45 protein-coding genes and 1 tRNA gene (1 of these 46 running past the window's edge) are annotated in these 57,671 nt (G+C 62.3%); 36 read left to right on the top strand and 10 right to left on the bottom strand.

The features are described from left to right. From ABD919_RS22100 to ABD919_RS22050, 11 genes are all read left to right on the top strand, one after another. Positions 1 to 755, top strand: partial view of a beta-N-acetylhexosaminidase gene (locus ABD919_RS22100; protein ID WP_345238263.1) — the 3' portion only. The gene continues 1,252 nt to the left of window position 1, outside the view; 755 of the gene's 2,007 nt are visible here — the last part of the coding sequence; its start codon lies beyond the left edge, outside the window; its stop codon occupies positions 753 to 755. A gap of 4 nt (positions 756 to 759) precedes the next feature. Next, a complete protein-coding gene (locus ABD919_RS22095) occupies positions 760 to 2,208 on the top strand; it encodes a DUF6056 family protein (protein ID WP_345238262.1) in 1,449 nt (482 codons plus the stop codon). 165 nt (positions 2,209 to 2,373) lie between these two features. After that, on the top strand, positions 2,374 to 2,985 hold the full coding sequence (locus ABD919_RS22090; RefSeq protein ID WP_345238261.1) for a 3'-5' exonuclease: 612 nt from the start codon (positions 2,374 to 2,376) through the stop codon (positions 2,983 to 2,985). An 87-nt stretch (positions 2,986 to 3,072) separates the two neighbouring features. Further along, positions 3,073 to 3,729 (top strand): hypothetical protein, encoded by a 657-nt coding sequence (locus ABD919_RS22085; protein ID WP_345238260.1) that lies wholly within the window; start codon positions 3,073 to 3,075, stop codon positions 3,727 to 3,729. Positions 3,730 to 3,839: 110 nt separating this feature from the next. Next, complete coding sequence (locus ABD919_RS22080; protein WP_345238259.1) at positions 3,840 to 3,962, top strand: hypothetical protein; 123 nt, start codon at positions 3,840 to 3,842, stop codon at positions 3,960 to 3,962. Between the two features lie 202 nt (positions 3,963 to 4,164). Then, positions 4,165 to 4,563 carry a hypothetical protein gene (locus ABD919_RS22075; RefSeq protein ID WP_345238258.1) on the top strand — a complete coding sequence of 133 codons (399 nt, stop codon included), beginning with the start codon at positions 4,165 to 4,167 and terminating at the stop codon, positions 4,561 to 4,563. 131 nt (positions 4,564 to 4,694) lie between these two features. Next, on the top strand, positions 4,695 to 6,068 hold the full coding sequence (locus tag ABD919_RS22070) for a M16 family metallopeptidase (protein ID WP_345238257.1): 1,374 nt from the start codon (positions 4,695 to 4,697) through the stop codon (positions 6,066 to 6,068). A gap of 28 nt (positions 6,069 to 6,096) precedes the next feature. Next, the gene (locus tag ABD919_RS22065; protein ID WP_345238256.1) at positions 6,097 to 7,659 is read left to right on the top strand and encodes a M16 family metallopeptidase; all 1,563 of its coding nucleotides are present in this window, start codon (positions 6,097 to 6,099) and stop codon (positions 7,657 to 7,659) included. A gap of 484 nt (positions 7,660 to 8,143) precedes the next feature. Continuing rightward, complete coding sequence (locus ABD919_RS22060) at positions 8,144 to 8,800, top strand: hypothetical protein (protein ID WP_345238255.1); 657 nt, start codon at positions 8,144 to 8,146, stop codon at positions 8,798 to 8,800. A 25-nt stretch (positions 8,801 to 8,825) separates the two neighbouring features. Continuing rightward, positions 8,826 to 9,365, top strand: coding sequence for a hypothetical protein (locus ABD919_RS22055; protein ID WP_345238254.1), 540 nt, complete (start codon positions 8,826 to 8,828; stop codon positions 9,363 to 9,365). 78 nt (positions 9,366 to 9,443) lie between these two features. Continuing rightward, a complete protein-coding gene (locus ABD919_RS22050; protein ID WP_345238253.1) occupies positions 9,444 to 11,819 on the top strand; it encodes a GAF domain-containing protein in 2,376 nt (791 codons plus the stop codon). Between the two features lie 247 nt (positions 11,820 to 12,066). Here the strand turns inward: ABD919_RS22050 and ABD919_RS22045 are convergent, their stop codons facing one another. Together ABD919_RS22045 and ABD919_RS22040 are read right to left on the bottom strand one after the other, a co-directional pair. Continuing rightward, positions 12,067 to 12,762 (bottom strand): phosphatase PAP2 family protein, encoded by a 696-nt coding sequence (locus ABD919_RS22045; protein WP_345238252.1) that lies wholly within the window; start codon positions 12,760 to 12,762, stop codon positions 12,067 to 12,069. Between the two features lie 130 nt (positions 12,763 to 12,892). Beyond that, positions 12,893 to 12,974, bottom strand: a tRNA-Leu gene (locus tag ABD919_RS22040). Positions 12,975 to 13,167: 193 nt separating this feature from the next. Here ABD919_RS22040 and ABD919_RS22035 point away from each other — a divergent pair. From ABD919_RS22035 to ABD919_RS22000, 8 genes are all read left to right on the top strand, one after another. After that, complete coding sequence (locus ABD919_RS22035) at positions 13,168 to 13,884, top strand: class I SAM-dependent methyltransferase (RefSeq protein ID WP_345238251.1); 717 nt, start codon at positions 13,168 to 13,170, stop codon at positions 13,882 to 13,884. Between the two features lie 134 nt (positions 13,885 to 14,018). After that, complete coding sequence (locus tag ABD919_RS22030) at positions 14,019 to 15,902, top strand: M61 family metallopeptidase (protein WP_345238250.1); 1,884 nt, start codon at positions 14,019 to 14,021, stop codon at positions 15,900 to 15,902. Between the two features lie 79 nt (positions 15,903 to 15,981). Then, the gene (locus ABD919_RS22025) at positions 15,982 to 16,998 is read left to right on the top strand and encodes an MBL fold metallo-hydrolase (RefSeq protein WP_345238249.1); all 1,017 of its coding nucleotides are present in this window, start codon (positions 15,982 to 15,984) and stop codon (positions 16,996 to 16,998) included. Between the two features lie 180 nt (positions 16,999 to 17,178). Continuing rightward, on the top strand, positions 17,179 to 18,666 hold the full coding sequence (locus ABD919_RS22020) for a sodium:solute symporter (protein ID WP_345238248.1): 1,488 nt from the start codon (positions 17,179 to 17,181) through the stop codon (positions 18,664 to 18,666). 66 nt (positions 18,667 to 18,732) lie between these two features. After that, positions 18,733 to 19,179, top strand: a complete 447-nt coding sequence (locus ABD919_RS22015; protein ID WP_345238247.1) for a TonB family protein — start codon at positions 18,733 to 18,735, stop codon at positions 19,177 to 19,179. Positions 19,180 to 19,263: 84 nt separating this feature from the next. Further along, positions 19,264 to 21,114 (top strand): ABC transporter ATP-binding protein, encoded by a 1,851-nt coding sequence (locus ABD919_RS22010; RefSeq protein ID WP_345238246.1) that lies wholly within the window; start codon positions 19,264 to 19,266, stop codon positions 21,112 to 21,114. 76 nt (positions 21,115 to 21,190) lie between these two features. Beyond that, the gene (locus tag ABD919_RS22005; protein ID WP_345238245.1) at positions 21,191 to 21,451 is read left to right on the top strand and encodes a hypothetical protein; all 261 of its coding nucleotides are present in this window, start codon (positions 21,191 to 21,193) and stop codon (positions 21,449 to 21,451) included. Positions 21,452 to 21,636: 185 nt separating this feature from the next. Beyond that, positions 21,637 to 22,500 carry a DUF2911 domain-containing protein gene (locus ABD919_RS22000; RefSeq protein WP_345238244.1) on the top strand — a complete coding sequence of 288 codons (864 nt, stop codon included), beginning with the start codon at positions 21,637 to 21,639 and terminating at the stop codon, positions 22,498 to 22,500. A 115-nt stretch (positions 22,501 to 22,615) separates the two neighbouring features. Here the strand turns inward: ABD919_RS22000 and ABD919_RS21995 are convergent, their stop codons facing one another. The 3 genes from ABD919_RS21995 to ABD919_RS21985 all read right to left on the bottom strand — a co-directional run bounded on the left by ABD919_RS21995 (position 22,616) and on the right by ABD919_RS21985 (position 28,081). Next, positions 22,616 to 24,049 (bottom strand): aspartate kinase, encoded by a 1,434-nt coding sequence (locus tag ABD919_RS21995; protein ID WP_345238243.1) that lies wholly within the window; start codon positions 24,047 to 24,049, stop codon positions 22,616 to 22,618. A gap of 206 nt (positions 24,050 to 24,255) precedes the next feature. Continuing rightward, the gene (locus ABD919_RS21990) at positions 24,256 to 26,805 is read right to left on the bottom strand and encodes a PIG-L family deacetylase (RefSeq protein WP_345238242.1); all 2,550 of its coding nucleotides are present in this window, start codon (positions 26,803 to 26,805) and stop codon (positions 24,256 to 24,258) included. A gap of 70 nt (positions 26,806 to 26,875) precedes the next feature. Beyond that, positions 26,876 to 28,081: a hypothetical protein gene (locus ABD919_RS21985; protein ID WP_345238241.1), complete on the bottom strand. Its 1,206-nt coding sequence runs from the start codon at positions 28,079 to 28,081 to the stop codon at positions 26,876 to 26,878. A gap of 496 nt (positions 28,082 to 28,577) precedes the next feature. Here ABD919_RS21985 and ABD919_RS21980 point away from each other — a divergent pair, with 496 nt between their 5' ends. Further along, complete coding sequence (locus ABD919_RS21980) at positions 28,578 to 30,302, top strand: S8 family peptidase (protein WP_345238240.1); 1,725 nt, start codon at positions 28,578 to 28,580, stop codon at positions 30,300 to 30,302. Positions 30,303 to 30,517: 215 nt separating this feature from the next. Here the strand turns inward: ABD919_RS21980 and ABD919_RS21975 are convergent, their stop codons facing one another. After that, positions 30,518 to 31,318 (bottom strand): SDR family oxidoreductase, encoded by an 801-nt coding sequence (locus tag ABD919_RS21975; protein WP_345238239.1) that lies wholly within the window; start codon positions 31,316 to 31,318, stop codon positions 30,518 to 30,520. Between the two features lie 267 nt (positions 31,319 to 31,585). Here ABD919_RS21975 and ABD919_RS21970 point away from each other — a divergent pair, with 267 nt between their 5' ends. The 8 genes from ABD919_RS21970 (at position 31,586) to ABD919_RS21935 (ending at position 45,536) form a co-directional block, all read left to right on the top strand. After that, positions 31,586 to 33,877 carry a GEVED domain-containing protein gene (locus ABD919_RS21970; RefSeq protein ID WP_345238238.1) on the top strand — a complete coding sequence of 764 codons (2,292 nt, stop codon included), beginning with the start codon at positions 31,586 to 31,588 and terminating at the stop codon, positions 33,875 to 33,877. Between the two features lie 97 nt (positions 33,878 to 33,974). Next, positions 33,975 to 40,970, top strand: a complete 6,996-nt coding sequence (locus ABD919_RS21965; RefSeq protein ID WP_345238237.1) for a T9SS type B sorting domain-containing protein — start codon at positions 33,975 to 33,977, stop codon at positions 40,968 to 40,970. Positions 40,971 to 41,206: 236 nt separating this feature from the next. Next, a complete protein-coding gene (gene rlmD / locus ABD919_RS21960; RefSeq protein ID WP_345238236.1) occupies positions 41,207 to 42,619 on the top strand; it encodes a 23S rRNA (uracil(1939)-C(5))-methyltransferase RlmD in 1,413 nt (470 codons plus the stop codon). 1 nt (position 42,620) lies between these two features. After that, positions 42,621 to 42,956 (top strand): hypothetical protein, encoded by a 336-nt coding sequence (locus tag ABD919_RS21955; protein ID WP_345238235.1) that lies wholly within the window; start codon positions 42,621 to 42,623, stop codon positions 42,954 to 42,956. Positions 42,957 to 43,050: 94 nt separating this feature from the next. Continuing rightward, on the top strand, positions 43,051 to 43,596 hold the full coding sequence (locus ABD919_RS21950) for a hypothetical protein (RefSeq protein ID WP_345238234.1): 546 nt from the start codon (positions 43,051 to 43,053) through the stop codon (positions 43,594 to 43,596). Between the two features lie 11 nt (positions 43,597 to 43,607). Next, positions 43,608 to 44,084 (top strand): hypothetical protein, encoded by a 477-nt coding sequence (locus tag ABD919_RS21945; protein WP_345238233.1) that lies wholly within the window; start codon positions 43,608 to 43,610, stop codon positions 44,082 to 44,084. Positions 44,085 to 44,093: 9 nt separating this feature from the next. Continuing rightward, the gene (locus ABD919_RS21940) at positions 44,094 to 44,468 is read left to right on the top strand and encodes a hypothetical protein (RefSeq protein WP_345238232.1); all 375 of its coding nucleotides are present in this window, start codon (positions 44,094 to 44,096) and stop codon (positions 44,466 to 44,468) included. A 126-nt stretch (positions 44,469 to 44,594) separates the two neighbouring features. Beyond that, positions 44,595 to 45,536: a hypothetical protein gene (locus ABD919_RS21935; RefSeq protein WP_345238231.1), complete on the top strand. Its 942-nt coding sequence runs from the start codon at positions 44,595 to 44,597 to the stop codon at positions 45,534 to 45,536. Between the two features lie 164 nt (positions 45,537 to 45,700). Here ABD919_RS21935 and thiL read toward each other — a convergent pair whose 3' ends face one another. Further along, complete coding sequence (gene thiL, locus ABD919_RS21930; RefSeq protein ID WP_345238230.1) at positions 45,701 to 46,729, bottom strand: thiamine-phosphate kinase; 1,029 nt, start codon at positions 46,727 to 46,729, stop codon at positions 45,701 to 45,703. A gap of 170 nt (positions 46,730 to 46,899) precedes the next feature. Continuing rightward, positions 46,900 to 48,066: a T9SS type A sorting domain-containing protein gene (locus tag ABD919_RS21925; protein ID WP_345238229.1), complete on the bottom strand. Its 1,167-nt coding sequence runs from the start codon at positions 48,064 to 48,066 to the stop codon at positions 46,900 to 46,902. A gap of 204 nt (positions 48,067 to 48,270) precedes the next feature. On the opposite strand from ABD919_RS21925, the gene ABD919_RS21920 reads away from it, so the two are divergent. From ABD919_RS21920 to ABD919_RS21890, 7 genes are all read left to right on the top strand, one after another. Next, positions 48,271 to 48,864 (top strand): TetR/AcrR family transcriptional regulator, encoded by a 594-nt coding sequence (locus ABD919_RS21920; protein WP_345238228.1) that lies wholly within the window; start codon positions 48,271 to 48,273, stop codon positions 48,862 to 48,864. 95 nt (positions 48,865 to 48,959) lie between these two features. Further along, a complete protein-coding gene (paaA, locus tag ABD919_RS21915; protein ID WP_345238227.1) occupies positions 48,960 to 49,952 on the top strand; it encodes a 1,2-phenylacetyl-CoA epoxidase subunit PaaA in 993 nt (330 codons plus the stop codon). A gap of 140 nt (positions 49,953 to 50,092) precedes the next feature. Beyond that, the gene (locus ABD919_RS21910) at positions 50,093 to 50,770 is read left to right on the top strand and encodes a phenylacetic acid degradation b (RefSeq protein WP_345238226.1); all 678 of its coding nucleotides are present in this window, start codon (positions 50,093 to 50,095) and stop codon (positions 50,768 to 50,770) included. A 4-nt stretch (positions 50,771 to 50,774) separates the two neighbouring features. Further along, positions 50,775 to 51,524, top strand: a complete 750-nt coding sequence (gene paaC / locus ABD919_RS21905; RefSeq protein WP_345238225.1) for a 1,2-phenylacetyl-CoA epoxidase subunit PaaC — start codon at positions 50,775 to 50,777, stop codon at positions 51,522 to 51,524. A gap of 74 nt (positions 51,525 to 51,598) precedes the next feature. Next, positions 51,599 to 52,114, top strand: a complete 516-nt coding sequence (paaD, locus tag ABD919_RS21900; protein WP_345238224.1) for a 1,2-phenylacetyl-CoA epoxidase subunit PaaD — start codon at positions 51,599 to 51,601, stop codon at positions 52,112 to 52,114. A gap of 119 nt (positions 52,115 to 52,233) precedes the next feature. Continuing rightward, on the top strand, positions 52,234 to 52,836 hold the full coding sequence (locus ABD919_RS21895) for a hypothetical protein (protein WP_345238223.1): 603 nt from the start codon (positions 52,234 to 52,236) through the stop codon (positions 52,834 to 52,836). Between the two features lie 208 nt (positions 52,837 to 53,044). After that, positions 53,045 to 53,416 carry a hypothetical protein gene (locus tag ABD919_RS21890; RefSeq protein WP_345238222.1) on the top strand — a complete coding sequence of 124 codons (372 nt, stop codon included), beginning with the start codon at positions 53,045 to 53,047 and terminating at the stop codon, positions 53,414 to 53,416. Positions 53,417 to 53,491: 75 nt separating this feature from the next. On the opposite strand, the gene ABD919_RS21885 is transcribed toward ABD919_RS21890, so the two are convergent. Together ABD919_RS21885 and ABD919_RS21880 are read right to left on the bottom strand one after the other, a co-directional pair. Further along, positions 53,492 to 55,234, bottom strand: coding sequence for a M3 family oligoendopeptidase (locus ABD919_RS21885; RefSeq protein WP_345238221.1), 1,743 nt, complete (start codon positions 55,232 to 55,234; stop codon positions 53,492 to 53,494). A gap of 216 nt (positions 55,235 to 55,450) precedes the next feature. Further along, entirely contained in the window at positions 55,451 to 56,551 is a 1,101-nt protein-coding gene (locus tag ABD919_RS21880; protein WP_345238220.1) for a 2Fe-2S iron-sulfur cluster-binding protein, read from the bottom strand. Between the two features lie 178 nt (positions 56,552 to 56,729). Here ABD919_RS21880 and ABD919_RS21875 point away from each other — a divergent pair, with 178 nt between their 5' ends. Continuing rightward, positions 56,730 to 57,422, top strand: a complete 693-nt coding sequence (locus tag ABD919_RS21875) for a peptidoglycan DD-metalloendopeptidase family protein (protein ID WP_345238219.1) — start codon at positions 56,730 to 56,732, stop codon at positions 57,420 to 57,422. Positions 57,423 to 57,671: the final 249 nt, after the last annotated feature.

Raw genomic sequence — 57,671 nt, 5'->3', positions numbered from 1 at the left:
AGCAGCAGCAGCTGGTGCTGGGCGGCGAGGCGGCCATGTGGAGCGAGTTTGCCGACTCCGTCATCGTGGACTCGCGCATCTGGCCCCGGGCTGCCGTGGTGGCCGAGCGGCTGTGGTCGCCCCAGGCCGCTACCCAGGATGTAGGCGATATGTACCGCCGCCTGAACGGCTTTTCCGCCTACCTGGAAGCACTGGGCCTGCGCCACCGCAAAGCCCCCGAGCAGCTGCTGCGGCAGATGGCCGGCGCCTACGATGTGGTGCCCCTGCGCACCCTGGCCGAGGTACTGGAGCCCGTGAAAGAGTACAAGCGCCACCGCCAGGGCATGTTCTACACCCCCCAAACGCCACTCAACCGACTGGTTGATGCCGCCCCGGCCGAGTCGGAAGTGGCCCGCCGCTTTGCAGCTACCGTCGACAGCCTGACCGGAGCCGGCTCGCCCCTACCCCGCACCCCGGCCAGCCGTCGGCAGCTGCTGGACCTGCGCAAGCAGCTGCTGCTCTGGCAAGCCAACGACACCCGCCTGCAGCCGCTCTTAATACTCAACCCCACCCTGCGCGAGTACGCGCCCTTGTCGACCAACCTCGCGGCCGTGGCCTCCTTGCTGCTGGAGCGCCTTATCCAGTTCGAGCGCGGAGCCGTTGCAAGCCCGGAATGGCAGAAAGCCGCCCGCGCCACCCTGGATGCCGCCCAGGCACCCGCCGGCCAGGCCGAGCTGGCCCTGGTGAAAGCCGCCCGCAAGCTCGCCGGCCTCTGATTGCATGCAAGTCCAGACGCAGCATGAACGGGTAGCCATGTGGGTGGGCATTGCAGCCGCGCTGCTGCCCTTCCTGCTGCTTTGCGCTTTCAACCAGCCCTTTTTCGACGACTACCGCAACGCCTACTGGATGCGGGAACATGGCGTGCTGGGCGTGCAGCGCTGGGCCTACCTCACCTGGACGGGCCGCTTCACCTCCACCTTCCTGATGACGGTGCTCAACCCCGTGGCCTATGGCTGGCTCGATGGGGTGAAAGTAACCGCCGCGTTGTTTTTTCTGGCGCATTGGGCCGCCCTGGCCTGGCTGTGGCGCACGCTGCTGCGCCTCGGCCGAAATGCGCCGGGCTCCTGGACGGAAGCCCTGGCCCCGGCCGGGCTGCTGCTGGCCCTGGCCTGCAATGCCATGCCCGCCCCCTTTTCCTTTCTGTACTGGTTTGCCGGGGCCCTGGTGTATCAGCTGCCCCACCTGGCCCTGCTTTGCTTTACTGCCCTGGCTTTACGGCTGGGCTGGGAGCATAGCACCATGAAAACCAGCCCGGTGCTGGCCGCAGCCGCCTGCCTGGTGCTGGCCATAACCGGCAACGAGCTGCTGCTGGTGCAGGCCGCCGTGGTGCTGGCCGCCCTGGGCTGGGCCCTGCCCTCCAAAGCCCGCCGGGCCTGGCTGTTGTGGGTGCTCATTGGCAGCATTGCCGCAGGCATTGCCGTCGTTGCTCCCGGCAACTGGGTGCGGGCCGAAGCCATGGCGCCCACCGATTCGGCCGCTCACCGCCTGCTGCTCCTGCTGCCACGCACGGCCCTTTCGGCTCTGAAGCTTCTGGCCAGCCCCGTGGTGAGCGGCAGCGTGCTGGCCGCCCTGCTCCTGGGTCTGCAGCTGGGCTGGCAGCGGCCGGCTACGTCCCGGCTTCGGCTGGCAAAGAAGCAGTGGTGGGCTTTGGCACTGGCCTATGCCGCGCTCAATGGCAGCGGGTTTCTGCTGTTTGTCGCCTTGATTGGCACCCCACTGAACCGGGCCCTTAACGAGATGGTGCTGGTTGGCCTGGTATCGACGGCGGCCCTGGGCTACCTCCTGGCGCAGCAGCTCAAACGGCCCGCTTGGGTAGGGCGCCACCACTGGCTACTTCCCCTATTGCTATTGTCCTTGTTTGTAAGTGGCAACACCCGCCTGGCCTGGCGGGAACTGCTGACCACCGCCCCGGCTTATGAGGCCCAGATGCAGGCCCGCAACGCCGCGCTGCTGGCAGCCAGCAAGGCCAAAGCCTCCACCATTACGCTAGCAGCGCTGCACCTGCGCCACGGCCGGGTGCTGGCCCCCCTCAACCGCTGCGGCAACTTCACCGACTTCGATATCGACCTCACTCCCGGCTGCGAAGGCACCATCAACGGCGTGCTGGCCCGCTACTACCAGCTGCCCCAGGTATGCTGCACAGCCGACAACACGGGCTCGAATCAGTAGATTTAAGCGAATGGAAAACTCGACTAATCGAAATTCATTTCGCACACAACCCACTCATAATTAACTGACCATCAATAAACGCCAGGCTCCCCTCCCCCGCAGGGGAGGGGCCGGGGGTGGGGCTGAGCGGTTTAGAACCGATGCCACTACCCCTAACTTTATCCCATGGAAGCAACATTTACCCGCGCCCTGGCCGACTTGAACTTCACGGCCATCGACTTCGAAACGGCCAATGAGCGGCGCGCCAGCGCCTGCGCCATTGGCGTGGTGCAGGTGCGCGGCGGCGAGATTGCCGACTCCTACTACACCCTGCTGCGCCCCCGTGAAGTGCGCGTGTCGGGCATCAACTACAGCGTGCACGGCATTGCGGAAGCCGACCTGCACGGCGCCCCTACCCTGGCCGAGGTGTGGGCCGAGCTGCTGCCGCGCCTGCACGGGCAGGTAGTGGTGGCCCACAACGCAGCCTTCGACGTGAGCGTGCTTGAACACTCCTGCCGCGACTTCGAGCTGAGCCTTCCGGCTTTCCGCTCCCTTTGCTCGGTGAAGCTGGCCAAGGCTGCCTGGCCCCAGCTGCAGCGCCACCGCCTCAACAACCTGGCCGAGCATTTTGGGCTGGCCCTCAACCACCACGACGCCCTGGACGATGCCCGTGTGTGCGCCGAAGTGACGGTGCGGGCCTTTCGCTCGGGCTTTCCCTTCCCCCTGTGCTTCAAGCAGCGCGAGCTGACGGCCGGACTGGCCGCCCGGGTAAACAAAATGGCAAAGGCCCGCGCATAAGCTTTTTGCCTGGCTTGTTCATAAGGCCCCGGCTGGTTCCTTATGTCGTCCTGTTTCGTGTTCTTGCGGCTTCAACTACCTGCCTCCATGAAGCGCCCTGCCTTTATTTCCTGGTCCTGCCTGCTGCTGATGGCGACGGGCTGCCAATCCACGAAGTCGGAAGAAACGGCCAACAGCGCGGCTGAAGCCCCTGTAGCCGCGGCGTCGCCGGCCCTGGCCCAGGCCGAAGCCCTGGCCCGGCGCTTTGGCCCGGTGCTGCGTGGTGCCTGGGTAAACGCCGGCTACCTGCAGGCCGTGCAGCAAACCAGGTCGCCGCTGCAGGCAGCCGGCCTGGTGGGCGCCGTTTCCGAGCTTCACCTCAACCCCGCCGCCCGTACCGGCGACAGCCTGGTGTTCAACGCCGGTTTTGCCAACCACGAAGGCGCCACCCTTACCCTGTATTTCCGACCGGGCCGGCAGGTTGCTGCCCTGCCCACGAGCTACCGCAGCTATGAGCTGCCAGGCAGCTTCACCGAGCTCAGCTATGAGGCTACTGCCCGCGATACTACCCTGCACCTGACCACCTACGCCAAAAACCGTCAAGCCCGGGAGCAGCTAAGCTTTAAGCGTACTTCCAGCGTCCCAGGCAGCCAGCTGCAGGCCCTGAGCTATGCCGTGCAGCGCCTGCTTTTCGCCGGCCGCTACACCGGCGCCGACTCGCTGGCCGTGCCGCCCAGCTGGAATTCGCGGCTGATGGGCGCATAAAAGGACTGAAAGGCTTTAAGCGCTATTCCGTCGTCACGGATTTCGCGGGTGGCCCGGGCAATGAAATCGACAACATCCGCCTCGACCCGCAAACGCCACACAGCCGGCCCATGGGCTTCGTGTTTCGCGGCGACACCCTGCACCTGTACGCCGCCAATTTTACTACCAGCCCCGACGGTATGCCTACTATGGTGCGCGGCCGGCGTTTGTTTACGCTCCTGAAGCGTTACTGAGCCCGCTTCATTCACGTATGCGGAAGCCCCGGCACCGGGAGCCGACAGCGTTAGCCCCGGCTGCCGCCCGTGCTTTTTGCTGGTGTTTGACGCCAGACAGCCGAAATATTCGCCTACTTGCCGCTCCAAGTCTTGCCAGCCCCTGCCAACAAAACCTTGGCGACGGCCTGCTGGTTTGGTTTTAATTCCAACTATTCCTTTCATGCAGCTGCTGGCCTCACACCCTTACCTTAACCTTTACCTGCACGAGGGCGCCTCCCGTGCGATAGAAGCCGAGTGGAAAGGCTTTATCAGCAGCCCGGTGCTGCGGCAGGCCACCCTGGAGGCCGCGCAGCTGGCCCAGGAACACCGCATCAGCGGCTGGGTTGCCGACGACCGCCTGCTGGGCCCGGTGCGCCCCTCCGACCTGGAATGGATAGGCCAGGAAATACTGCCCCTGCTGGTAGCAGCCGGGCTGAGGCGCTTTGCGCGCCTCGACGCCGTCGACCCGCTCAACAAGCTGCTGATTGGCCAGGCCCAGCAGGCGGCCGAGCAACAGTTCCCCTTCGAGCTGCGCACCTTCACCGATGTGGAGGAAGCCCGGGCCTGGGCCTGCGGCTAAGCTCTATGGGGCTGATGCCCTGCCCAGGGCGAGGGCCTGGGGGTGCAACTTCGGCGTTTGCCCTGTTTCTTTGGCATGCCGCGGCTGTTCAGCCGCGGCATTTTTTCATTCTGTTCTTAACCCGCTTCTTTATGAAACACCGGCTTTGCTCCGTGCTTGCCGTGGCTGCCGTGCTCGCTGCCTCCGCCCCGGCGGCAGTGGCCCAGAAAGCCAAAGCCCCGGCCCCCAGCGCCGCCTTCCCCTACCCCATCGAGCAAAGTGCCCTGCCCAATGGCCTGAAGGTCGTGACGGTTCCTTTCGACTCGCCGGGACTGGCCGCGTTTTACCTGGTGGTGCGGGCCGGCTCCCGCGATGAAGTTGAGCCCGGCCACACCGGCTTTGCCCACTTCTTCGAGCACGTTATGTTCCGGGGCACCGACAAGTACCCCAAGGAGAAGTACGACCAGGTGCTGAAAAGCCTGGGCGCCTCGGCCAACGCCAACACTTCGCTCGACCGCACGGTGTACACCATGACCGGCAACGCCCGCATGCTCGACAAGATGTTTGAGGTGGAAGCCGACCGGTTTCAGCGCCTCAACTACGCCGAGCACGACTTCAAGGCCGAAGCCGGCGCCGTGAAGGGCGAGTACACCAAGAACTCGGCCTCGCCCTACACCCAGCTGTATGAGAAGACCCTGGAAACAGCCTTCGACAAGCACACCTACGAGCACACCACCATGGGCTTTTTCAAGGACATCGTGGACATGCCCAACCAGTACGCCTACTCCAAGCAGTTCTTCGACCGGTTTTACCGCCCCGAGTACACCACCCTGCTGGTGGTGGGCGATGTGAAGGCGGCCGAGGTAAACGCCCTGGCCAAAAAGTATTTCGCCGACTGGAAGCGCGGCTCCTACCAGCCCAGCATCGAGGCCGAGCCCGAGCAGAAGGGCACGCGCTATGCCCACGTGCAGAACGCCAACTTCCCGCCTTTCCTGGGCTTGAACTACAAAGGGCCGGCCTATTCCGACAAAGACAAGGACCTGCCCGCCCTCGACCTGCTGCTGACGCTGATGACGGCCGAAAACTCGCCGCTCTACGAAAAGCTGGTGGTGAAGGAGCAGAAAGCCCGCTTCATTGGCGGCTCACCCAACTTCACCCGCGACCCCCAGCTGATTTCGGTGCAGGCCTCGGTGGTGAAAGCTGACGACATCCCCTACGTGCGCGACGAGCTGACCAAAGCCCTGGAGCAGCTCAAAACCACACCGGTGGATGCCAAGCGCCTGGCCGACACCAAGTCGGCCGCCAAGTACGGCCTGGCCCTGAGCCTGGACAGCCCCGACCAGATAGCCAACACCCTGGCCCAGTACATCTGGCTGACCGGTGATGCGCAGTCGCTCAACCGCCTGTATGCCCTCTACGACCAGGTGACGCCTGCCGACCTGCAGGCCGTAGCTAAAAAGTATTTCGTGGCCGACCACCTCACCGTGGGCACCATTGCGCCCGGCGAAGCCTCCCCCGTTAAGTAAACGCCGCCGAGAAGCTCATTTTATCCTCATGAAAAAGACATTTTCCCGCTTCTTCCTGGCTGCTACTCTGGCCGCAGCGCCCCTGCTGCAGCTACGCGCAGCCGACGTAGTTGAGCTGCGCCAGCCCCGCGCCTCCAAAATCGTGGTGCAGCTGCGCTTCCGCAACGGCTCGGCCGCCGACCCCGTGGGCAAGGAGGGCCTCACCTACCTCACCTCCCAGCTGGTAACGGAAGGCGGCACCAAGGCCATGACGGCTGCCCAGATTAAGGACTTCGTGTACCCTTTGGCCGCCAGCTACTACGCCCGCACCGACAAAGAGGTAACCACTTTCACCTTCGAGTTTCACCACGACCACCTGGAGAAGTTCTACCCGGTGCTCACCGGGCTCATGCTCACGCCTACCTTCAGCGAGGAAGACTTCAAGCGCCTGAAGTCCAACCAGCTCAACTACGTGGAGCAGGTGGTGCGCTCCTCCTCCGACGAAGACTACAGCAAGTTTGCCCTCGAAGACCTGCTGTTTCGCGGCACCCGCTACCAGCACCTGACGCGGGGCACGGCCCCGGGCCTGCGCAGCGTCACCCTCGACGACGTGCGCAACTACTACACCTCGGCCTTCGGGGCCGACAACCTCACCATTGGCATTGCCGGCAACTACCCGGCTTCCTACCTGGCCAGGCTGAAGGCCGACCTGGAAAAGCTCCCCAAAACCACCACGGCCCGGCCGGTGGTTCCGAATGTTACCGCGCCCAATGGCGTGCAGGTGGAAATCATCAGCCAGCCCAATGCCCTGGGCTCGGCCATCTACGCGGGCTTCCCGCTGGCCATCACCCGCGCCAACCTGCCCGACTTCGCAGCCCTGATGGTAGCCAACTCTTACCTGGGCGAGCACCGCAAAAGCTACGGCCGCCTCTACGATAAAATCCGCACCACGCGCTCGATGAACTACGGCGACTACAGCTACATTGAGTGGTACGAGGCCGGCGGCCAGAACCAGCTGCCCCTGCCCGGCGTGCCCCGCCGCGCCAACTACAGCAGCATCTGGATACGGCCCGTGCAAATCGCCGAAGGCCTGCGCAAGCAGTACCCCGCCGACATGGGCGACCTGAAAGTAGGCCAGGGCGCCTTTGCCCTGCGCCTGGCCCTGCGCGAGATGGACAACCTGGTGAAGAACGGCCTCAGCGCCGAAGACTTCGAGCTGACGCGCACCTTCCTGCGCTCCTACACCAAGCTCTACGCCACCACTCCGTCCCGTCAGCTCGGCTATCTGCTCGACTCCAAGTTCTATGGCCTGAACGACTACCTCAGCCAGCTCGACGCCCAGCTGGCCAAGCTGACCCGCGAAGACGTGAACCAGGCCCTGAAAAAGCACTGGCAGACGCAAAACATGTACGTCACCATTGTGACCGACGACAGCGAGGCCCAGGCCCTGGCCGAGGCCCTGCGCCAGAACACGCCCGTGCCCATGAGCTACTCCAAGGCTGTGCGCGAAGGCCTGCCGGCCCCGGTGCTGGCCGAAGACGAGCAGGTGGCCGGCTACAAACTCAACGTAACGGAAGTAAAAGTGGTCGACACCAAGGACACGTTTAAGTAAGTTGCTTACGGAGCAATTGAACCCCAAGCGGCCGGCGAAGTAATTTTCGCCGGCCGCTTTTTTTCATCGCATCTTTTTCACCCAAGCTGTCCGGGAAGCCGTTAGAACATCATGCTCATCTGGGTCCGCGGAGCCGCAGGAAGAGGCTAAGCATCTTTACCACGGGCGTAGCCCCAGTTAAAAGGGAATTACTGCCGCCGGCAAGAGGCTAGCCAAGCGGACACCAGATAAGCAGGACGGCCAATAGTGAATTTTCAGGCTTGCTAAACAGCCTCACCTCACATAATGATGTTATTCCCTTCTATTTTTCAATTTTAAAGGCAACCTTGTAGGCCAAATAATCGACTCAGGGATGGGCTGTTTTGCTTGGTTACAATAATTTTTTGTAAATTGAACTTAAACCGGCCATAAACCCTTCTGAACGCTCTATTTCTGAACTTTGGCGAACAGAAACTGTATTTAACCAATATTTCGCGGTACTCATATGACTCACTCCACCGTTATCCGCTTTGCCTTTGCCTGGTCGCTGCTAGCGCTGGCGCCTGCCTGCGTGTCGATGAAGCCGACGATGAAGTACACGCCCTCGGCCGCCATTGCCAACCGCCTGCCGGCGGTGGAAGTAACCGCCGACCAGGGCCCCCTGGCCATGAACGACGGCGCCCTGCCCGAAGACCCGCTGGCGGTGTTTAAGCAGGAGTGCCGTGTCAACCTGACCGAGCCCACCGACTCGGCTGCCTATGGCTATGCCCGCTTTGTAGTTAAAAAGGTGAACACCATTCGCCTGGGCCGGGGCCTGCAAGCCTTCCAGATGGCTACCCTGCTGCTGCCCAGCGTGTTTGGCATTCCCCTGGAGTGGTACCAGACCACCCTGCAGGCCGAAGTGCAGGTAACCGATGCCGATGGCAACATTCTGGGCTCTTACACGGGCACCGGAACGTCGAAGGTGAAAGTGGCCATGTACCACGGCTACTCCCAGAGCGACGCCCCCCGGCTGGCCGACATCATTGCCATGCGCAACGCCCTGGCCCAGATTCGGCCCCAGCTCGACACCGCCTCCCTGCGCCTGCGCCCCCTGCTGATGGCCGGCGGCACTGTGGAGAACCCCACCTTGTCGTCGTCGGCCCGCCCCGAAGGACAGTAAGCCCGGGCCGTATCTTTGGCCCCCTATGCTTCGCTCCCTACGCTTCTACCTCAGCACCCTGCTGGGCACTGTCCTGCTGGCCGGCTGCTGCGCCAATAACGTCTGCGACTGCCAGGACAGCCAGGCCGACGCCTTCTACTTTAAGTTTCTGGTCGACGACACCGGCGCCAACCCGCTGGCATTCCGCAGCAGCGAGGTCGATACCGTGTGGATGCTGCGCTTTGCCCTGCCGCTATCCACCGCTGCCCGCCCCCCGCGCGACTCCGTCGGCTTTATCCGGCCGGCGGCCCAGGCCGGCGAGCCGATTACTCTGAATAACGCTGCTCCTTTCGCTGCGGCCACCAACCTCAAGCTGCACCGCTACGAGTACGAGCTGCAGTTTCGGGACCGCAGCCGGATGCTGCGTCGCTTTCGCGTGCGCAACATTGCCCTGCAGGGCGCGTTCGAGGCCGACGGCTGCTGCACCTGCTACCGCAACAGCCGCAAAGCCGCGGAGGTGAACGGTCAGACTTACGACACCACCGAAACCAATCAGCAGCCGGTAGTTATCACGCTCGGCCGATAGCCCACAACCGCTCTGCATCCGTATATGAGGCTAGCCCTGACCGCTACATTTGAAGCGGCACGTGCTCCTTACGCCTCTATGTCTGCTGAAACCGCTTCCAAAGCAGCCCGCGATGCTCCCGCGCCGGCTGCCCTTACCACCGTACCCTTCGTGTCGACGCTCAGCCTGGAGCCCCTGATTGCCTACTGGCAGGAGCGGGAGCAGGCCGATAACACCAGCATGGCCCTGATGGCCCGCGCCATTGGGCAGCAAGTAGCGCAAGCCCCCTGGTGCCGGGGCCCCCTGCTCGACCACAGCGTGCTCGACTGCAACTGCGACCTGATTGAGACGCTGATGCTGGCCATTTTCCCCCCCGCCTCGTTTGTAAACGACATCAGCGGGGTGGTGGGGCCGTTCCAGCGGCGCAGCTTCTACGCCTCGCCCAAATTTGAGGATGTAATGCTGGGCAAGGACCGCACCATCAAGCAGCCCCTGAACCTGGACATGCCCACCATGGAGCGCTACCTGACTCTGGTAGCATACCAGCTTATCCTGCACCGGGTGTACGGGGCCGAGCTGCCTCCCATGAGTGCCATCATCTTTACCGTGCCCGACTACAGCAAAGGCCTGTACCGGCACTATGGCCTGACCCTGGACTCGTCGTTTGTGAGCGTGAAGGTGGTGGGCAAAAAGCCCGAGCTGACGGATGAGCAGCTGGAGCAGCTTTCCCACAACCGCCACCGGCCCGAGCTCTGGCTGGAGCTGCTGCCACCCAAGCACTTCGAGCTCGAAGGCTTCAACATCATTCACCTGGTGGATGTGACCGAGGAAGAGGTGCTGTCCAGCCTCAAGTACGACCTGCTGGAGCGCGACGTGCTGCAAACCCCCGCCCGCTTCGAGCAGATTCAGGAAAAGCTGCGGGTGCTGTTTGGGCGCCCCTCGCTGCAGCTGGGCATTGCGGCCTACGACGAGAAGAAGCGGGCCTTTGTGGACTTTGGCCGGAAAATTAACCACAGCTTTCTCACCAAGCAGATTCAGCACCAGGACGCGGAAAGCAGCTTTCAGCGCATCTACGCCCGGCTGCTGGAGGAACGCACGCCCCTCGTGCTTAAAAGCGTGGCAACCGACGACGGCATTCCCGACGACTTGCGCCAGCAGATTCTGGCCCTGGGCATTCACTCGGCTATCCTGGCCCTGCTGCCCTATGGCAACGACACCGTGGGCCTGCTGGAGCTGGGCTCGCCTGAGATTGGGGCCCTCGACGAGTTCGACATGGACCTGGTAAACCAGTTTGTGCCCCTGTTTGCCGTGGCCGTAAAGCGCAATGCCGAAGACTTGCAGACCCGCATTCAGGCCGTTATCAAGGAGAAGTTTACAGCCATTCACCCTACCATGGAATGGCGCTTTACCGATGCGGCCCGCAACCTGCTCACCCGGCTCGACGAAGGCAACCGCACCGCCGAGATGGAAGACATCGTGTTTCAGGATGTGTACCCGCTCCATGGCTCCTGCGACATCCGCGGCAGCAGCACGGCCCGCAACGAGGCCATTCAGGGCGACCTGATTGAGCACCTCACCCTGGCCAACAAGGTGCTGAAAAAGGCTTCCGAATACCAGGAGCTGCCCATACTCGATGAGCTAAAATTCTACATCTCAAAGCACTTGCAGCGCATGCGCAATGGCATGCTCACCGGCGATGAAGTTAACATCTACGACTCGCTGAAAATTGAGGTAGAGCCGCTGTTCGAGTACCTGGCACAGAACACGCCCGAGCTGCGGCCCGTCATCACCAGGTACTGGGACAACATCGACCCCCGGCTGGGCATTCTGTACAAGCGCCGCAAGGACTTCGAGCAAAGCGTGACCACGCTCAATGAGCTAATCAGCGACTACCTCGACGAGGAGGAGGAGAAGGCCCAGCGCATGTTCCCGCACTACTTCCAGCGCTACAAAACCGATGGCGTGGAGTTCAACATCTACGTGGGCAGCTCCCTGGTGCAGGATAAGCCTTTTGACCTGGTGTTTCTGAAAAATATGCGGCTGTGGCAGCTGCTTACCATGGTGGAAATCACCCGGCGCACCGCCGCCATTAAGGATGAGCTGCCCGTGCCGCTCGATACCACCCAGCTTATTCTCGTACACGGCCAGTCGCTAAGTATCCGCTTCCGGCAAGATGAGCGCCAGTTCGACGTGGACGGAGCCTACAACATCCGCTACGAAATCATCAAGAAGCGCATCGACAAGGCTACTGTGCTGGGCACGGGCGAGCGGCTTACCCAGCCCGGCCACATTGCCATGGTGTATGCCCAGACCCGGGAAGCCGTGGAGTACCTCGATTACATCGACTACCTGCAAGACCGCGGCATGCTGGAAGAAGAGATTGAGGAGCTGGAGCTGGAAGAGCTGCAAGGCGTGAAAGGCTTGCTCGCCCTGCGTGTAAAAGTGAAGCTGTTTGGTGAGGAGGTGAAGAAGTGAATAAGTGATGGGGTGATGGGGTGATGAGGAAGAAAGAACGACAAACTCCCCTCCTTACTAAGGAGGGGATGTTTTCGCGCCAGCGAAAACGGGGGTGGTTAGGGCATCAGCGCCGTTAGAATAAGATGTGTGGGTATCGTTCAGGTTTCGTTCTGACGGGGTCAACCCCCCCAGTTCGAGCTAAAGCTCAAACATCCCCTGTTCAGCTGAGGAGGGGAGCTTCTCTCTTCTTCACCCCTTCACCTCCTCACTTCCTCATCACCTCACCCTCCTCCAGCAGTACTTTTTCTTCTTTCCAGAAAAAACGCAGGCCGGCTCTTACCACTACCAGCCAGGCCAGCCCGCCGGCAAAGCCTGCTAGTACATCGGTGGCATAGTGCACGTGCAGGTACACGCGGGTGAGGCCGATGAGGCCGGCCCACAGCAGCAGCGGCACGGCCCAGCCGGGGCGGCGAAAATGACGGGCAGCCAGCCAGGCCAGGGCGCCATAAAAAATGACGGCCATCATTGCATGCCCGCTCGGAAAGCTCAGGCCATAGGTATTGAGCAGCGCATCGGAGGGGCGTGGGCGGTTGAATATGGTTTTCAGCAGCTGGTTGAGCAGAATGCCGCCGGCCATGGCCACAACAATCTCCCAGGCCTCGCGCCGATGGCCCCGCCAAAAGAGCAGGGCCGGCACCACCAGGCCTGCCGGTAGCAGGAAGGGCAGGGCGGCAAAGGTGGTCACGAACCGTACCGGTCCCATCAGCCCGGGGGCTGCGTGCCGCCAGCCGTCCACAATGCCCCAGGCCCACTGGTCGAGGGCAACAGAATTCTCAACGAAGACCACCCGGGCCAGGTAGAAGAATAAGCCAAAGGCCGCCAACAGCAGCAGAATGCTGAGCACGACTTCGGCCGTGAGCAAGCCAATCAACGCCACGATGCGGGTCGTGAACCGATTCATAAGCAAAGCCAGCACCTGAATGGTGCGCAGGTACTTCTGGCAATACGGATAATGGGCAAGCTACGCTGTGTGCGAAGCCTGGAGCTCGCTGAAAACGAAAAAAGGCCAACCCGATGGGTTGGCCTTTTCGTGCGCTCGGAGAGACTCGAACTCTCACACCTTGCGGAACTGCCGCCTGAAGACAGCGCGTCTACCAATTTCGCCACAAGCGCAGCTGGTCATCAACATTCCGCTTTCCTTCTCAGGGGCGGCGTTTGATGGCACAAAGATACTGCCTTGAAGTGACGCGGCGCAAGAAAGCCGGTTAAAAATTTCTTTTTGGCCGCCGGATTCAGCCCCGCCCGAATTGTCAATCAAGTACTTGCTGAACACATTTTTTTTGAAAATTTGGCACATTTGCGGTCAATGCCTTCTTTCCAGCCCCAGAATTCCGCCGACCAAGCCGCCGACCATGGCGATTTTAACCGCGTTGCCTGGTTTTATGATGCCCTGGCGCGGGTCGTATTTGGCAATGCGCAGCGGCGGGCACAGGAAGCCGCACTCGAGCACCTGCCGCCCGGCGCCCCGCATGTGCTGGTGCTGGGCGGCGGCAGCGGCTGGGTGCTGGGCCAGGTGCTGCGCCGCCGGCCGGCCGCCACCGTGCTGTACCTTGAAGCATCGCTGGCCATGCTGACGCGGGCGCAGGCACTGCTGCAGCGGGAATTCCCCCATCAGCAGGCCCAGGTGGAGTTCTGCCACGGCACCGAGCGTGCGCTGCCATCTGAGGGTTTGTTCGACGCCGTCGTTACCTTTTTTGTGCTCGACTGCCTGACGCCTCCCGCTTTTGCTACGGCGCTGCCCCGGCTGCACGCAGCACTCCGACCCGGCGGTTGCTGGCTGCTGGCCGATTTTAGCCCGCCCCACAAGTGGTGGCAGCACCGCCTTCTTCAAGCCATGTACCTGTTCTTTCAGGTTACTGCCCGGCTGAAGGCCAAGGCCTTGCCTCCGTATGAGCAGGCGCTGGCCGAACTTGGGCTGCACCCGGTGTACCAGGCGCGCTTCTACTCGGGCTTCCTGCTGGCTTTATCGCTGCAGAAACCGGCCGGCACTGAAACAACAGCAGTGGAAACCAGTCGTTTTTGACTTTTTTCGTGGCTTTTCCTTTATTTAGCAGTCAGCCTGAGCCCCAAAATGGCATTGCCTTACAAAATTCCCCGCAACTTTGCGGCAGCACCTACCTGCTGCCTGCTTTCCCATTCCCGTTCCTTTTTTAGCCTATGAAACTTTTCGTCTCTCCCCTGCTTGCCCTGGCCTTGTGCCTGAGCACTACCCTGCTGAAGGCACAGAGCAAAGCCGATAACGGCCCGGCCGTGCGCTACGTGGTATCGTTTCCTAACGCCGTTCACCACGAGGCCCGGGTAACGGCCACTTTCACGGGGCTGCCTTCCGGGCCGCTGCGCGTGCGCATGGCCCGTAGCTCGCCCGGCCGCTACGCCCTGCACGACTTCGTAAAAAACGTTTACTACGTGGTAGCCACCGACGGCTCCAACAAGCCGCTGCCCACCAACCGGCCCGACCCGTACGGCTGGGACATCACGCCGGGCTCCGATGGCACGGTGGCTTTTAGCTACACCCTGTACGGCGACCGCACCGATGGCACTTATGTAGGCATCGACCAGCAACACGCTCACCTCAACATGCCTGCCACCCTTTGCTACGCCCTGGGTATGGAAAACCGGGCGGCGGAAGTGAAGTTCGATGCCCCCCAAGGCTGGAAGATGGCCACCCAGATGCGCCCCGGCGTGGATAAAAACACCTTCACGGCTCCCAACCTGCAGTACCTCATGGACAGCCCGGTGTCATTGGGCAACCAGCAGGTAGTTCCCTGGGACGAGGGTGAGCAGAAATTTGAGCTGGCCGCCCTCTACCAGGGCCCCAAGGCCGACCTCGACGGGCTGGCGAAGAACATTCAGAAAGTAATTAAGGAGCAGGTAGCCGTGTTTGGCGAAATGCCGCAGTTTGACTTCTCGCGCTACACCTTTATTGCCGATTACCTCAGCCAGGCAACGCCCGACGGCATGGAGCACCGCAACTCCTGCTCCCTCACCAACCCGCTGCCGCTGAAAGGCGAAGGCGCCGCCGACATCCTGAGCACGGCCTCGCACGAGTTCATCCACGCCTGGAATGTGGAGCGCCTGCGCCCCAAAGACCTGGAGCCCTTCGACTTCCAGCGCGTGAACATGAGCGACGCCCTGTGGTTTGCCGAAGGCTTCACCACCTACTATGGTGAGCTGACCCTGCGCCGGGCCAAGCTGATGGAAGACGAGGACTTCTTCGCTAAAATCAGCGGCTGGGTAAACCGCCGCCAGAACAGCCCCGGCGCCCGCTACGCCTCGGCCATCGACATGAGCCGGCAGGCCGCCTTCACCGATGCCGCGGCCAGCATCGACCCCACCAACAAGGTAAACACCAACCTCTCGTACTACGACCAGGGCGCCGGCCTGGCCCTGATGCTCGACCTGCAGCTGCGCCAGCTTAAGCGCAGCTCGCTCGACAAGTACATGCAGGCCCTGTGGCAGCAGTATGGCAAAAAGCAGGAAGGCTATGCTCCGGCCAAGCCCTACACCCTGCCCGACCTGCAGCGCGTGCTGGGCGAAGTAGCCAAGGACACTGCCTTTGCCGGCCGCTTCTTCCGCCTCTACATCCAGGGCCGTGAGCAGCCGCGCTTCTCGGAAAGCCTGCTCTTCGCTGGGCTGGCCGTAATTCCGACCCGCGCCCTGGGCGCCGCCCTGCCCAAGCAGGTTGAGTTCGACGAGAACGGGCGCTGCATTGTGGCCTACAACACCACCATCGGCTCGGGCCTGTACAAGGCCGGCATCGACCGCGGCGACCAGATTGTTATCCTGGACGGCAAGGAAATTAAAAGCGCCGGCGACCTCGACGGCGTACTGCGCAAGCACTCCCCCAGCGACCTGGTGCTGGTAAAAATCAAAACCCGCGGCGGCGTGGAGCGCACCGTGCAGCTGGTACTCACCGAAGACCCCAACGTGCAGGTGCAGCCCGTGGAGGCCGTTGATAAGATGGTACTCAGCCCGGCCCAGAAAACCCTGCGCGAAGCCTGGCTGGCCTCGCAGATAAAGGCGGAAACCCCGGGCAAGTAAGGCCGCCCCTTTTCTAACTTGATTTAGGATAAAATTGCCCGGCTACCCCGCGTAGCCGGGCAATTTTCATAATTCCCACATGGCAAAAGTTCATTATCTCCGCAACGAGGCCCTGCCCACGCTGCGCCCGGGCTACCCCGGCAATAAGCTTTTCGGCCGGCAGTTCGCCAACGGCGAAGAGCTGTTCACCCCCTCGTTTGCCAACGTGCTGAAGTGGCAGCTAAGCACCAACCCCCAGAAAGCGGAAAAGAAAGCCGATACCTGGGTGCCGCAGGTGGTGGACTGCCGGGAGTTTGTGCAAGGCACGGCAGAAGGAATGGCTTGGCTGGGCCACGCCTCTTTCTTACTGCGCATCGGCACCACCACCCTGCTCTTCGACCCGGTATTGTTTTCGTCGATTGGCCTGCGCCGCCGCCATCCCCTGCCCTGCCGGCCCGAAGACCTGACGGGCATAGACTTGCTACTGCTCAGCCACGGGCACCGCGACCACCTCGACGCGCAATCGGTGAAGCTGCTGGCCCGGCAGAACAAAAACCTGCAGATTCTGGCCCCACTCCGCATGACGCCCTTGCTGCGTGGCCTGGCCCCTGGTATTCCGGTGCAGGAAGCCGGCTGGTGGCAGCAGTATGAGCTGGGCCCCGACTCGCCGGTCGACATTTACTACCTGCCCGCCGCCCACTGGCACCGCCGGGGCCTGAACGACCTGAACGAAGTGCTCTGGGGCAGCTTTCTGCTGCGCGTGCGCGCCACCGACAAGCTCTTCTACTTTGCCGGCGACACGGCCTACGCCGAGCACTTCGAGCACATTGAAAAGTACTTTGGCCCCCTGGACGTGGTGCTTATGCCCATTGGCGCCTACAAGCCGCCGTTTATGATGCAGCTCAGCCACGTAAACCCCCACGAAGCGGCCAAGGCCGCCAACGTGCTGCGCGCCGGCCACGTGGTACCCATGCACCACGGCACCTTCGACCTCTCGGACGAGCCCGCCTCCGAGCCCATCCGCCTGCTGACGGAAATTGCCAGCAGCGGCATGCTGCGCGGCGAGCTGCACACGCCCGCCGTGGGCGAGGTGCTGCCCTGGCAGGACTGGGAGTAGCTTTTTAAGCTCTTAGCTAATAGCCGTTAGCTGTTCGCATATTGTAGTTGGCCACCGGGCTGGCATGCCGCGGGGGAAGCCGCAGCCGGCAGCTACCTGTTAGCTTTGCTGCTTCATGCTGGCTTTTGTGGTTTTACCAAAGCCAACAGCTAACGGCTATTAGCTAAGAGCTACTCTCACATGTCGCCTACTCTGATTTTAAGCCTGATTGCGGGCTACTTCACTATTCTCATCATCATCGCCCTGCTCACCTCGCGCAAGGCCACCAGTGAGAGCTTTTTCGTAGCCAACCGCAACGCGCCCTGGTACATGGTGGCGTTTGCCATGATTGGCACCTCGCTGTCGGGCGTCACCTTTATCTCGGTGCCGGGCATGGTGTACAGCCAGAGCTGGAGCTACATGGCCGTGGTGTTTGGCTACCTGGTGGGCTACCTCGTCATCGGCACGGTGCTTATGCCCCTGTACTACCGCCTGCGGCTGGTATCGATTTACACCTACCTGGAGCAGCGCTTCGGCTTCTGGAGCTACAAGACCGGGGCTTTGTTCTTTCTGATTTCCCGGGCCGTGGGTGCCGCCTTCCGCCTCTACCTGGTGGCCGGCGTGCTGCAGCTGGCGGTGTTCGACAAGATGGGCGTGCCCTTTTACATCACCGTCATTGTCAGCATCCTGCTGATTTACCTCTACACCTTCCGCGGGGGACTGAAGACCATTCTCTGGACCGACACCTTCCAGACCATGGCCATGCTGGCCTGCGTGGGCGTGAGCATCTACCTGATTTCGACGGAGCTGAAGCTGGGCTTCGGGCAGCTCGTCGACACGGTGCGCAGCAGCGACATGTCGCAGATTTACTTTTCCAATTTCAAGGACGACAAGTTCTTCTGGAAGCAGTTTGCCTCCGGTGCCTTCATCACCATTGTGATGACCGGCCTCGACCAGGACATGATGCAGAAAAACCTGAGCTGCCGCTCCCTGCCCGACGCCCAGAAAAACATGTTCTGGTTTACCATCACGTTGGTGTTCGTGAACGTGCTGTTCCTCACGCTGGGCGTGCTGCTCTACCAGTTTGCGGCCGCCAAGGGCATTCAGCTGCCCACCAATGCCGATGGCAAGGTGGTCGGCGACAACGTATTCCCGCTGCTGGCTACCAACCACTTCAGCCTGTTTGCCGGCATCATCTTCATCCTGGGCATCATCGCCGTCACCTACGCCTCGGCCGACTCGGCGCTGACGGCGCTGACCACCTCGTTCTGCATCGACTTCCTCGACATCAAGCGCTTCTCCGAGCAGCGGCAGACCCGCCTGCGCCAGGCCACCCACCTGGGCTTTTCGGTGGTGCTGATTCTCATCATCCTCGTGTTCCAGGCCCTGAACGACCAGAGCCTGATTACGGCCGTGTTCAAGGCCGCCGGCTACACCTACGGGCCCTTGCTGGGCTTGTTCTCCTTCGGCATCTTCACCCGTCGCGGCCTGCTTGACAAGGCCGTGCTGCCGGTGTGCGTGGCCGCGCCCATCCTCACCTACATCCTCAACGCCAACTCGGTGGAGTGGCTGTACGGCTACAAATTCGGCTTTGAAATTCTGCTGGTAAACGGGCTGCTGACCTTTTTGGGGCTGCTGGCCATTTCCCGCCCGGCTTCCGTGAACCCTGCCGTGGCAGCGGCGGTTTAAAGTCAGCCCCGCTTCGTCAATCGTAGTCAGCCGCCCCTATTCACTGTGCCCTATTACTGTCCGCCGATGAGACACCTGCTTACCCTCCTGCTGCTGGCTCCTTTGGCCCTGCACGCCCAGCAAGCCCCGCCGCCTACCGTGCTGCGCCCGGGCAAGATGCAGCCCCAGGCCTACGGCGGCGCGGCCAACCGGCCCGACAAGGCACCGCAGTTCCCGGGCGGAGCGCCGGCCCTGGGCGTGTTTTTCCAGCAGCATGTAAAGTATCCGGAGGCGGCCCGCGTCAAGGGCATTACCGGCAACGTGCTGCTGACGGCCGTGGTGGGTGCCGATGGCACGCTCAGCGACTTTAAGGTAGCGCAGCCCCTCTCGCCGGAGTGCGACGCCGAGGCCCTGCGGGCCGCAGCGCTGCTCCCGGCCTGGCAGCCCGGCTCCCGCAAAGGCGTGCCCCTGCCGGTAATGATTCAGCTGCCGGTGCCCTTTGGCAACGGCGACATTTTGAAAGTAACGAAGTAGTGCCTGGTGCTTGGTGCCTAGTGCTTGGGTGGTTCTGCAATCCAAACACTAAGCACCAGGCAACAAGCACGAAGCACTAAAAACATGGCCCGAAGTGGACTTAATAGCAGCGGCACTGATGTGGTGGCCGATGCCCCCAAAACCAAGCTGACCAAGGAGTCGTTTCAGCGCGGCCTGCGGATATTCCGCTTTGTACTGCCTTACCGCTGGCCCTTTATCGCCGGCCTCGGGCTGCTGCTGCTCAGCAGCGTATCCACCATGGTGATGCCCAAGATGCTGGGCTACATCGTGAACGTGGCCAACCACCAGGCCAGCACCCTGCCGGCTTTTGTGCCCAAAACCGTCACCGGCATTGCCCTGCTGCTGTTTGGGGTGGTGCTGCTGCAGGGGCTGTTTTCCTTCGGCCGCATCTTCTTCTTCTCGCGGGTAAGCGAGTTTTCCGTGCGCGACATCCGCCGCACGCTGTACCAGAAGCTCGTGACGCTGCCCATTCCTTTCTTCGAGCAGCGCCGGGTAGGTGAAATCACCTCGCGCCTGACTTCCGACGTGGCCAACATTCAGGACACGTTTTCGCTGACCCTGGCCGAGTTTCTGCGGCAGATTCTAACCTTGCTGGCCGGCGTGGCTTTCATCATGTGGGAGTCGTGGCGCCTGTCGCTGTTTATGCTGGCCACGTTTCCGCCGCTGGTGCTGCTGGCCTTTCTGTTCGGGCGCAGCATCCGCAAGCTGTCCAAGCAAACCCAGGACGAGCTGGCCAAAACCAACGTCATTGTGGAGGAAACCCTGCAGGGCATCAATTCGGTGAAGGCCTTTACCAGCGAGCAGCATGAGGTGAGCCGTTACGGCGCCGGCCTGAACCGCACGGTAAAGGCGGCGCTGAAGTCGAGCCTGTTCCGCGGAGGCTTCGTGTCGTTTATCATCGTGGCCATTTTCGGGGGCATCTTCCTGGTGCTGTGGCGCGGCGCCACCTACGTGGAGCTGCCCGCCGCCGACCCGCGCCACCTGTCCATGGGCGACCTGGTTTCGTTTATTCTCTACACCATGTTCATTGGCGCTTCGGTAGGTGGCCTGGGCGAGATGTACGGCAAGATTCAAAGCAGCCTGGGGGCCTCCGAGCGTATTCTCGAAATCCTGGATGAGCAGTCGGAGCCCGTGCACCTGCCCCGCCCGGCCGGCACGGCCCCGCTGAAGCTGCGCGGCGACATCGAGTACGAGCACGTGGAGTTCCGCTACCCCACCCGCCCCGACCTGACCGTGCTCAAGGACATCAGCTTCAGCATCCGGGCCGGCGAGAAAGTTGCCCTGGTAGGCCCCTCGGGCGCCGGCAAGAGCACCATCGTGCAGCTGCTCATGCACGTGTACCAGCTCAGTGGCGGCAGCATCCGCATCGACGGCCACGAGCTGAGCGCGCTGGACCTGACCGAGCTGCGCCGCAACATCGGCATCGTGCCCCAGGAAACCCTGCTCTTTGGCGGCTCCATCCGCGAAAACATCCTCTACGGCCGCCCCGATGCCACTGAAGCCGATGTAATTGACGCCGCCCGTCGGGCCAACGCCCTGCAGTTTATTCAGTCCTTCCCCGAAGGGCTCGACACGCTGGTGGGTGAGCGGGGCATCAAGCTCAGCGGCGGGCAGCGGCAGCGCATTGCCATTGCCCGCGCCATCCTGAAAAACCCGGCCATCCTGCTGCTCGACGAAGCCACCTCGGCCTTGGACTCGGAGTCGGAAAAGCTGGTGCAGAGCGCCATGGATGAGCTCATGCAGAACCGCACTTCCATCATCATCGCCCACCGCCTGAGCACCATTCGCAAAGTGGACAAAATCCTGGTCATCGACGGCGGCCGCATCGTGGAGCAGGGCTCGCATGAGGACCTGGCGGATAGCACGAATGGCATCTACGCCAACCTGCTCCGGCTGCAGTTTGAGCTGAGCTAGCAGTAGCGTGGGCTCGGCGAGTCCGCGCGGTTAAACGTTCACACGCGCGGACTCGCAGAGTCCACGCTACTACTTTATGATTACCTGGGTAACCATCCACTACCGCGAAAGCCACATCAGCCGGCGCGAGGTGGTGGGCTTGTTTTTCGCCGTGGCTCGCGCTACTACCGACTGCGAGGAAGTGCGCCGGCAGCGAGAGGGGCTGGCAACCTTCAAAATTTACGGCCACTACAACCGCGTGATTGAAACCACGCTCAACCGGCGTATTACCGACCTGGACCCGCTGGCGGAAGTACGGATTAACGGGCAGAGCTACGCGGCTCGGGGTGAGCTTTAGTCCTTTGTAATTCCCCACAGTGGGTGCCGTGGCTTAGCAGTGGCTCGCAGTGCCGTTCTGCTATTTCGTTGAACGGCCACTGCGGTCCTCTGCGGTTTTACCACTGCGCCACACTGCGGGAAATACCGCTTGCCGGAAATGCCCTATTTTTGGGCAGATTTCATATTATCCCTTTCTCCATTTCAATGAAGAACATTGTATCTGCCTTCGCCGTGGCAGCCACCCTGCTGGCTGCCCCCGCAGCCCAGGCCCAGCTGAATACGCCTGCCGCCAGCCCCAAAAGCACCGTAACGCAGCGCGTTGGCCTCACCGACGTGACCATTACTTACTACCGTCCCAGCACGAAGGGCCGCACCATCTTTGGCAACGTGGTTCCTTTTGACAAGCGCTGGCGCACGGGCGCCAACTCCACCACCAGCATCAAGTTTTCGGACGATGTGACGGTAGAAGGCAAGAAAGTACCCGCCGGCGAGTACGGCATCTACACCGTGCCCCGCAAGGCTGAGTGGACCATCGTACTGAGCAAGGCCCTCAAGCAGGGCGCCGACGTGGACGGCTTCAAGGACGACGACGACGTGGCCCGCTTCAACGTGAAGTCGTACAAGCTGCCTGCCAAGGTCGAAACCTTCACCATGGGCTTCTCCGACCTCACCGCCGGCACCGCCAACGTGGATTTGATGTGGGAAACCACCGGCGTCAAGTTTAAAATCGTGGCCGACGTAGAGCCCAAGGTAATGGCCCAAATCAACGAGAAGGTGATTAACAACGCCGCGCCTTCCAACCAGGACCTGGCCTCGGCCGCGGTGTACTACTACGACAACGACAAGGACCTGAAGCAGGCCCTGGCCTGGATGGAAAAAGCCAACGCCACCGAGCCCAAGTTCTGGAATCTGCACACGGAAGCGAAAATCCGCCTGAAGATGAAAGACTACAAAGGCGCCGCCACCGCCGCCGAGCAGTCGAAAAAGCTGGCCATCGACGCCAAGAATGCCGACTACGTGAAGATGAACGACGAGCTGCTGGTATCGGCGGCGAAGGGCGGGAAGTAGCCCCACCCCCGACCCCTCCCCTGCGGGGGAGGGGAGCCAGACGACAAAACCGAAAAGCGTTGTTGCCAAATGGCAACAACGCTTTTTTATTGAGCAAAAGCGGTGTTCAAGCCACTTATACGGAGCCGGCTCCCCTCCCCACAGGGGAGGGGTCGGGGGTGGGGCCGGGGGTGGGGCTCATCGCCCCATTCAGCGCCACGATAGCCGGCTGGTACTGCTCCCGCCCCACCACAAACTGGATGTTGACCTTGCGCAGGGCCACGCCGGCGCTGAGGATGTTGATGCCGGCCTCGGCAAGGGCGCCGGCGGCGCGGGCCAGCAGGCCGGGCTGGTCGAGGTTGGAGCCGATAAGGCAGACCAGGGCGGCGGGCTGAATGGTTACTTTCTCGTACTGGGCGTGCAGGGTACTGAGCAGCTGAGGCTGAAGGTCCTTTTCCCAGATGAGCAGGCTGATGCTGTTGGCGCTGGTAGCCTTGAAGATGTAGCTGATGTCGAGGTCGTAGAACACCTGCATCAGGTGCAGGTCGAAGCCGGCGGTGCCCACCATCAGGGGGTCGTGAATGTCGATGACCACGACTTTATCGGTGCCCGTAATGACTTCGACGTGCTTGCGGGGCGAGACGAAGTCGCGGGTGATGAGGGTGCCGGGGTGCGCGGGCTCGAAGGTGTTTTTGATGCGAAGGTCGATGGCGTTCAGCTCCAGGGGCTTGGAGGCTTTGGGGTGAATGGCCTCCATGCCCACGTCGGCCAGCTGGTCGGCCACGTCGTAGTTGGTGAAGCCCACCGGCCGGCAGTGGTCCACGCCCACCAGGTTGGGGTCGGCTGAGCAGAGGTGGTATTCCTTGTGAATAATGGCCTCCTGGGGCCGCACGGCCACGGCAATCTTGCTGAAGGTGACTTCGGAGTAGCCCCGGTCGAACTCGCGCATGATGCCCTCGGTGCCTTTGGTGTAGCCCGTGGCAATGCAGATGGTGGAGGCGAAGGCTATACCGGCGAAGGCCTGCTGAATTCGCTCGTCAATAGTCAGCGGGCGGGCATCGTCGAAGCCGCTGAGGTCGACCAGGGTGGCGTGCACGCCCCGGCTTTGCAGGATGTTGACGGAGTTGAAGGCCGAGTGCGCCTCGCCGATGGAGGCCAGGATTTCGCGGGCCGCCTGCAGGATGTTGGCGCTGTTCACATAGCCCGAGGCCAGCACGTTGGTGAGGCTTTCCAGGTAAGTCTGGGCCTGGTCGATGCGCTGCTGAATGAAGGCATCGGCCACGGCCAGGTCCAGGCCCAGGGGCGCATACGCTTTGTTCAGCTCCTTGAGCTTTTCGGCAACCTCCTGCAGGCTTTCCCGGAAGGCCTCGCCCCGGCTGATGCGGTGGTAGACGCCGGGCGCCCCGGTTTTCTTGTTTTCCAGCAGCCAGTTGGTCACGTTGGCGTAGGCCGACACCACGAAGATGCGGTTGTACAGCGCCTCACCCTGGCGGTTGTGGAAGATGATGTTCTGCAGAACATCGGCAAAGGCGGTCATGGAGGTGCCGCCGATTTTTTCTACTGTGAGCATATGGGTAACCCCACCCCCCGGCCCCCTCCCCTCCGGGAGAGGGGGAGCCATGGCGGCGCAGGCGGTTTTTAGTTAAAAGTTAAAAGTTGAGAGTTAAAAGCGGCCGTTAATCCGGCAAGAGAGCTTTAATTTTCACTCTCAACTTTTAACTCAATCGTCAAGCTCCCCCTCTCCCGGAGGGGAGGGGGCCGGGGGGTGGGGTAAGGCTACTTCCCGTAGCTCACCAAATTAGCCAGCAGCCGGTACGCGCCCGGTATGCCGGCGGGCAGCTCGCGGAAAAAGCTCAGCCCCGTGTAGATGTAGTGGCCCTTGCCGTAGTCGGCCACCAGGATGGCGCTTTCCTTGGCTTTCTCGCCGGGGTCGGCGCTGCTGATGATGGGCGTGTACTTGGCGTCCCAGGTGCTGGGGTAGTAGAGGCCCTGCTCCTGCACCCAGCCCTGGAAGTCGGCGGCGCTGATTTTGTTGGGCGCGTTAAGCAGGCGGTGCTGGGGCTGCAGGAAGGTGACGGGCGCGTTTTCCACCGTCACCCGGTCGTTGCTGAGCTTCATCGGGTAGGGGCCGATTTCGGGAATTACCGTGCCGCGGGCCACCGTGTACTGCACCACCAGGTTGCCGCCCTGCTCCACGTAGCGCAGCAGCTCGGGCTGCTTGGCCTTGAGCTGGTCGAGGGTATTGTAGGCCCGGATGCCCAGCACCACGGCGTCGAAGCGGCGCAGCTTATCCAGGCTCAGGTCGGTGTTGGCATCGAGCAGCGTCACGGTGTAGCCGAGCTGGCGCAGGGCTTCGGGCACTTCGTCGCCGGCGCCCATGAGGTAGCCTACGGTTTGGGTTTTGCCGCGGCTTACGTCCAGCTTCACCAGCGGCGAGGTGGCTTCGGGGAAGAGCGTCTGGGTGGGGATGTGCGGATATACAATCTGCTGCATGCCCCGCGAGTAGGCCTGCCCGTCGACGGTGGCTACCGCTTTCAGCTCGGTGCGACCTTCGGTGGCATTGGTTGGAATTACCTTGAAATCGATGGTTTGCTCCTCGTCCTTATTCTTGAGGGAGAAAGGCACGCTGGCCGGCTCGACATGCCAGCCGCCGGGTACTTGCAGGGCTAAGGTGCCGCTCACCCCGGCGCGGCCGGCACGGAGCATGACGGGCACCTGCTGGCCTCTGCCGCCGCTCACCTGGGCGAATAGGTTGCTAAACACGTAGGCGCGGGCGGCGGGCAGGTTCACCACTACTGGCGGCACTATTACTAGCGGCTGGTACAGTTCCCCAAGGGAAGGGTCGGTGTGTTTATACTGGATAGAAAAATCAACAAACAGCTCTTGTCCGGCGACACCTAGTCCAACAACCCCGTTGCGCCACATGGAATTATCAGCTACGCCACGCATTAGTTGCTCGGAAACGCCATACATACCGGTTGTGGAGGGTTCACTCAACCAGTATGGCTGAGTAAGCTTATACTCTACGGGAATACGTAATTGCCGCTTCACACTTAACAATTTGTTTTTTGTAAGCTGCGTATTCAAAGTCGTGTCTGCGTAGCCCAGAGATATTGCACCCACTCTAACTGGAGTATTAGACCGGTTTAGCGCCTCAAACCTCAGGTCCAATTTCTGCCCGGGAGAAACCATTGGTTCGGCTGCAACGGCCTCGATATGCACCCCTAAGGAGGCCACTATCAACTTGTCAAGTTCAGCAAGTTTTTGACCATACCACGAATAACGCCCTGCCTGATTTCGGTCCGACTTGTTTATGAGACCAGCAAGCAGCTCCCGCACCTTAAGCAGCCCCGCCACACTCCCCTCCGGCTTGCTCGGGTCAAACTTCTTGATAACATCGTCAATAAGCTTACCCACGGCAGCCCCGCCCGGCACCCGGTTCCAGCTCATATCCACGCCCTCAAACAGCTCCTTGGGCAAGGCATCACCCTCTCTGATGGGCGTGAAATATTCCAGCAATTCCCCCCGCTGCGCCGCCGAGCCGAAACCCTGAGAGCGGTGCTGCGAGCGGCTGCGGGCCGCGATTTCGCCGTAGCTCTGGCCCAGCAGGGGGTTGTAGCCGCCGGCATCGAGCTTGAGGAACTTGCTGAGGTCGTCACCGGGCTTCACGAAGAAGGAGCCGGTGTTCCAGAGCAGGCGCTTGGGCTGCCAGGGCTGCACGTACTGCAATTGCTCGGGGAAGCGCTTGGCGTCGCCGGCGGCCGAGAAGGCTTCGATGGCCAGCATGGCCGAGGCGGTGTGGTGGCCGTGGCCGGCGCGGCTGTCGGGCGGGAAGCGGGTGATGAGCACGTCGGGGCGGCGCTGGCGGATAACCCAGACCATGTCGGCCAGCACCTGCTCCTTGTCCCAGATGGTGAAGGTTTCCTCGGCGGTTTTGGAGAAGCCGAAGTCGTTGGCGCGGGTGAAAAACTGCTTGGCGCCGTCGATGCGGCGGGCGGCCAGCAGCTCCTGGGTCCGAATCACGCCCAGCTGCTCGCGCAGCTCGGGACCGATGAGGTTCTGGCCGCCGTCGCCGCGGGTGCAGCTCAGGTAAGCCGTTTCCACCAGCCGCTCGTTGGCCAGGTAAGCCAGCAGCCGGGTGTTTTCGTCGTCGGGGTGGGCAGCGATGTAGAGCACCGAGCCCAGCACGTTGAGCTTTTTCAGGCCCAGCAGGATTTCCGAGGAAGTGTAGGTTTTCGGGGCCTGGGCCTGGGCAGTTAACAGTGAACAGCTAACAGTGAGCAATATCCCGGCGAGGCGGGTAGCAGTACGGAAAAAGCGAATCATGGGCAGTAAACCAAATGCAGGGCCGAAGTTACCCAGACTGCCGGGAGTGACCTGCTATTCGCCGACTACGCTAGTAAAACCGGCTATTGGTGGTTTCGGGAATGACAACCAGGAAGTCGTAGCCCAGAATAACGCTTTCCTGCTCCTGGTTGAGCACCTGCAGCTTGTCCTGGATGATGGCACGGCGCAGGGGACGCAGGTCTACTACGTTCCAGTCGGTGGGGCCGGTAAGGTCGAAGAAGGGTTTGAGGTAAGGCAGCTCGGCCGCGGTGTAGGGCGCCGCGTGCGCAGCCGTGTTGGTGGGGCTGAAGCTGCCCAGCTGGGTGCCCTGCTTGCCCACCACCAACAAGTGCAGGGTGCGCTGGCCCTGGGCATCGGCCAGGTTGGGCACGAGGCTGCCCAGGTCGAACACCCCGCTGATGACGCTCAGGTTGCGGGCCATGTGGTTGGCGCCGAACTTGAAGAGGGTTTTGGGCAGCAGCGGAACCGGGCCCGGCGTGCCGGCAGCGGGCAGGCTGCCCAGCCAGCTCTTTTTCATCAGGTTCACGCGCTGCTGGTGGCCGTTGCTATTGTAAATCTGGCGGGTTGTTACAAAGTTCTGCACCATTGCCCGCACGGCCGGCTTTTCCTTGCTGGTCAGCAGTACCACGCTGTCGAGTGCCGCCTGGGGCAGCCGATACATGGCCAGGTGCTGGAGGCTGTCCTGCTGCAGGGCGGCGCGGTCCCAGGCCTGGCACCTCCGGGCCTGGCCCTGCAGATAGGCTTTGGCGGCCTTGCCTTTGGCCTGCGCGGCCAGCAGCTCAAAAAAGCGGCCCGTGTAGAGCAGCGACACCTGGTCGACCCCCACCAGGCGGGCGCCCTGGGCATGCAGGGCGCGCGCCAGCTCATACTCTTCGACCCAGCTATAAAACGACAGCCCCATAGGATACTGCTGCAAATAAGCGGTAGGCGGGCCCGGCTGGGCCACCAGCCGGCTCAGGTCGGCCGCCTGGTACTGGTCGATTTCGGCCACGAACACCGCCGGCTTAAATATGCGCGCCACGGCCGCCGTGAACTGCGGCACCTGCGCTACGCCGTGTGCCTCCCCCACCAGCACACATTGGCTGGCCTGCACGGCTTTTTCCAGCCGCGGCCAGGCCGGGCCGGCAAACTGCCCGTTGGCCGCAGTCATCGCAGACTGGTTCTGGCGAATCAGGCGTACCAGCGTGCTGTCCTGAGCGGTAGCCTGGAGGATGGTTGCTCCGAGTAGAAAAGCGAGAAAGAAGGGTTTGGTCACGAAATAGCAGGAAGAATACATGCAAATATGAGCTATTCCACCCGCGCAGCGCGGTGCATCGGCTAGGTGGCGGCTGCTGGGGGTGGGCTATTACCGTAAATTCTCCAGGTACATGCCAGGAGTGGTTTCCAGGATACTGTACCGGAGCGCACGGGCTTTTACTCCATGAGTTCACCTGATAAGGGGCTTGCGGAATTAAAGCCCGCGCTACGGGGCGGCGGTTGCTGTCTGCGATACTTCGCCAGAGCGGACTCCAGGTTAATACACAATATTACAAGGAGTTAAAAAGCAAAATTTGAAGCTTAAAATGCTGACACACTAATTTTCAACTTTTAACGCTCAGCTTTTAACGCTGTACACTGACTTGGAAACCGCGCTAACTTTCCCTTAGCGCAACATCGGCCATGGTGGGTGCGTCTTTAGCGCGGCAGAGCCCCCAATGCGGTCGGCTGCTGTTTCTTTGTTTCCAGGCTGCCTCACGCGGCCCTTACTTTATATGACGCACCCCCTTTCCCGCCTGCCCCTGCCTGCGCTGCTGGCTCTTACCTTGCTTTCGGCCTGCGCACGGCGCCCCCAGGCCGGCACGCCCGTCGCCAGCACGGCGGTAAGCACCCCGGTGGCTCCGGTTGCCCCGGATGTCCCCGCCCGGCCGGCCACTCCCCCGCCGCCCGTAGAGTTCAGCTCGTCGCAGTGGTACCTCAAGGACCCGCAGCTCGATAATGTGCCCGGCGCCAGCGTGACGCGCAGCTACGCCGAGCTGCTGAAAGGCAAGACGCCCACCCCGGTGGTGGTGGCCGTTATCGACTCGGGCATCGACACCGCCCACGTCGACCTCAAGCCCATCTTGTGGCGCAACACTAAGGAAATTGCCGGCAACGGCCTCGACGACGACAAGAACGGCTACATCGACGATGTGTACGGCTGGAACTTCCTGGGTGGGGCCGATGGCCGCAACATCGACGCCGAAACCCTGGAATCGACGCGCATCATTGCCCGCTTCGACCCCATTTTCAAGGGCAAGACCCGCAAGCAGGTAAAGCCTACCCAGCTGGCCGACTTCGACCTGTACGAGCGGGCCAAGAAGTCGAACGAAGCCCGGCGCAAGGAGGTAGCCGGCCAGATGCCGCAGATTGAGCAGATGGACGAGATGGCCCGCAACTTCGAGGAGCTGGCGGCGGCCCTTAAGCAGGACCTGGGCACCGACCGCCTCGACACGGCCACCCTGCGCCGCGCCCGCCCCAGCGACCCGCGCCTAGCCCAGGTGACCAGGCAGCTCGACAACAACCTGCGCAGCATGAACTTCGGCGACGTCGACGTGCTGATTGGGGAGATGAAGAACGGCGCCAAGTACGTGCGCACCCTGCTCAACTACCAGCTCAACCCCAGCTTCAACCCCCGGGCCGACATCGTGAAGGACAACCCCGACGACGTAAGCCAGCGCTTCTACGGCAACGCCGACGTGCACGGGCCCGACCCGCTGCACGGCACCCACGTGTCGGGCATCATCGCTGCCGTGCGCGACAACAACCTGGGCGTGCAGGGCGTAGCCGGCCCGCTGGTGCGCATCATGGCCGTGCGGGCCGTGCCCGACGGCGACGAGCGCGACAAGGACATTGCCAACGCCATCCGCTACGCCGTCGACAACGGCGCCCAGATTATCAACATGAGCTTCGGCAAGGAATTTTCGACCCAGCGCAAGATGGTGGAAGAGGCCTATAAGTACGCCGCCAGCAAAAACGTGCTCTTGGTGCACGCCGCCGGCAACGAAGACGACGACCTTGGCGTGGCACCCCACTACCCCAGCGCGTTTTACCTCGATGGCAAGCCCGTACCCCACCTGCTCACCGTGGGGGCGTCCGGCCCCAGCAACGACGCCTCCCTGGTAGGCGACTTCTCCAACTACAGCCGCAAGGCCGTCGACGTATTTGCCCCCGGCGTACAAATCTTCAACACCCTGCCCGGCAGCAAGTATGGCAACGAAAGCGGCACCAGCATGGCGGCGCCCGTCACGGCCGGTGTCGCCGCCACCCTCAAGTCCTACTTCCCCACCCTCACCGCGGCCGACCTGAAGCGCATCATCCGGGAGTCGGCCCAGGTGTACCACACCAAAGTAAGCGTACCCGGCACCCAGAAAACCGCCGACTTCTCCACCCTCTCCTCCACCGGCGGCATCGTCAACCTCTACGAAGCCATTAAGCTGGCGCAGAAGTCGGTGCAGTAGGGGATGTGCTGATGTGCTGATGTGCTGATGTGCTGATGTGCTTATAAGAACGTCATGCTGAGCGGAGGCGCAGCCGAAGTCGAAGCATCTCTACCACGAGAGTAAATCCTATTAAAAGGGAATTACTGCCGCGGGCAAGATGCTTCGACTGCGCTGCGCTCCGCTCAGCATGACGTTCTTTATCTATTCGCTTCATCAGCACATCAGCACATCACTTACAGCTCTCCTTCCTCTTTCCTGAAGTGGCCAAGCACCAGCTTGTCCGTTAGTCCGGGCAGCCACTTGTTCAGGAAAATGGTGAGCTTGCCCTGGCCGGTGAGCACCAGGGTGCGGCGGCGCTGCTGCACCGCTTTGAGGATTTCGTCGGCTACCTGCTCGCTGCTCATCATCTTGCCCTCGTCGCGGGGTGACTCGCCCTGGGCCGAGCCGTCGGCCGCCAGGGCCACCTGCCGGATGTTGGACGCGGTGAAGCCCGGCGCCGCCGTGAGCACGTGCACGCCCTGGTCGAGCAGCTCGGTGCGCAGGGCTTCGAGAAAGCCGTTCATGGCAAACTTGGAGGCCGAGTAGCCCGTGCGGCCGGGCAGGCCCCGGTAGCCGGCAATGCTGCTGATACCCACAATGGAGCCCTTGCTTTTGAGCAGGTGCGGCAGGGCCGCTTTGGTGGTGAAGACCGTGCCGAAGAAGTTGGTTTGCATCAGCCGCTTTATCACGCTCAGGTCGGCGTCGGCGAATTTGGCGCGCATGGAAATGCCGGCGTTGTTGAGGAGCACGTGCAGGCCGCCGAAGTGGGCTACCGTGGCTTCCACGGCCCGGGCGGCATCGGCTTCATCGCCCACGTCGGCGCGCAGGACAAGGTGGGACACGCCGGCAACCTTTAGCGCCTGGGCCGTGTCATCAAGCTTGGCCTGGTCGCGCCCGGTGATGGCTACCTGGTAGCCGGCCCGGCCAAATGCCAGGGCGCAGGCCCGGCCGATGCCCGAAGTTCCGCCTGTAATGAGTACCGTACGATGCTGCATAAAAAAGAATACCGAAAAGCAGCCGGAAAGTGGCCGGCCGCGGGTGCGGGCACAAACTTACGGCTGCCCGCGTGGTGTGATTTTTGCGGGTGTTCTTAAACCCCGGGGCTGCACAAGCGTCAGCCAAAGGGGAGTTGCGGCCCGCCACCTGCCGACTTGCTCACAAATTGGGCGGTAAAACCCGGCAAACAGGCGATTTCCCAGGGCCCCTGCTCGATTTGTAAGTACATTTATCCACGGAATTCCATCTACTCCTCATCTTCGCTTATGAACGTCTTTTTACGCTCCTGGAAACACATTTCGCTGGGTGCGGGCACGGCGCTATTGCTCCTGTTGAATGCAGCGGCCACCCAGGCCCAGTGCCCCATACCGGCTACCTGTACCCCGGGGGCGGCCACCAACCCACAGGCCCCGCTGTTCGGCATGGGAATCATCAACGTAACGCTGGGCACCATCAACAACACCACCCCGGGGCAGGCCGATGGCTACCGCGACTATGGCTGCGCCTCGCCCAGCATCGGCACCTCGCTGCTGGTGGGCCAGAGCTACCCCCTGAGCGTGCGCACCGGCCCCAATACCGCCGAAAACGTGCGGGTCTGGATTGACTACAACAACGACGGGGAATTTATCGGCACCAACGAGCTGGTGATGTCATCGACCAACGTGTTGCCGCAGCGCGACCACACCGCCACCATTGCGCCGCCGGCGGCCGCCACCCTGGGCGTGCCCCTGCGTATGCGCGTATCGGCCGACTACGCCCAGGTGACGGCGCCCACTTCCTGCTCTACGCCCCAGTACTCGCAGGTAGAAGACTACTCGGTGACTATCAGGGCCAATGCCAACCCGCCGGTGGCGGCCTTCACCACCAACGGCACCACCACCTGCTCGGGCTGCGTGCAGTTTACCGATGCCAGCCAGAACCTGCCCACCTCCTGGCTGTGGAACTTCGGCGACAACACCACCAGCACCCTGCAGAACCCCAACCACTGCTATACCACGCCCGGCACGTACACCGTAACGCTGACGGCCACCAATGCCGCCGGCAGCAGCGCCACCCCTGCTACTGCTACCATTACCTATAACAACCAGGTGCCCGTGGCGGCCTCCTGCTCGCCCACCACCACCAGCTACTGCTGCAACTACGGCATCACCCGCTTCCGCCTGGGCAGCATCGACAACAGCTCCCTGGACGGCCGCGCCGGCTACCAGGACTTCACCTGCGCCCAGCGCACCAACCTGACCGTGGGCATTCCGGCCACCATGACCATTACCCTGGGCAACACCACAGCCAACCAGGACACCCGCGTATACCTGGATATGGACAACAACGGCAGCTTCAGCAGCAGCGAGCTGGTGTATGAGGCCCTGGCCAGCGGCACCCCCGGCGGTACGCTCAACGTTCCCACCACGGCGGTGCTCAACACGCCGCTGCGCCTGCGCGTCATCTCCGATGCCGGCGGCAACAACCCCCAGCCCTGCACCAGCCCCGCCAGCGGGCAGGTGGAAGACTACACCGTGGTGGTGCTGCCCAACACCAACCCGCCCACCGCCGCGTTCACCTCCAACTACGTACCCGGCGGCTGCGTGAACCCCGTGCAGTTTACCGACCAAAGCACCGGTGCGCCCACCTCCTGGCTGTGGGACTTCGGCGATGGCAACACCAGCACCCAGCAGAATCCTTCGCACCAGTACACCGCCACCGGCACCTACACCGTGTCGCTGACGGTAACCAACAGCATTGGCCCGACCACGTTGGTGCGCAGCAACTACCTCAGCATTACGATACCCTGCGTCACCTACTGCCCCTCCAATGGCGCCGGCATGGTAGGCCCGGGCGGCATGCCCCAGCCCAGCCAGTTCTGGATTAACAGCGTGTCGGTGCCCAATGCCCAGCCCGCCTTTTCCTACTCCGGCATGCCAATGAACTCGACCGGGGGGTACGGCAACTACACCAGCCAGACCATTACCATCAACTCGGGCAGCCCCGTGACGCTGACGGTGGTGGCCAGCAACAACTTCGCCCACCGCACCACGGCCTGGATAGACTACGACCGCGACGGCGTATTCAACAACCTGAACGAGCTGGTAACGAACGGCCTGACTCAGGCCGGGCCCAACTCGGCTACTTATACCGCTACGTTTACGCCCCCGACTACGCGCATGTCCTACAGCACGCGCATGCGCATACAAGTGCTCATCAGCAACAATGCGCCGAACCCCTGCGCCACCAACATTCAGAACGCCGAGGTGGAAGACTACACCATTCAGGTGCTGCCCCTGGCGGCGCGTGATGCCCAGGCGCTGGCTTCGCTGGCGCTGTACCCCAACCCCACCCTCGACGGCCGGATGCGCCTGCACCTGAGCGACGTGAGCGGCGCGGGCGCCTATACGGCCAGCGTGGAAAACCTGCTGGGCGCCCGCCTGCTGAGCAGCGACCTGCGCCTAACCACTGCTGCCGACGCCGAGCTGGACCTGAGCTCGCTGGCCAAGGGCGTGTACGTGCTGCGCCTGCGCGATGCCCAGGGCCGCACGGCCGTGCGCCGCGTGGTGCGCGAGTAAGCTCTGCCGACTTCTTTTTCAGCTGACATTCTGCTACAAAGCGCGCTGGCAGCCTCCTGGCTGCCAGCGTTGTCTATTCTTTCACCCTTCCTCTTATATGTTAACACCCCTACTCCGCCAGTTACGAGGGCTTCCCCTGCTGCTGCTGGTACTCGCTTTTTTTGCGGCCCGACCAGCGCAGGCCAGCCACTTCCTGGGTGGTGAGCTGAGCTACCGCTACCTCGACGCCACCGGCCCGGCCGGCACGCCGTTCCGCTACGAAATCACGGCAGTCATTTACATCAACGCCTATGCGCCGGACATGCCGGCCCCGGCCAACCCGTTTCTGGACCTTTCGCTGTACAACAAGTCGCAGGGCAACCAGCGGTTTTCGGCTATCCAGATTCCGCGGGTGAGCCTTTCGGCCCAGATTGCGCCGCCTACACCCGGCAACTGCCAGCTGCCCAGCCCGCCCCGGCCTTTTCAGCTGGCCGTGTACCGGCAAACGGTGAACCTGCCGGTGTCGTTCGACGGCTACTATGCCGTGCTGGTGGCCAACGCCCGCAACCTGGCCATCGACAACATCAACGCCTCCAACAACAACACCCCGCTGACGCTGTACCTGGATGTAGCGCCGCCGCTGATTCCCAACCGCTCGCCCGTGTTTGCAGATACCGCCGTGGCGGTAATCTGCCAGGGCGACACGGCCGTGCAGCTGAACAGCGCAGTAGACCCCGACGGCGACCGGCTGGTGTATGCCTTTGGTGCACCTTCGGGGGCTCCGGCGCTCAACACCTTCACCCCGCCGCCCGCTTCGGTTCCGTACTTTCCTAACCACTCCGTAACCCAGCCTTTCGGCCCCGGGGGCTTTGCCAGCATCAACGCCACCACTGGCCTGGCCCGCTACCGGGCCGTAACCCAGGGCGAGTACGTTATTGCCATCGACGTATCGGAGTACCGCACCATCAACGGCACGGAAGTGCTGCTGGGCACCACCCGCCGTGACCTACAGCTGGTGGTGCGGCCCTGCCCGCCCAACACCCCGCCCCAGCTCCCGCCCAGCACCGGCGGGGCCAGCCTGCCGCGCAACTACATCATTGAGGAAGGCCAGAGCGTAACCATTCCCTTTTCGGCCACCGACCCCAACAACGACCCCCTGGTGCTGCAGCTCAACAGCGTGCTGCTGGATGGCCCGGGAGCCACCGGCTTCAACGCCGCGCTCAACGGCAACCAGGGCACGGTGGCACCGGGCAACGTGACGGGCACGGCCCAGGTAACGGGCACCGGCTCCGTTTCGGGCACCTTTGTGTATAGCTCCCGCTGTGGCGACGCCCGCAGTACGCCGTACTCGATATCGGTGACCGTACAGGACCGGGGCTGCGGCGGCCAGACCATTGCCGACGTGTTTACCATTCAGGTAAACCGTGCGGCCGGGCCCAGCGGCATTACTGGCTCTACCGTGGTGTGCGACCCGGCCACCCTGGTGACTTACACGGCGGCCGGCCCTACCGCAACTTCCTACAACTGGCAGATTACCGGCGGCACCATCGTCAGCGGCCAGGGCACCAACACCATTCAGGTGCGCTGGAACAGCACCCCCAACACGGGCACTTTGCGCCTGAATGGCGTTTCGGCCTTCGGCTGCCCCTCCACGGCAGTAACCACCAACGTCGACATCCGCCCCCTGGCGGCCCTCTCGGTTACGCCTTCGGCCCCCACCATCTGCCGCGGCGCCAGCACCACCCTGACCGTAACCGGCGCGGCGGGGCTTACCTACACCTGGACCGGCGGCTCCCAGCCAATGACGGGCAGCAGCATCACCGTCAGCCCCCAGAATACCACGGTGTACACCGTAACGGGCACGGACGGCACCTGCTCGACCAGCCAGCAGGTTACCGTGAGCGTCACGCAGGCTTCACCGGTAAGCCCTAACCCAAGCGCAACGCTGTGCTCCGGGGCTACGGCCACCCTGGGTGGCATCACCCCGGTGGCGGGCGTAACGTACAGCTGGAGCCCCACCACGGGCCTGAACGACCCCACCTCCCCAAACCCGACCATCACGCTGACCAACAACACGTCGGCCCCCGTTACGATAAACTATACGGTAACGTCGACCACCGCCCAGGGCTGCACCAGCACGGCTACGGTAGCCGTCACGGTCAACCCCCGCCCCCTGGCCGATGCCGGGCCTGACGTTTCCCAGTGCGGCACCATCACCCGGGTGCTGGGCACCCCGGCCATTGCGGGCAACACCTACAGCTGGAGCCCCACTACGGGCCTGAGCAACCCCAACATTGCCCAGCCCACGGTGACGCTCACCAACTCCTCCACCTCGGCTAACCTCTCCGTCACCTATACCCTCACCGTGCGCTCGGCCAACAACTGCGCGGCGGCCGATGCGGTAATCGTGACCGTATTCCCCGGCACCGTCGACCCCAACCCCACGCTGACCCTGTGCTCCGGCAGCCCGGGCGTACTGGCGGGAGTAACGCCCGTGGCAGGCACCACTTATCTGTGGAGCCCGGCTACCGGCCTGAGCGACCCTACCTCGCCCACTCCCACCATCACCCTCACCAACAACACCGCTTCCCCGACTACCCAGGTCTATACCCTCTCGGCCACCACCAACGGCCCCCTGGGAGGCTGCACCGCCACCGCTTCGGTAACCGTGACGGTGAATCCGCTGCCCCTGGCTAATGCCGGCCCGGCCCTGGCTACCTGCTCCGGGGTTACCTCTGCTCCGCTGGGTTCGCCGGCTGTGGCCGGCACCACGTATAGCTGGAGCCCCAGCACCGGCCTGAGCAACCCCAACATTGCCCAACCCACCGTGACGGGCACCAACAACACGGGCGCTCCCATCAGCACCACCTACACCCTGACGGCTACCAGCAGCGCTAACTGCACGGCCACCAGCACGGTGGTGGTAACCATCAACCCGGCAGCTGTGGCCAACCCCGGCCCGGCCGTGAGCTTCTGCTCGGGCAGCTCGGCCCAGATTGGCACGGCCGCCCTGGCCGGCACCACCTACAGCTGGAGCCCGGCCACGGGCCTGAGCAGCACCACAGCCGCTCAGCCCACCGTAACGGGCACCAACACCACGGGCGCCCCCATCAGCACTACCTACACCCTGACGGCAACTACGGCCAACAACTGCACGGCCACCAGCACCGTCGTCGTTACCATCAACCCCGCCGCGGTGGCCAACCCCGGCCCGGCTGTAACGGTGTGCTCCGGTATCGCCGCCCAGCTGGGCGTGGCCCCGGTGGCCGGCACCACCTACGCCTGGACGCCCACCATGGGCCTGAGCGACCCCACGGCCGCTAACCCCACGGTGACGCTGACCAACACCACGGGCGCCCCCATCAGCACCACCTACACCCTGACGGCTACCACGGCCAACAACTGCGTGGCGACTGCCACGGTAACCGTCACCGTGAACCCGGCAGCGGTAGCCAACCCCGGCCCGGCCGTGAGCTTCTGCTCGGGTGGCTCGGCCCAGCTGGGCGTGGCTCCGGTAGCGGGCACTACGTATAGCTGGAGCCCCAGCACCGGCCTGAGCGACCCCACGGCGGCCAACCCCACCGTGAGCGGCACTAACACGACCGGCGCCCCCATCAGCACCACCTACACCCTGACGGCTACCACGGCCAACGGCTGCGTAACGACCAATACCGTCGTGGTGACCATCAACCAGGCGGCCGTGGCCAACGCCGGCCTCGACCAGGCCCAGTGCGTTGGGTTTACGGGCCAGATTGGGATGATGCCCGTAGCGGGCACCACCTACAGCTGGAGCCCGGCCACGGGCCTGAGCAACCCCAACATTGCCAACCCCGTGCTGTCGACCGCCAATACTACCGCTTCCATCCAGGTGCTGACCTACACCCTGACGGCCACCACGGCCCAGGGCTGCTCGGCCACCGATGAGATGCAGCTGACCCTGTACCCGGCGGCCGTAGCCGATGCCGGCCCGGCCGTGAGCTTCTGCTCGGGCGGCTCGGCCCAGCTGGGCGGGGCCCCCACTGCCGGCACGGTGTATAGCTGGAGCCCCACCACGGGCCTGAGCGACCCCACGGCCGCAAATCCGACCATCACGCTGACCAACACCACCGGCGCGCCCATCACCACGACCTACACCCTGACGGCCAGCGTGACCAACCCCGGCGGCAACGTCTGCACGGCGTCCAGCACGGTAGCCGTAACCGTGAACCAGGCCGCCGTGGCCAACCCCGGCCCGGCCATTGCCTTCTGCGGCGGCGTGCCCACGCAGCTGGGCGTGGCCCCGGTAGCGGGCACCACCTATAGCTGGACGCCCACCGCCGGCCTGAACGACCCCACCCTGGCCAACCCCCTGGTGACGCTGCCCAACACCACGGGCGCGCCCATCACGACCACCTACACCCTGACGGCCACCACGGCCCAGGGCTGCTCGGCCACCAGCACGGTAACCCTGACGATAAACCCGGAGGCGGTGGCTGACACGGGCAACCCGCAGAGCATCTGCTCGGGCGGCACGGTACAGCTCGGCGCAGCTCCCATTGCCGGCACTACCTACAGCTGGACCCAGTCATCGGGCCCCGCTGCCCCGCTGAGCAACCCCAACATCGCCAACCCCACCGCCACGCTGACCAACACCACGGGCAGCACCATCACCTACATCTACACGCTGACGGCCACTACGGCCAACGGCTGCGTAGCGACCCGTGGGGTGCGCATCGACGTGTTCCCGGCGGCCGTAGCTTCCACCGGCTCGGCCGTGACCATCTGCTCGGGCGGCAGCACGCAGCTGGGCGCCGCGCCCATTGCCGGCACCACCTACAGCTGGAGCCCGGCCACCGGCCTGAGCGACCCCACGGCTTCTAACCCCACGGTGACGCTCACCAACACGACCAACGCGCCCATCACCACCACCTACACCCTGACGGCCACCACGGCCAATGGCTGCGTGGCTACGGCCTCAGTAGCCGTAACGGTGAACCCCGCTTCAGTGGTGGATGCCGGCGCCGACCGGGCGGTGTGCGCCGATGTGCGCACCACCCTGGGCAGCGCCAGCCAGACCGGCTACACCTACTCCTGGACGCCGGCCGCCGGCCTGAGCAGCGCCACAGCCGCCCAGCCGGTGCTGAACACGGCCGGCCTCAACACCACCATGACGCCGCTCACCCTGAAGTACTACCTCACGGCTACTACGCCCCAGGGCTGCGTAGGCCGCGACTCGGTGGAAGTGACCATCAACCCGCGCCCGGCGGCCGTCGGAATCGTGGGCTCGGCTTCGGTATGCCCCACGGTTACCGGCGTGGCCTACTCGGTGCTTAACCCCACCGGCACGGCTTACCAGTGGATTGTGGCCGGCGGCACCATCGCCAGCGGCCAGGGCACCACGGCCATCACCGTCGACTGGGGCATGGCTGGCAACGGCAGCGTGAAGCTGTTCCACTTCAACAGCTTCGGCTGCTCTTCCGACACCACCACCCTGCCGGTACTCATCAACCAGCAGCTGCAGACGCCCACGCCCACGGGCCCGGGCAACGTACTGGCCACGGCCCCCAACAACAGCGTGTGCCAGGCCGGTGGCCCCTACACCTATGCCAGCCAGCCCTACACCAACGGCTCGCTCTACAGCTGGACCATCATTGGCGGCACGCAGGTCAGCACCAACCTGAACACGGTAACTGTGAGCTGGAACCCGGTAACCGTGCCCACCATCGGCAAGATTGTGGTGACGGAAACCAGCAACCCCGCCAGCGGCGTACGCTGCCTGGGTACTTCCGACACCCTGCGCGTGCTCATCAACCCCACCCCGCTGAGTACCCTCACCCTGAACGGCCCGGCCCGCGTGTGCCAGGGCGGCAGCGTGACCTTCACCCTGCCCGGCGGCTTTGCCGGCTCCAGCTATGCCTTCCAGCTAGGCGGCAGCCCCGTAACGGGCTCGGGCAACTCGGTAACGCTGGCCAGCCAGAACACGCCCGGCACCTACACCCTCACGGCCCAGGAAACTTCGGCCCAGGGCTGCGCCGGCCCCGTGTACACGGCCACGTTTACCGTCGACCCCACCCCGGCCCAGGCCAGCATCACGGGCTCGCGCTTTGTGTGCAACATCAGCCTGCCCCTACAGTACTCGGTACCCAACACGCCGGGCTCTACCTACACCTGGAACGTGACCGGCGGCACCATCACGGCCGGCCAGAACAGCAGCCAGGTAACGGTGAGCTTTACTCCCGGCCAGACCACCTACCGGGTGAGCGTGAGCGAAACCTCAACCTTCGGCTGCGGCGGCCCCACGACGTCCATCACCGTGCTGCCCGACAACCCCAGCGTGGCCCTGTCCATCGCCTCGGTTGACCTTACGTCGAACAACCGCGTCCTACTCACCTTCTCGGCTCCGAACAGCGGCAACACGCCCAACCAGGTGCGGGTGATGCGCCGCGATGCCGGCATGGGCAGCTTCGTATTCGTGGGCAACGTAGCGCCCTCGGCCACTACGTACACCGACAACACGGTGAATGCTTCCACCAAGTCGTACGAGTACCAGCTGGAGCTCACCAACGGCTGCGGCACGCTGCTGCAGAGCCCCATTGTGCAGACCATCCTGCTACAGGCTACGGCCACCCCGGGCACCGGCGGCCGCAACCAGGGCGATGTCGCGCTGCGCTGGAACGCCTACGTGGGCTTCCCCGTGCAGCAGTACCAGATTTTCCGCCGCGACGACAACGGCAGCGCGGTTCTGGTGAACACGGTGTCGGGCACGACCCTCACGGCCAACCTGCCCAACCCCGGCACGGGCTTCAACCAGTGCTACCGCGTGGTGGCCCTGGGCGCGAACAACCAGGCGTCTAACTCCAACGAGTCCTGCGTCGACTTCGCCAACCCCGTGGCCTTCTACAACGTCATCACGCCCAACAACGACGGCAAGAACGACGTGCTGGAAATCGACAACATCAAGCTCTACCCCGGCAACTCGCTCACCATCTTCAACCGCTGGGGCCGCGAGGTGTACTCCACTTCCAACTACCAGAACAACTGGGGCGGCGAAGGCCAGTCGGCCGGCGTGTACTACTACCTGCTGAAGCTGCCCAACGGCAGCAGCACCAAGGGCTGGTTTGAGATTATCAAATAAGTCTGAACCGCAGATTGACGCAGATTTAACGGATAAGAACGGATTCAATTCCGTTTGTTCTTCCATCAGAAGAGAAATGGCCATTGCATCAGATGCAGTGGCCATTTCTTTTATTGTTTGCTGACGATTGGACTTTCGAATCCGTTCTTATCCGTTAAATCCGCGTCAATCTGCGGTTCAGAATCCGTTCTTATCCGTCTAATCCGTTAAAATCTGCGGTCTACCTTTGCCCTCAAATGAGAGCAGATAAGAAAATTCCCGCTGAAGCGCTTCAGCACGTCGAGATTCAGGATATGGTGGCCGAGGGCAAGTGCCTGGTGCGCGTGGGCAACCTGGTGATTTTTGTGTCGCAGGTAGCGCCCGGCGACGTGGTGGACCTGCGCGTGACCAAGTCCAAAAAGAGCTTCCTGGAGGCCGTACCGACCAAGTTTCATAAGTATTCGGAGCTGCGCGTGACGCCCTTCTGCCAGCACTTCGGCACCTGCGGGGGCTGCAAGTGGCAGCACCTGGGCTACGACACCCAGCTGCGCTACAAGCAGCAGCAGGTGGAAGACACCCTGCAGCGCATCGGCAAGGTGCAGCTGCCCGAAATCCAGCAGATTCTGCCCTCGCCCCAGCGCACCTACTACCGCAACAAGCTGGAATATACCTTCAGCTTCAACGGCTGGCTCACCGAAGACCAGATTAAGGACGACACCCAGCAGTACGACCGCCGCGTGCTGGGCTTCCACACGCCGGCCCGCTTCGATAAGATTATCGACATCCAGCACTGCCACCTGCAGCCCGAGCCCAGCAACGAAATCCGCCTCTTCATCCGCGACTACGCCCGTGAGCACATGCTGCGCTTCGGCAACATCGTGAAGCAGACCGGCAACCTGCGCAACCTCATTGTCCGCACGGCCCAGACTACCGGCGAAATCATGGTGATTCTGCAGTGCTACCTGCCCCACCACAGCATCGAGCCCCTGCTGGATGCCGTGTACGCCAAGTTCCCGCAGATTACCTCGCTCAACTACGTGCTCAACAACAAGGGCAACGAAACCTTCCACGACCTGGAAGTGGTGAACTACAAGGGCAAGCCCTACATCGAGGAGGAGATGGAAGGCCTGCGCTTCCGCATCGGCCCCAAGTCGTTTTACCAGACCAACTCCGAAGGCGCCTACCAGCTCTACAAGGTGGCCCGCGACTTCGCCGAGCTCAAAGGCAACGAGCTGGTGTACGACCTCTACACCGGCGCCGGCACCATCGCCAGCTTCGTGAGCAAGCAGGCCAAGCGGGTGATTGGCGTGGAATACGTGGAGCAGGCCGTGGCCGACGCCCACGTAAACGCCGAAATCAACGGCATCACCAACATGGCCTTCGTGGCCGGCGACATGAAGGACATCCTCACCCCCGCCTTCACCGAGCAGCACGGCCAGCCCGACCTCATCATCACCGACCCGCCCCGGGCCGGCATGCACCCCGACGTGGTGCAGCGCCTGCTGGAAATGCGCTGCCCCCGCATCGTGTATATCTCCTGCAACCCCGCCACCCAGGCGCGGGATTTGGAGCTATTGGATGCCGCCTACGCCGTGACGCGGGTGCAGCCGGTGGATATGTTCCCGCACACGCACCACGTGGAGAATGTGGTGCTGCTGGAGTTGAAGTAGGATGACGTTTGAGCAGAACCGGCGCAAAACCTTCCGTTGGTTGTACGCAGCATTGGCAGTTCTGCCTCTTGCTTTGTATTGGCTGATTCAGTGGGTATTTCAAGGCCGCTCTATCTACTTTACGCGCCAGTATACTGGCCTGCACAATGCCTTGGGCCATCTACTCTGCATCTCTTTTGCCTTCTACTTTGGGCTTGCGCTGTGGAATATTTGGCAGGGCAGGCAGGCTCCCGTTCCGCAATGGCTGAACGCCATGCTGCTGGTCATCTTGCTGTTTGCCTTGCTGGTTGCCTTGTGGCTCAACGGCATGGCCCTCGCCTTGCGCAACGCTTCTTAAAGCCTTATTTAGGCGTACCTACTATATGGACTATTTCAACGACCCCGAGCTGAACGGCAAATAGACTAATCCTCCCCTCCTGTTTTTCACCATTATGAGCTTCTGGTACCCTAACCTAAGTGAAGAGCAGGTCGCCCAATCAATCCGCGAAAACCGGCTGGTAATTCCGCCCAACTGGTCCAGCAAGGTATTTGGTGCGCTGTTTATCCTGGTGTACTGGGGCTTTTGCGGGTATTTCATATTCAATGCGCCTACCACTGCTTACCGGATACTAGCCGCGCTGCTGTTCCCGTTTCTGGGCTGGCTGTTTTTCTACGCCGTATACTGCCAGCTGCGCGAAAACCGGCTGACCACCCTGGAAACCGGGCTGAGCGCCGAAGCAAACCATCAGCTGATTGTAACGGTTTTCAACGAGTTGAACTGGAACATCCAGCAGAACACCCCGCAAATGGTACGGGCTTTCCCCAACGGCTACATCCGGCAGGTGGGCATTGCCTTTATCCAGCCGGACAAGGTTCTGCTGAACGTCCTGCACCTGGGTCATCGCAGGGGAAGGTTTCCCTTCTCCTTTGGCCTGAACGAACGGACACTGCAGCTGCTGATTAACCGTATTCGCCAGCATTTGGCGGTTAGCTCTTAACCAATTGCCCTATGCTTTTTGTCGACAACGAAACAATTCGCTATAAGGCTCCGGCAGTGCGGACCACGGGTAGTGTCCGGTACGCGCCCTCCTTTTTAATGCGGTTAGCTGACGTCCGCGTGGTCGGCTATGCGCCGCGGATAATTGGCGACGATGAATCAGGCTTTCTTGTCCTGATTTCTGCCCAACGCGTAGTCAACTATTTCAACCTTGACACCGTCGGCACGGTTGAGCTGGACAAGCTAAAACGTGTTTTTGGTTATAATCTCGCAGATGACATACCGGCCGTTTTCTGGGAAGAAGCTAACTGGCAGTCCTTTATCTTGTTCCCTAAAGCACTTGCCGGCCAGCCTCTCTTTCAGTCCTGGAGCTGGTTTTCATTGCGGGGCTTTCTAAAAAACTTTGGCAGACATCTGAGCCTGGATAACCCCATGTGGGAAAGGCCAACCAATGCCGTCAGTGAGTACCTGGCGGCTACCCGTCATTAAACTTTTCTTATGGACTACGCCAACGACCCCGAGCTGAACGGCAAATACCTCGGCAGCATCACCAAGGACTTCGTGAAGGTGTGCGACACCCTCGCCGAAGCCTCCAGCCAGATTCGCAAGCGCGACATCAGCCAATACCCCATCTTCGTGTTTGCCAAGCAGGAAGTGCCCCTGGGCGGCCTGCTCGTGAATGCCGACGAGCTGAATCTGGACTGGCACGTTTTCGCCAGCTACCTGGAGCTGTTCGTGCAGCAGGGCATCGTGGCCGCCGAGGGTGTAGAAGCCTTTCAGGCCACCTACAAGGATGCCAATGAGTACTGCTGCCTGTTCGTGCTGGACAAGGAGTTTACCAACTTCGTGTTTGTGCCCTACCCGGAGGATTAAGCCATTTACTGCTTGATGTAGAGACGCAAGATATTAGCTGCGCTGACCTTCGGTTGCGTCTCTACATCGTCGTTTTACAAACCTTGCCTCCTTATGCTGCGCAGCTCCCCCCCACTTATTTTAGGCTTGCATTTGTTGCTCCTGCTGGGCGGGGCCAACTGCTCGTCCTCTCCCACGGAAGCGCCAGCTGAAACCACTGCGACAAAAGCCGCCCCGCTTCCCCCCGAGTTCGGCGCCTACTGGTTCCAGGGCAAGGCCGAGCTCACGAGCTACGACCTGGAGCAGGCCCGCTACGGCGAAATCCACAAGGGCGAGGCAGCCCTAATCTTCGTCACCGAAGACTTCTCCCGCCGCAAGCAGGTGAAGCTCGACAACCCCGCCCAGGCCCCGGCCAGCGACAAGGTGCCCGTGCTCAAGCTCAACTTCGAGAAGAAGTTTCTCACCGGCATCTATCCTTACTCCATCCTCACCTCCACCTTCACCCCCCTGGAGCTAGGCACCGACCCACACACCCTCAAGGTGAGCACCTCGGTGCAGGAATGGTGCGGCCACATCTTCACCCAGCTCAACCTGCGCAAAAAGGAGTACGCCGTATCGCAGAAGTCCTACTTCGAAAGCGAGGGCGACAGTGAAACCACCTTGCCACTCGCCCTGCTCGAAGACGAGCTGTGGAGCCGCCTGCGCCTCAACCCCGCCGGCCTGCCCACCGGCAGCCTGCGCATCGTGCCGGCCACCGCCTACATCCGTCTGCAGCACCTGCCCCTGCAAGCTGAAGCCGCCACCGCCACCCTGGCCGCTGCCCCGGCCAGTAACCGCTTCAAAGCAACCGGCCTGCAGGTATACAAGCTCACCTATACCTCCGGCCGCAGCCTGGCCATCTACTTCGAGTCGGTCTTCCCCCACCGCATCCTCGGCTGGGACGAAACCTACCTCGACAAGCCCGGCGCGAAAGAGCCCCGGCAGCTCACCACCCGCGCCACCCGCAAGCGCAGCCTGCAGCTCGACTACTGGCGCACCCACAACAACGAGCACCTCAATTGGCGGGACTCGCTGGGGCTGAGCCGTTAGCCCCACCCCCGACCCCTCCCCTGCGGGGAGGGGAGCCAGTCATGTTTCAGTTCAGGCAAGATACACACCTATAATAACAGGAATGCCCCACTACTGGCTGTAGTGGGGCATTCCTATTAATCGTCAGGCTCCCCTCCCCCGCAGGGGAGGGGTCGGGGGTGGGGCTAAAACGCCGTCCACCCCTGGGCCTGCAGGGGCACGGCCTGGCCGCCCTTGGTAATCAGGTTCACCGCGTCCTCCTTCTCTGTCAGGTGGCCGATGATGGTAATATCCGGGTGGTTTTTGATTTTGGCGTGGTCGGTAACCGGCACGGTGAACAGCAGCTCGTAGTCTTCGCCGCCGTTCAGGGCGCAGGTGATGGGGTCGAGGTTGAACTCGGCGGCGGCTTCCAGCGTGGGGTTGGCCAGGGGCAGGTACTCGCTGAATACCCGGGCCCCGGTGCCACTGCCCGCGCAGAGGTGCATCACCTCCGAGGCCAGGCCGTCGGAGATGTCAATCATGCTGGTGGGCGTCACACCCAGCTCGCGCAGCTCGTGCACGATGTCGAGGCGGGCTTCGGGCTTGAGCTGGCGCTGCACCACGTACTCGTAGCTGCCCAGCTCGGGCTGGGTTTCGGGGTCGGCCAGGAAGGCCTGCTTTTCGCGTTCCAGCACCTGCAGGCCCAGGAAGGCCCCGCCCAGGTCGCCGCTCACGCAGAGCAGGTCGGTGGGCTTGCCGCCGCTGCGCCGCACAGCCTTGCCGGCCTCCACCTGGCCCAGCGCCGTGATGGAGATGGTGAGCCCGCCGCGGCTGGAGGTGGTGTCGCCGCCCACCAGGTCTACCTTGTAGGCCTCGCAGGCCAGGCGCATGCCCTCGTACAGCTCCTCAATGGCTTCGACGGTCAGGCGTGGGCCGGTCGACAGCCCCACCACAATCTGCGTAGGCACGGCATTCATGGCAGCAATGTCCGACACGTTTACGGCCACCGCCTTGTACCCCAGGTGGCGCAGCGGGCAGAACATCAGGTCGAAGTGTATGCCCTCCACCAGCAGGTCGGTCGATACCACCACTTCCTGCCCGGCGGCCGGCGCGAGAATGGCCGCGTCGTCGCCAATGCCCAGCACCGTGCTGGGCTGGCGCAGGTTAATTTTCTGTTGCAGGCGCCGGATAAGCGCAAATTCGCCAATGTCTTTGAGGGGAGTGAGGCTGGCCATTTTCTAGTTGTCAGTTGTTCGTTGTCAGTTGTCAGGATTGTTCTGATGCCTGTTTCTTCAGAACAATCTGACAACTGGCAACGAACAACTGACAACCACCCCCCAAAAGTACGCCCATAAAAAAAGGAGGGAATTGCTTCCCTCCTTTTTCCTTGCCAAAGCGCGATGATTTACTGCACCACCAGCTCTTTGTACACTTTCGTCTGGCCGTCGGTGCTCACGAACTGCACGAAGTACAGACCGGCTTTCAGGCTCGAGATGTCGAGGGTGATGTTTTCCTGGCCGGTGCCTTTGGGCTGGGCGCTGATGCGCTGACCGAGGTTGTTCAACACCACTACGCTGCCCACGTTGGCATCCTTAATCTGCACCGTGGCCGAGCCGTGGGCCGGGTTGGGGTAGATGCTGATGTTGTTGTTGAACTTCTCCAGCGTGCTGCTGATGGTGGTCTGGTAGGCACCGAAGGGACCGGTGTAGTCGAGGTGCTCGCCCAGACGGTCGTAGAGCTGGCCGCCGGGGTTGTTGGCGCCCATGGGGCCGTTGAAGGCCGTGCCGTACATCATCCACTCGTTGGCGATGTTGTAGCCGCCGGGGTTACGCACGGGCGGGTTGGAGCCAGGCACGTTCTGGGGCGCGGGGTTCACGCGCACCCCACTCGACACGCTGGGGCGGCGCATGATGGACTGGTTGGCTGAGAGCACGAACACGGCCGGGGTACCATCGGCGGGGTTGGTGCCGCTCCAGTTGCCGGTGCCGGTGCCGCCGCTGGCCAGCAGGGGCTGCTCGCCAATCGAGCCGATGATGTCGATGATGATGCCCGCGCTCACGTTGGGCTGGCCGGCCGTGCCGCTGGGGTAGCGCACCAGGGCCATGGCGTCGTCGCCGTTGAAGTGCACCGTGCCGCCTACCTGAATCACGTTAGGCGAAGTAGCCGGGTTGGTCGGCGTGTTCTGGCGCGGGGCGCTGTACTGCGACACTACGCTGGTGATTTCCGTCAGGGTTACTTCGGGGTGAGCTACTACGTGCACGGCACGCGAGTTCAGCACGTTGGCCCCCGTGCGGCGCATCAGGCGCTCTTCTTCCATCAGCGGGCTGCCTAGGGGAGCGCCGTTGGAGTAGCGGCGGATGGAGTAAGGGTTGAGGTTAACCGCCGAGGTAGTGGGGTTAAAGATTTCAATGGCCTTCTCGTTGCCGGTCGAGTTCGATACGCCACCGTTGTAGCTGGTGCCGTTCTGGTGGGCACCTTCGTTATATTCCGAGAAGAAAAGCTCCGTGCCTTGTGCCTGAGCAGTTCCCGTCAGCAGCAGGGCCGACAAGAGGAGATAGTACTGTTTTTTCATAAACATTGAGGGGATGAAGGTCTAAGCCAGCGCAAAGATACGAGTTTGCGTCGGCTTGGTTAATTCCCCCCCTGTAAACATTTTGCGGCCCGGTTTCAAGGAAAGATTTGAACTTCAACCGCAACCACCTGCCGCACCAGTAAGCAGGTAGTGAAACTTGATTTTACTAACGAGCGTTAGCAAGTGTATATTTGTCGCACTGCCATGACCAGCCCTGCTCCCACCCGCTCGCGTAAAGCCCAGATAGACCACACCGCCACGGCCCTGTTTCGGGCCCAGGGCTTTGCGGCTACCAGCATGCGCGAGCTGGCCACCGCCCTGGGCCTGGAAGCCGGCAGTCTCTATTCCCACATCAAGTCCAAGGAGGAGATTCTGCACCGCGTGTGCTTCGGGCTGGCGCAGGAATTCTTCGCGGGCTTCGAGCAGGCTACTTCCCAGGCGGCGTCTATCGGCGGGCAGCTGCGCCAGGCCATTGAGGCCCACGTGCGGGTGCTAACCCGCGACGTAGCAGCCTCGGCGGTTTTTCTGCACGAGTGGCGCCACCTGAGCGAGCCGGCCCGCAGCGAGTTTCTGGCTTTGCGCGAGCGGTACGAGGCCCAGTTCCGTGCCCTGGTGCAGCGCGGCCTCGACGCCGGTGAGCTGGCAGCTCCCGATGCGGCCTTTGCCACCCTTACCCTGCTGGCCAGCCTGAACTGGCTGCCTACCTGGTACCGCCCCGACGGCAAGCTCAGCCCCGATGACATTGCCCACCGCCTGGCCGACCAGCTTATCAACGGACTTTCGCCAATGGGTGAATGAGCGAATGGGTGAACGGGTGAATGTTTTTTCATCTGTTCCCCGGCTCTCCTGCATCATTCACCCATCCCTTCATTCACCCATTCACCCATTGCCTTATGTACGGTTCCGCCAGCACCCACGACCTGCCGACCCACGCCCCCACCGGCCTGGAAAACGAAGACCCCATCCTGCTGGCCGAGTTTGAGGCCCGCATTGCCCGCGGTGAAAAGATTGAGCCCGGCGACTGGATGCCCGCCCTTTACCGCAAGCAGCTCACCCGCATGATTGAGCAGCATGCCCACTCCGAAATCATCGGCTCCCTGCCCGAGGGAACCTGGATTACCCGCGCCCCGGGCTTCCGCCGCAAGATGGCGCAGATGGCCAAGGTGCAGGACGAGGTAGGCCACGCCCAGCTGCTGTACTCGGCCGCCGAAACCCTGGGCAAGACCCGCGAGCAGATGCTGGTCGACCTCATCAACGGCAAGAGCAAGTACTCCAACGTCTTCAACTACCCCACCCCTACCTGGGCCGACTCCAACGTTATTTCCTGGCTGATTGATGCCGGCGCCATCGTCAACCAGCTGGCCAACGCCAAGGGCAGCTACGGCCCCTACTGCCGCGCCCTCGACCGCATCTGCGCCGAGGAGGCCTTCCACCTCAAGTACGGGCACGACGCCGTGGTGCACATGGCCACCGGCACGCCCATTCAGCGCCAGATGATGCAGGAAGCCCTCAACCGCTGGTGGCCGGCCATCATGACTTTCTTCGGCCCCTCGGATAAGATGAGCGTGCACACCGAAATCCTGATGCGCTGGAAAGTGAAGATGGCTTCTAATGACGAGTGCCGCAACCAGTTCCTCGACATGTACGTGCCCAAAATCTGGGAGCTGGGCCTGACCCTGCCCGACCCCAACCTGCGCAAAAACGAGGAAACCGGGCAGTGGGAATTCACCGAGCCCGACTGGGAAGACTTCAAGCGCGTGATTAACGGCGACGGCCCCTGCAACGCCGAGCGCCTGGCCGTGCGCCGCGCCGCCGAGGAAAACGGCGCCTGGGTGCGCCGCGCCCTCAAAACGCCCAAAGCCCAGTACGTGCGCCCGCTGGCCTAGTGTTAAAGCAAAAAGAACGTCATGCTGAGCGGAGTCGAAGCATCTCTATCACGAGAGTAAATCCTTTTTGTTGGAATTACTTCCCCTGGCAAGATGCTTCGACAGGCTCAGCATGACGGCCTTTAACCCAATTGATTACAATGATACAATCATTAGACCCGCGCATGAACCGCCTGGGGCTGCCCGATGCTCCGGCGGCACCCGCTGCAAAGGAAGCCCTCGACCAGTTTGCCACTTACGAGGTTTTTCACCAGAAAAAGGAAGGCGCCCCTTACGTATATGTAGGCCCGGTGCACGCCCCCGAAGCCGACGTGGCTTTTCTGTTTGCCAAGGAGCAGTACAGCCGGCGCTTCACCTGCTCGGGCATGTGGGTGGTGCCCACGGCCGCCATTACCGTCACAGCCTACGTGGGCGACCAGGAGTCGGCCTATGATACGCTGCCGGTTCAAGCTTCTGAAGCAGCTGCTGCGCCAACGGAAGGACGCAACGGCGACGACACCGCTGCTGAAGTTGCTGCTTATGAGGCCGGGGAAGAAGACTACGACATCTTCCACCTGAAAAAGCGCGGCAAAGCCCACCAGCACGTGGGCAAGGTGCGGGCGGCATCGCCGGCAGCCGCACTGCAGGTAGCCAGGGCCGTTTTTGGCGAGCAGCGCCCCGTGGTGAACGTATGGGCCGTGCGCAGCGCCGACGTGCTGCGCTCCGACGAGGACGACCGCGACATCTGGGCCACCACACCCGAGAAAAAGTACCGCGACGCCATTGCCTACCGTGTGCAGGACCGCATCGAAAAATTCAAGGCTGAAAACCCTCAGTAGCCCCATGGACCCAAAACTCGACCTCTTATACCGCCTGGCCGACGACCAGCTTATTCTTGGCCACCGCAACTCGGAGTGGAACGGCCTGGGGCCGATTCTGGAAGAAGACATTGCTTTTTCGAGCATGGCCCAGGACAAGCTCGGCCACAGCCTGCAGCTGTATGGCTTGCTGCACCAGTTGGGCGAAGCCGAGCCCGACACCGTGGCCTTCACCCGCAATGCCCCGCAGTTTCACTGCTGCCAACTGGTGGAGCTGCCCATCGGCGGCTACGACTTCAGCCTGACCCGCCACTTTCTGTTCGACCACGCCGAGCTGCTGCGCTTTGAGGCCCTGGCCGGCAGCAGCTACGAGCCCCTGGCCCAGGTGGCCCGCAAGCTGCGCGGCGAGCTCAAGTACCACGTGCTGCACGCCAACACCTGGATGAAGCGGCTGGGTACGGCCACCGAGGAAGCCATTGAGCGCATGCAGCGAGCTCTGAACGAAACCCTCCCCTACGCCCTCGGCATCTTTGAAAAGACCGGGGCCGAAGCCGATATCATCAGCTCCGGCTTATTTATCGGGGAAGACGAGCTGAAAAGCCGCTGGCAGGAAAGCATTGCCAGGGTGCTAAGCCAGACGGCGCTGGAGCTGCCCGAGCTGCAAACCATTACTCCCGTTCTTGGTGGCCGCCAGGGCCAGCACACCCCGCACCTGCAGCCCCTGCTGGACGAGATGGCCGAAGTGTTCCGCCTCGACCCAACTGCCGACTGGTAAGGTTGATAAGCTGTTAGCTAATAGCGGAGGCCTTTAACCGGCCTTTGGCTGTTGGCCTTTTTTCTTTCAGAATTATGCAGAACGAAGCTAACAGCTTTCAGCTACCAGCTAAAAGCCAGATACTAGAGTGGCTGCAGGCCGTGAAGGACCCCGAGATTCCCACCATCTCGCTGGTGGACCTGGGCGTGATTCGGGCTGTGGAGCTGGACGAGGCCACGGGCAAAGTGTACGTGCAGCTCACGCCCACCTTCGCCGGCTGCCCGGCCATGGACTACATGAAGCGCGACGTGGAGCGCACCTTGCTCAGCCATGGCGTACCGGCGGTGGAAGTGGAAATCAGCCTGCGCGAGGCCTGGAGCTCCGACATGCTGACCGATGCCGGCCGGGAAGCCCTTCGCCAGCACAAGCTGTCGCCCCCACCGGTGCTGGGCAACCAGGTGCTGGACCTCGACTTTCTGGAATATGCGGAGTGCCCCAACTGCCAGGGGCACAATACCGAGCTGCGGACGCCGTTCGGTGCTACCTTGTGCCGGGCCGTGCATTACTGCCACGACTGCCGCCAGCTGTTCGAGCAGTTTAAGCCTATTTAGGGCTGGGATATGTAGGTTAGGGCTCAGACTACGTTATTTAGCTTTTAGTGAACCGCTGGTTGGAACAAGCAACCCCGGATAAAGCGTTTTTTCTGCAACACCTAAAGCATTTTTGCACCTTGAACTCCATCAAATCTGCCGTTTTCGGCCTTTTGCTCGTCACTGCCTGTGCCGCCTCCTGTAAGCGCGATGGCAGCAAAACCGCAACTCTCGACCCCGCTTCGGCCACATCTGTAAAAGCCCAGCTTGACGTGCTGCGCGACTCCGTAGAAATAAAATGGCGGACTATGACGGAAAGCGACGACCAGAAAATCGGCGTTACGCGCTTGCTGCTGCAGGAGCTGCAAAAGCAGCCCGGGGCCAACGTAGCCCAGCTGCAAAGCCTCACCAAGGCTAACAACCGCCTGAAAGCCCTTCGCTACGACCAGCAAACCATGGCCAGCTCCGACCTGATTGACCGCTACGACGCGGCCCAGGACTCGCTGCTGCATGCCCTCTACCCCATTGCGGCGCCTGAGGGGGCTGCCCCCACCGAAAATGCCCGCAACTTCGTGGAAGGCCTGCAGCAGCTCGACGACGGCGTGGTTGGCTTCCGCGTGCAGTATGACCGCGCGGCCAAGCAGTACAACAACTACCTCAAGCTGCACCAGGACAAGGTGCAGTCGCTGGGCGGCAAGTACTCGGAGCTGAAGCCTCTGCCGCTGTTTGAGCTGTCGCAGTAAGCTGGTCTGCTGCCTTAACACGTTAAAGCCCCGTTGGTGGAACAGCCCTGCAAAGAGCATTCCGCCAACGGGGCTTTTTTGCAGCCGGGTTCAACGGCCTTCTCTGTTTGTGGACGGTCTGAACACAGATTACAGCCACTACCTATGGACAAAGCAACCGGCGCCACAGGGTGCCGGTCAGAGCGGTGAATCCTAATTTTTACTGCTTATGTTTTCTTCCATCCTTTCTCCCCGAACCTTGGCTGCGGGCCTGCTGCTGGCAGTAGCAGGCCTGAGCAGCAGCTGCCAAAAAGAAACCATTGAGGACTTGGAGCCCCCACGGAATATTTGCCCCGAGCCCTTCGACTGCGCTATGCTAGTAACCGTGCGCGACCTGACCGGCCTCGACGGCTGCGGCAAAGTGCTGGTGCTGGCCGACGGTACCCGCCTGGAGCCCACCGGCGCGGTCTGGACCAATTTCCCCTCGGCCGACGGGCAGCGCGTGCTGGTAGGCTACCGGCCCGTAGCCGGGGGCAGCATCTGCATGGTAGGGCAGCTGGTGGAGGTCACCTGCATCCGGCCAGCCAATTCCAATAACTAAACCGGCACTTGCTTTAACGACAAGGCCCGGCGCTGGGTGCAGCGCCGGGCCTTGTTATTGGCAAAGAAAACTGAGTTACAGCGCTTCCATTTCCCCGCGCACGAAGTCAGCCAGGCTGCGCAGGTAGCTGGTGCTGAAATCGAAGCGGATGCCGGCGGCGGCGTAAATCTCCCCGATAGGCGCCGTGTAGCCCAGGGCCAGGGCGCGCTTGTACGCGGCCAGCCCTTCGGCCGGGTTCTGGCGGTAGTTGCGCCACACGGCAATGGCGCCAAGCTGGGCCATGGCGTACTCGATGTAGTAGAAAGGCACCTCGTAGATGTGCAGCTGCTTCTGCCACAGGTAGGGCTTGTAGTGCTCCAGCCCCTGCCAGTCTACGGTGCGCTGGTTGAACTCGTCGAACACCCGTACCCAGGCTTGCTGGCGTTCGGCCTCCGTATGCTGGGGGTGCTCGTAAATCCAGTGCTGGAACTTGTCGATGGTAGCCACCCAGGGGAAGGTTTCGAGCACACTTTCCAGATGGGTTTTCTTGGCCCGGCGCAGGTCGTCGGCATCGGGAAAGTACACGTCCCAGTGGTCCATGCTCATCAGCTCCATGCTCATCGAGGCCAGCTCGGCTACTTCTGACGGCGGGTGCTTGTCGGCTCCCAGCGGCAGGCGGCGGGTCAGGAAGGAGTGTACGGCGTGGCCGCCTTCGTGCACCATGGTCACCACGTCGCGCAGGCTGCTGGTGGCGTTCATGAAAATAAACGGCACCCCGGTTTCGTCGAGCGGGTAGTTGTAGCCGCCGGGGGCCTTGCCCTTGCGGCTTTCCAGGTCGAGGTGCCCCATCTGCCGCATGGTGCTCAGGCAGTCGCCTAAGTAGGAGTCGAGGCGCTGAAATACGGTAATGGTTTTCTCCAGCAGCTCCTCGCCCGTCCCGAAGGGCTCGAGCGGCGCCAGGCCCGTGGGGTCCACGTCCAGGTCCCAGGGGCGCAGAGCAGGCAGGCCCAGGTCCTGGCGCCGCTCCAGGTCAATGTCATCGATGAGAGGCACTACGGTTTCCCGAATGGCCGCGTGGAAGTCGAAGCAGTCCTGGGGCGTGTAGTCGAACCGGCCCAGGGAGGCAAACATGTAGTCGCGAAAGTTGGAGAAGCCCGCATTCAGCGCCATCTGATGGCGCAGCTGCACCAGCTCGGTAAACAGCTGGTCGAGGGGCTCGGCATCCTGCATGCGGCGCTCCTGCACGGCCCGGAACGCCTTTTCCCGGACGGCCCGGTCGGGGCTTTTGAGCAGGTCGGCGGCCTGGGGCAGGGTCAGCTCCTCCCCGTCCAGGGTCACCATCATGGCGCCCGCAATGGCGGCGTACTGCTGCTGCTTGGTGCTGACTTCGGTTTTCAGCGGGATGTTTTCGGCCCGGTAGATTTCCGAGGCCCGGCGCAGCGAGCGCAGAAACACGCGGAAGCGGTTTTCGTCCAGCCCGCCGAGGTAGGGCGAGGCCAGCATCTTCTCGTTCAGGGCGTGGTCGTAAGGCGCCACCTGCGGCTCAATCTCGTTCACGAAGTACTGAAAGGCCTCGGCCCGCTGCGGGTCCTGGGTGTCGCAGGTCATGTGAATGTAGCGCCAGGCCAGGTCTTCGCTGAGCACTGATTCCAGCTCGGAGCGGTCGAGCACCCAGCGCTCCAGCTCGTCGGCGCCGTGCAGGCGGCGGTCGCGCAGCTCTTCAAAAAAGGGCTGCAGCGTGGCCCAGTCGGTTACCTGAAAGTCCTCGGGCAGATAATGGCGCGGCGGGCGGGCCGTATCGGTGGCCGAGGCCGCAGCAGGTTCGGGAGTAAAAATCATGGTAAAGCGAAATATGACGGCTTTTCCGTCACGCAAACGTAGCGTCGGCGCAAGCACTTACTTACGCAAATAAAACAGCCCCGGCTCATGCCGGGACTGGTTTTAATTTGGATTTAATCAAGAAAGTCGCCTGTCGCATCAGCTCAACGCAGCAATTCCAGCGAGCAGCCGGTACGGAAACCTCAGCAACTGCCTTGAGCTGGCCAGGAGCGCCTGCTATCCAATCTCAATTACGACGTCGTCGGTCATGGGGTGGCCCACGCACACCAGCACATAGCCCTGCTTCATTTCGGAATCGGAGAGGCCTTCGCGCTCATCCAAGTGCACTTTTCCACTCAGGCACTTGCCGCGGCACGCTGTGCACAGGCCAGCCTGGCAGGAATAGGGTAGGTCGATGTCCTGGTCGAGGGCCGTTTCCAGAATGGTTTTGTTCGGGGGCACGTCGAGCACGTACTCGCTGCCTTCGTACTGAATGGTGACGCTGCGCGTGGCCGGAGCCCCGGCAGCCGCACCGGTCGTGACGTCGCCGTGCCCGTTGGGCTGAGCGGCGGCCACTTCGCTGGTGTCGGCCGAAGCTACGAAGCTCTCGCGGTGAATGCGGGCAGCGGGTACGCGCAGCAGGTCGAGGGCGGCGCGGGCCTCTTCCATCATGCCTTCGGGGCCGCACATGTAGTACTCGGCCTGGTCGGCCGGAAACTGGTGGCGCTGCTCCAGAATGCGCAGCAGCATGGTGCGGTTGAGGCGGCCGGTGTGCTGGTGGCCGCTGGTGGGGCGCAGGGGCTGGCTGTACACGTGCTCCACCTGCAGGCGGCCGTTGCTGCCGGCTTCCAGCTGCTGCAGCTGCTCTTTAAAAATCACCGACTCCTCGTTGCGGTTGCCATACACCAGCAGCACGTAGCTCTGGGGCTCCGACTTCAGCACCGCCTTCAGGATGGACATCAGCGGGGTGATGCCCGAGCCGGCGCCAACCAGCACCACCGAGCGGGCCGCCTTGGGGCTGGGCTTGAGCGTAAAGTTGCCGATGGGCGCCATCACCTCAATTTCCTGGCCTACCCGCACGGTGTCGAGCAGGTAGTTGCTTACCAGGCCGCCGGGCACGCGCTTTACCGTCACCGACAAGCGCGGCGCTTCGTGCGGCGTGCTGCTCAGGGAGTAGGCCCGGCGCTCCTTTTTGCCACCGGGCCCGCAGGGCAGAATCAGCGTCAGGAACTGGCCCGGCTGGCAGGCCAGGGGCTGGCGGTCGGGCCGCTCCAGGTGAATGGTGACGGCATCGGGGGTTTCTTGGGTAAGCGCAACTACGGTCAGGGAGTGGTACATGCGGGAAATAAACGCGTTTTAAAGCTGTAGAGTAGAAACTCAAAGGGGCTTCCGGTACTATAAGGCAAATGTGAACGAGTGGCAGCACGCTGTCACTTCAGCTGCAAAGGTAACTTGCGGGCGCGGCTGCCTAACAGGTGTTCGCTTTTTACCCATCATCAACACGCAACTCCCTGCTTTGTCACTCGCGTCCCTCCTTTTACGGCACCAGAACGAATTTGGCCCGGTGCTGCCCGTCGATTTGAACGGCCCCACCGTGGCCCGGCTGGATTTCACCGAAAACAACCCGCGCGTGGCCCGGGCCGACCTGCGCGACACCGCCGACTTCGACGCCCTGGTGAATGAGATGCTGGCCGAGCAAAACGCCGCCATCGGCGTGGGCGGCTACCTCGAAAACCGGGTTATCTACCGGCGCAGCCTGCACTTTGGGCCCGGGCAGACCGTGAATGCCCGCTCCCTGCACCTGGGCGTGGATGTGTGGATGCCCGCCAGCACCATCGTGCAGGCCCCGCTGCCCGCCGTGGTACACAGCCTGTTCGACAACGACAACTTCGGCGACTACGGCCCCACGGTCATCTTACAGCACGAGCTGGAAGACCAGACCTTCTACAGCCTCTACGGCCACCTTTCCCGCCTGGAGTGGCGCAGCCTCAGCGCCGGGCAGGTGCTGCAGCAGGGCGAAGCCTTCGCCACCATCGGCCCCTACCCCGAAAACGGCGACTGGCCCCCGCACCTGCACTTCCAGCTTATTGCCGACATGCAGGGCCGCTACGGCGACTTCCCCGGCGTGGCCTGCCCCGAAGAGCGAGAGAAGTGGGCGGAATTGTGCCCCGACCCGAATATCGTGCTGCAGTGCCAGAAGCTTGTCTGAACCACGGATTAACACGGATTTATTGTCTGAACCGCAGATTGACGCAGATTAAACATATAAGAACGGATTCTTTCGGATTCGTTCTTATCCGTTTTTGCTTAATCATGCTCCTTTCCAATCTGATTTTATTGAAATTAGTAGTTAGGCTTGTTAATAGACAGGTAGGGAAGCTGTTTAGGAAGTCGGGGTTGGGGCGATTTTGCGCAGCAACAGGACGGTAAAGGCGAGCCAGTGCCAAGCCAGCCAGTT

The organism is Hymenobacter saemangeumensis (assembly GCF_039541835.1).
Lineage (GTDB): Bacteria > Bacteroidota > Bacteroidia > Cytophagales > Hymenobacteraceae > Hymenobacter > Hymenobacter saemangeumensis.
The sequence above is the reverse complement of the archived record's forward strand: the minus strand, read 5'-3'. Positions and strand labels throughout refer to the sequence as shown.

Coding starts and splice junctions, on each gene's coding strand:
- ABD919_RS22095 (WP_345238262.1), top strand. CDS start 760: ATGCAAGTCCAGACGCAGCATGAACGGGTAGCCATGTGGGTGGGCATT.
- ABD919_RS22090 (WP_345238261.1), top strand. CDS start 2,374: ATGGAAGCAACATTTACCCGCGCCCTGGCCGACTTGAACTTCACGGCC.
- ABD919_RS22085 (WP_345238260.1), top strand. CDS start 3,073: ATGAAGCGCCCTGCCTTTATTTCCTGGTCCTGCCTGCTGCTGATGGCG.
- ABD919_RS22080 (WP_345238259.1), top strand. CDS start 3,840: ATGGGCTTCGTGTTTCGCGGCGACACCCTGCACCTGTACGCCGCCAAT.
- ABD919_RS22075 (WP_345238258.1), top strand. CDS start 4,165: ATGCAGCTGCTGGCCTCACACCCTTACCTTAACCTTTACCTGCACGAG.
- ABD919_RS22070 (WP_345238257.1), top strand. CDS start 4,695: ATGAAACACCGGCTTTGCTCCGTGCTTGCCGTGGCTGCCGTGCTCGCT.
- ABD919_RS22065 (WP_345238256.1), top strand. CDS start 6,097: ATGAAAAAGACATTTTCCCGCTTCTTCCTGGCTGCTACTCTGGCCGCA.
- ABD919_RS22060 (WP_345238255.1), top strand. CDS start 8,144: ATGACTCACTCCACCGTTATCCGCTTTGCCTTTGCCTGGTCGCTGCTA.
- ABD919_RS22055 (WP_345238254.1), top strand. CDS start 8,826: ATGCTTCGCTCCCTACGCTTCTACCTCAGCACCCTGCTGGGCACTGTC.
- ABD919_RS22050 (WP_345238253.1), top strand. CDS start 9,444: ATGTCTGCTGAAACCGCTTCCAAAGCAGCCCGCGATGCTCCCGCGCCG.
- ABD919_RS22045 (WP_345238252.1), bottom strand. CDS start 12,762: ATGAATCGGTTCACGACCCGCATCGTGGCGTTGATTGGCTTGCTCACG.
- ABD919_RS22035 (WP_345238251.1), top strand. CDS start 13,168: ATGCCTTCTTTCCAGCCCCAGAATTCCGCCGACCAAGCCGCCGACCAT.
- ABD919_RS22030 (WP_345238250.1), top strand. CDS start 14,019: ATGAAACTTTTCGTCTCTCCCCTGCTTGCCCTGGCCTTGTGCCTGAGC.
- ABD919_RS22025 (WP_345238249.1), top strand. CDS start 15,982: ATGGCAAAAGTTCATTATCTCCGCAACGAGGCCCTGCCCACGCTGCGC.
- ABD919_RS22020 (WP_345238248.1), top strand. CDS start 17,179: ATGTCGCCTACTCTGATTTTAAGCCTGATTGCGGGCTACTTCACTATT.
- ABD919_RS22015 (WP_345238247.1), top strand. CDS start 18,733: ATGAGACACCTGCTTACCCTCCTGCTGCTGGCTCCTTTGGCCCTGCAC.
- ABD919_RS22010 (WP_345238246.1), top strand. CDS start 19,264: ATGGCCCGAAGTGGACTTAATAGCAGCGGCACTGATGTGGTGGCCGAT.
- ABD919_RS22005 (WP_345238245.1), top strand. CDS start 21,191: ATGATTACCTGGGTAACCATCCACTACCGCGAAAGCCACATCAGCCGG.
- ABD919_RS22000 (WP_345238244.1), top strand. CDS start 21,637: ATGAAGAACATTGTATCTGCCTTCGCCGTGGCAGCCACCCTGCTGGCT.
- ABD919_RS21995 (WP_345238243.1), bottom strand. CDS start 24,049: ATGCTCACAGTAGAAAAAATCGGCGGCACCTCCATGACCGCCTTTGCC.
- ABD919_RS21990 (WP_345238242.1), bottom strand. CDS start 26,805: ATGATTCGCTTTTTCCGTACTGCTACCCGCCTCGCCGGGATATTGCTC.
- ABD919_RS21980 (WP_345238240.1), top strand. CDS start 28,578: ATGACGCACCCCCTTTCCCGCCTGCCCCTGCCTGCGCTGCTGGCTCTT.
- ABD919_RS21975 (WP_345238239.1), bottom strand. CDS start 31,318: ATGCAGCATCGTACGGTACTCATTACAGGCGGAACTTCGGGCATCGGC.
- ABD919_RS21970 (WP_345238238.1), top strand. CDS start 31,586: ATGAACGTCTTTTTACGCTCCTGGAAACACATTTCGCTGGGTGCGGGC.
- ABD919_RS21965 (WP_345238237.1), top strand. CDS start 33,975: ATGTTAACACCCCTACTCCGCCAGTTACGAGGGCTTCCCCTGCTGCTG.
- rlmD (WP_345238236.1), top strand. CDS start 41,207: ATGAGAGCAGATAAGAAAATTCCCGCTGAAGCGCTTCAGCACGTCGAG.
- ABD919_RS21955 (WP_345238235.1), top strand. CDS start 42,621: ATGACGTTTGAGCAGAACCGGCGCAAAACCTTCCGTTGGTTGTACGCA.
- ABD919_RS21950 (WP_345238234.1), top strand. CDS start 43,051: ATGAGCTTCTGGTACCCTAACCTAAGTGAAGAGCAGGTCGCCCAATCA.
- ABD919_RS21945 (WP_345238233.1), top strand. CDS start 43,608: ATGCTTTTTGTCGACAACGAAACAATTCGCTATAAGGCTCCGGCAGTG.
- ABD919_RS21940 (WP_345238232.1), top strand. CDS start 44,094: ATGGACTACGCCAACGACCCCGAGCTGAACGGCAAATACCTCGGCAGC.
- thiL (WP_345238230.1), bottom strand. CDS start 46,729: ATGGCCAGCCTCACTCCCCTCAAAGACATTGGCGAATTTGCGCTTATC.
- ABD919_RS21925 (WP_345238229.1), bottom strand. CDS start 48,066: ATGAAAAAACAGTACTATCTCCTCTTGTCGGCCCTGCTGCTGACGGGA.
- ABD919_RS21920 (WP_345238228.1), top strand. CDS start 48,271: ATGACCAGCCCTGCTCCCACCCGCTCGCGTAAAGCCCAGATAGACCAC.
- paaA (WP_345238227.1), top strand. CDS start 48,960: ATGTACGGTTCCGCCAGCACCCACGACCTGCCGACCCACGCCCCCACC.
- ABD919_RS21910 (WP_345238226.1), top strand. CDS start 50,093: ATGATACAATCATTAGACCCGCGCATGAACCGCCTGGGGCTGCCCGAT.
- paaC (WP_345238225.1), top strand. CDS start 50,775: ATGGACCCAAAACTCGACCTCTTATACCGCCTGGCCGACGACCAGCTT.
- paaD (WP_345238224.1), top strand. CDS start 51,599: ATGCAGAACGAAGCTAACAGCTTTCAGCTACCAGCTAAAAGCCAGATA.
- ABD919_RS21890 (WP_345238222.1), top strand. CDS start 53,045: ATGTTTTCTTCCATCCTTTCTCCCCGAACCTTGGCTGCGGGCCTGCTG.
- ABD919_RS21885 (WP_345238221.1), bottom strand. CDS start 55,234: ATGATTTTTACTCCCGAACCTGCTGCGGCCTCGGCCACCGATACGGCC.
- ABD919_RS21880 (WP_345238220.1), bottom strand. CDS start 56,551: ATGTACCACTCCCTGACCGTAGTTGCGCTTACCCAAGAAACCCCCGAT.